Consider the following 56748-nt stretch of genomic DNA (forward strand, 5'->3'; position numbering starts at 1 on the left):
GCACGGCGCGCACCGCCCATGAAAAAGGCAGGCCCTATCGGCCTGCCTTTTTTGCATCCGCCCGGCGCGAACGCTCAGGACTGCGGCGGAATCACGAGCTTCTGGCCCGGGTAGATCCGGTCCGGGCTCGACAGCATCGGCTTGTTCGCCTCGAAGATCACCGGGTACTTGTTCGCGTCGCCGTACACTTCCTTGGCGATCGCCGACAGCGTGTCGCCCGGCTTCACGTCGTGGTACTGCACTTCCGGATCGTCCGGCTGCAGATCGTCGTCGTTGACGCCCGCGACACCCTGCACGTTGCCGGCCGCGACCTTGACCTTCGCCTTCGTGTCGAGATCGGCGACGCTGCCCGACAGCGTGACGGTGCGCGATGCGCCGTCGAACGCGACGGTCAGGTTCGACGTGTCGAGACCTTGCGAGTTGATGTAGTTCTTGATCGCATCGGCCGCGGTCTGGTTCGCGGCATTCGGATCTTCCGCTGCCTGTGCATCGGCGTGACCCAGCAGTTTTTCACCCGCCTCCTTGATAAACGAAAGAAGACCCATCGTTGCACTCCTTAGGTGGTTGAAAAGAAAACGCGCCGTGAAGTGGCGAAAAAAACACCGCGCTGGATGCGGCTCCGGACGGGGCGCGCAAGCGCGGCGGTTTTCTCGAAAGGCGTGGCGAAAGTGTAGGCGTTCAACGCGACGATTGCATGAAAAATCGCACGCCCGAACGTAAAGAAATGTAATACGCGAAATCCGACAGGCGGACACCCGACGACGACGTCTGACCGACCAAGGCTTCCCCGGCGTCGCCGGGTGCCGCTGCGGACCCCACCACGCCGCTCTCAGCCCAGAGCGGCGTTTTTCGCCCCGTCCCGCATGCCGTTGGCGATGCGGGGCGGGGCGCCCCACCGTGATGCGCGCGTGCGTCGCGCATCGATGCGACCGGCCGCGGCCGAATCGCGTTGATGCATCGCGCGCGTCTGCGATCGCAGCGCGAACGCGCGTTGCGGCATCCGCGTTACGCGGCCGGCGTCTGGCCGATCTCGAAGTTAGACATGATCTCGAGCGCACGCACGAGGGCCGAGTGATCCCAGGCTTTGCCGCCGTGCGATGCGCACACGCTGAACAACTGCTGCGCGCTCGCGGTGTGCGGCAGCGCGAGGCCGAGCTTGCGTGCGCCGTCGAGCGCGAGGTTCAGATCCTTCTGGTGCAGCTCGATGCGAAAGCCCGGATCGAACGTGCGCTTGGTCATCCGCGCGCCGTGCACTTCGAGGATGCGCGACGCGGCGAAGCCGCCCATCAGCGCCTGGCGCACGCGCTCCGGATCGGCGCCCGAGCGGGCGGCGAACAGCAGCGCTTCGCCGACGGCCTCGATGTTCAGCGCGACGATGATCTGGTTGGCGACCTTGCAGGTCTGGCCCGCGCCGTTCTCGCCGACGAGCGTGATGTTCTTGCCCATCTTCTCGAACAGCGGCTTCGCGCGCTCGAACGCCTTCTCCGGGCCGCCGACCATGATCGTCAACGTCGCTTCGCGCGCGCCGACTTCGCCGCCGGACACCGGCGCGTCGAGGTAGTCGCAGCCGAGCGCGTTGATCTGCTTCGCGAATGCCTGCGTGTCGAGCGGCGAGATCGAGCTCATGTCGATCACGAGCTTGCCGGCCGTCAGGCCCTTCGCGACGCCGTCGTCGGCGAACAGCACGTTACGCACGTCGGGCGTGTCCGGCACCATCGAGATGATGATGTCGGCGTGCCGCGCGACTTCGGTCGAGTTCGCGACCACCTTCGCGCTCGCGCGCAGGTCGTCCGGAACCGGGAACGCGCCGTTCACGACGAGCTGGTGGTCGCCCTTGAGCAGGTTGCGCGCCATGTGCGCGCCCATGATGCCGAGGCCGATGAAACCGATGGTTGCCATGTGAAAGTCTCCTATGGGCTGGTAACGGGAAGGGCGCGACTCAGGCGGCGCGACGCGCCGACGCCGGTGCGCAGCCGGCGACGCTTTGCAGCCAGCCGAGGCCTTCCGTCGTGGTGGTGCGGGGCTTGTATTCGCAGCCGACGTAGCCGGCATAGCCGAGCCGGTCGAGCAGCGCGAACAGGAACGCGTAGTTGATCTCGCCCGTGCCCGGCTCGTTGCGGCCCGGGTTGTCGGCGAGCTGGACGTGGCCGATCGACGCGAGGTTGCGTTCGATCGTCGCGGCCAGTTCGCCTTCCATGCGTTGCATGTGATAGATGTCGTACTGCAGGAACAGGTTGTCCGAGCCGACCGCGCGAATCACGTCGAGCCCTTCCGACGAACGGTTCAGCGCGAAGCCCGGGATGTCGAAGCGGTTGCACGGCTCGACGAGCAGGCGGATGCCTTCGCGCTTGAGCGCATCGGCGGCGAAACGCAGGTTGTCGACGATCGTGACGAACGTCTTGTCGCGCGCGGTGCTCGCCGACGGAATGCCGACGAGGCAGTTCAGTTGCGGCACCTTCAGCGCCTTCGCGTACTCGATCGCACGGCCGACCCCTTCCTGGAATTCGCCGACGCGATCGGGCAGGCACGCGATGCCGCGCTCGCCCTGATCCCAGTTGCCGGCGGGCAGGTTGTGCAGCACGAGGCGCAGCCGGTTCGCCTCGAGCCGCTCGGCGAGCGCCTCTTTCGCGTACGGATACGGGAACAGGAACTCGACGGCGTCGAAGCCCGCGTCCGCGGCCGCCTTGAAGCGGTCGAGGAACGGCACTTCGTTGAACAGCATGGTCAGGTTTGCAGCAAACTTCGGCATGAGCTAAGCCTCTTCGGTCGGTCAGTCGGAAATGTCTGGTTCAGTCGAGCATCGAGATCGCGGTCGGGGCGTGCTCGGCCTTCTCGGCGAGATCCTCGAATTCGTTGATCGCGTCGATTTCGGTGCCCATCGAGATGTTCGTCACGCGCTCGAGGATCACTTCGACGACCACCGGCACGCTGAACTCTTCCGCGAGCGTTTGCGCCTGGCGCAGCGCGGGCTCGATCTCTTCCGGCTTGAACACGCGCAGCGCCTTGCAGCCGAGGCCTTCGGCGACCGCCACGTGGTCGACGCCGTAACCGTTCAGTTCCGGCGCGTTCACGTTGTCGAACGCGAGCTGCACGCAGTAGTCCATGTCGAACGCGCGCTGCGCCTGGCGGATCAGCCCGAGGTACGAGTTGTTCACGACGACGTGCACGTACGGCAGCTTGAATTGCGCGCCGGCCGCGAGCTCCTCGATCATGAACTGGAAGTCGTAGTCGCCGGACAGCGCGACGATCGGGCGGCCCGGATCGGCCGCGCGCACGCCGAGCGCGGCGGGGATCGTCCAGCCGAGCGGGCCGGCCTGGCCGCAGTTGATCCAGTTGCGTGCCTTGAACACGTGCAGGAACTGCGCGGCGGCGATCTGCGACAGGCCGATCGTGCTGACGTAGCACGTATCGCGGCCGAACACCTTGTTCATTTCTTCGTACACGCGCTGCGGCTTGACCGGCACGTTGTCGAAGTGCGTCTTGCGCTGCAGCGTGCGCTTGCGCGCCTGGCATTCCGAGACCCACGCGCTGCGGTCCTTCAGCTTGCCGGCGGCCTTCCACTCCTGCGCGAGCGCGACGAACAGCTCGAGCGCGGCCTTCGCGTCGGACACGATGCCGAGATCCGGGCCGAACACGCGGCCGATCTGCGTCGGCTCGATGTCGACGTGCACGAACTTGCGGCCCTTCGTGTAGACGTCGACGCTGCCCGTGTGGCGGTTCGCCCAGCGGTTGCCGATGCCGAGCACGAAGTCCGATGCGAGCATCGTCGCGTTGCCGTAGCGATGCGACGTCTGCAGGCCGACCATGCCGGCCATCAGCGGATGGTCGTCGGCAATCGCGCCCCACGACATCAGCGTCGGGATCACCGGCACGCCGACCGTTTCGGCGAACTGCACGAGCAGGTCTTCGGCGGCCGCGTTGAGCACGCCGCCGCCCGACACGATCAGCGGCTTGTCCGCGTCGTTGAGCATCGCGAGCGCCTTCTCGATCTGCGCGCGGGTGGCCGCGGGCTTGTAGACCGGCAGCGGTTCGTACGTGTCGATGTCGAATTCGATTTCGGCGAGCTGCACGTCGATCGGCAGGTCGACCAGCACCGGGCCCGGACGGCCCGAGCGCATCAGGTGGAACGCCTGCTGGAACACGCGCGGCACGAGCGCCGGCTCGCGCACGGTGACGGCCCACTTCGTGACCGGCTTCGCGATCGATTCGATGTCGACGGCCTGGAAGTCTTCCTTGTACAGACGTGCGCGCGGCGCCTGGCCCGTGATCGCGAGGATCGGAATCGAGTCGGCGGACGCGGAGTAGAGGCCGGTGATCATGTCGGTGCCGGCGGGGCCCGACGTGCCGATGCATACGCCGATGTTGCCCGGCGCCGCACGCGTGAAGCCTTCGGCCATGTGCGATGCGCCTTCGACGTGGCGCGCGAGCACGTGGCTGATGCCGCCCGACTTGCGCATGGCCGAGTAGAACGGGTTGATCGCTGCGCCCGGCACGCCGAACGCGGTCTGGATGCCTTCCTTCTCGAGCACGAGTACGGCTGCGTCGACGGCTCTCATCTTGGCCATGAATGTCTCCTTGAATGTGGCGGATCTTGCGGATCGGTCTGTTGAGGACACTTTAGGGATACCGGAAAGGTTTGATAAGATCCGCCGAAGTCGCTTATTTCGAAACTAAAAGTATGGAATGACGGCCGGACGGGGCTTCGCGCCGGCGTCGGAACGGAGACGGAGACGAGAGATGGACCGCTTCAAGCAGATCGAGACGTTCGTGCGGGTCGCCGATGCCGGCAGCCTCGCGGCCGCGGCGCTCGAGGAGGGCGTGTCGCCGGTGGTGCTCGGGCGGCGCATCGACGCGCTCGAAAAACGCCTCGGCGTGAAGCTGATGTACCGCTCGACGCGGCGGCTGGTCGTCAGCGAGGAGGGCGCCGCGTTCCTCGAACGCTGCCGCGGGCTGCTGTCCGAGTGGGACCAGGCCGAGAACGAGCTGGCCGCCGGGCGGCGCGCGGTGAGCGGCCACCTGATCGTGTCGGCGCCGGCCGCGTTCGGGCGCAAGCACGTCGCGCCGCATGCGCCCGGCTTCCTCGCCGACAAGCCCGAGATGCAGCTGTCGTTCAACCTGACCGACCGTGTCGTCGACCTCGTGCGCGAGGGCTACGACCTGTCGATCCGGATCGGCGGCGCGGTCGACCCGAACTTCGTCGCGGTGAAGCTCGCGTCGAACCGGCGCGTCGTGTGCGGCACACCCGAGTATTTCCGCAAGCACGGCCGGCCGAAATCCCTCGACGACCTGCTGAAGCACAACTGTCTCGCATTCAACCTGCAGGGCGGCCAGAACCGCGGCTGGTATTTCCAGCGTCACGGCAGGATCGCGACGATGCGCGTGACCGGCAATCTCGACTGCAACGACGGCGAGCTGCTGCACCGCTGGGTGGCCGAAGGGCTCGGGCTCGGCTGGCGTTCGACGTGGGAAATCGCCGCGCAGCTCGAAACGGGCGAACTCGAGACCGTGCTCGACGAATATGCGCTGCCCGACTACGACATCCTCGCGGTCTACCCGCAGCAGCGCTACGTGCCGGCGCGCGTGCGCTATTTCATCGACTATCTGCGCGAAGCGTACGCGCGCCCCGGCTACTGGAGCACCACGCCGTAACGGGCGGGCCGCCCGGCCGCCCGGCGATTTTTTTACGCTTCATGCGCCCGGCGCGGGAATAAACTCGACGCAGCGGCGGTAAGGTCATCGAGCGCGCACGCTGCCGGTCTGTCCGGGCGCCGTGCGCGGAACGGGCGCGGCGTCGGCCGCCGGGACCAGGGAGGCCATGTGGGGCAAGCCGGACAGGCGGTCGATGAACGGGCGGCGGACGATGCGATCGCGCGCGGCGAGCGGTTTCGCGCGCTCGTGCTGCCGCATCTCGACGCCGCGTACAACCTCGCGCGCTGGCTGAGCGGCAGCGCCGGCGATGCGGACGACGTCGTCCAGGACGCGTGCATGCGCGCGCTGCGCTTCGTCGATTCGTGTCGGGGCGACAACGCGCGGCCGTGGCTGCTGACGATCGTGCGCCACACCTGGTACACCGAGTGGCGGCGGCGTACGCATGCGCACGAGGTCGCGCTGCCCGACACGCTCGACGACGCCGACGTCCCGGACGACTGGCAGCCGGCGACGGAGGACCCGCTCGCGCACCTGCTGCGCGGCGAGAACGTACGGCTCGTGAATGCCGCGCTCGCGAAGCTGCCGCCCGAATACCGCGAGGTGCTCGTGCTGCGCGAGATGGAGGACCTGAGCTACCGCGAGATCGCGGCGATCGCGGACGTGCCGGTCGGCACGGTGATGTCGCGGCTCGCGCGCGGCCGGCGCAAGCTCGCCGCGCTGCTGGACGGCGCGCCGGCGTCCGAAGGCCGGCCGGGCCGTGCGCCGGCGAGCGGAACCGCATCGGAGGCTATCGATGGACTGTAACGAAGCGCGAGCGTTGCTGGACGCGGACGTCGACCGCGAGCTGTCGGCGCCCGATGCGTTGCGGGTCCAGCAGCATGTCGAACGGTGCGATGCGTGCCGCCGCGAGCGCGCGCGGATCGTCACGCTGGTGCAGGCGGTGCGGCAGGCCGATTATCACCGGGCGCCCGACGCGCTGCGGGCGAGCATCCTCGCGAGCCTGCCGGCTGCGGCGGACGCGCGCGCTCATGAGCCGTCGCGGGCCGAGCCGCGGCCTGAACCCGAGTCGCCGCGGCGGCCGCCGCGCGGACGCGACTGGTTCGCCCGGCTGACCGGGCGTGGCGGGTTGGCGCGCCCGGGGGCGGCCGGCTCCGGCCCACGCGTGGCCGCGCTGCCGGGGCTCGGCTGGGGCGTCGCATTGCTGATGGCGGTCGCGGCGGCGGGCGGCATGGCGTGGTCGGCCCGCCACGCCGACACCGACCGAACGGTCGACGAACTGGTCGCGAGCCACGTGCGGGCCGACCTGTCGGCGCGCGACATCGACGTGATCTCGACCGACCGGCACACGGTCAAGCCTTGGTTCAACGGCCGGCTCGACTATGCGCCGCCGGTCGAGGATCTCGCGGCGAGCGGCTTCGCGCTGGTCGGCGGCCGGCTCGACTACGTCGGGCGGCGCCGCGTCGCGGTGCTCGTCTACCGCCACCGGCAGCACGTGATCGACGTCTATGTGCAGCCGGCCGGCGAACGGCCGGCGGTCCCGTACGCGACCGTGTCGCAGGGCTATGCGCTCGACCGCTGGGATGCGGCCGGGATGACGTGGTGGGCCGTGACCGACGCCGAGCCATCGGCGCTCGCGGCGTTCCGGACGGCCCTCGACGCGCGGCTGGCCGGCACGCGCAGCGAGTGACCGTGCGGCGGCGGAGCCGGCGCATTCGTGTTCCGACCCCGTCCGTACAAGGGCCGAGCGAAGGGCGCGTGCACCGGCATGCCCGTTCAAGTCTTTGAAAACACGGCCGAATCCGTTCGGTAAGCCTCGATTTGCCTTGCGTGCGCCCCGTAATCGGGTTAGAATCTTCGGCTTCTCACTTGCCACACCGGTTCAGACGCCCGGGTGGCTTCAATCCACAAGGAGTGTGTAATGCGTCATTACGAAATCGTCTTCATCGTGCACCCCGATCAAAGCGAGCAAGTGCCCGCGATGATCGAGCGCTACAAGTCCACGATCACGTCGCACGGCGGTCAGATCCACCGTGTCGAAGACTGGGGCCGTCGCCAACTGGCCTACATGATCGAGAAACTCGCGAAGGCTCACTACGTCTGCATGAACATCGAGTGCGACCAGACGACGCTCGACGAACTCGAACACGCGTTCAAGTTCAACGACGCCGTGCTGCGTCACCTCATCGTCAAGATGAAGAAGGCCGAAACCGGCCCGTCGCCGATGATGAAGGAAGTTCAGCGCGAAGAAGCCAAGAAGGCGGCTGCAGCTCAGCCGGCCGAAGCGCAGGCTTAAGTTCGTCACTTATTAAGCCATCAAGGAGCGCGCCACTCACGTGAACAGGTTGCAATTGACGGCGAGCGTCGTCGAACGCGCACCGGTGCGATATACGCCGGCTGGTGTTCCGATCGCAAGCGCCACGTTGCATCACCGCACGGAAGTCGTCGAAGCAGGCATTCCCCGTCAGGTCGACATGACGATCGAGGCGGTGGCGGCCGGTGAGGCGAGCGGCAAGCTGGAAAGCCGTGAAATGGGCGTCGAAACGCTGTTCACGGGCTTCCTGGCAAAGAAAAGCCGCAACGCGAGAACCTTGGTGTTTCACATCACAGCATTGCAGGACATTGGAAAGGACTGAAATCATGCCCCGCCCGACTGGTAAGAAATTCGACAAGCGTCGTCAGCAACAAAACCCGCTCTTCAAGCGCAAGAAGTTCTGCCGTTTCACGGCTGCAGGCGTCGAGCAGATCGACTACAAGGACACGGAAACGCTGAAGGACTTCATCGGCGAAAACGGCAAGATCACGCCGGCTCGCCTGACGGGTACGAAGGCGCACTATCAGCGTCAGCTGGATACGGCCATCAAGCGTGCGCGTTTCCTCGCGCTGCTGCCGTACACCGATCAGCACAAGGCGTAATCAGGCGACGCAATAAGGAGAATTCGAATGCAAATCATTCTGTTGGAAAAAGTCGCCAATCTGGGCAACCTCGGCGACATCGTCAAGGTCAAGGACGGTTACGCTCGCAACTTCCTGATCCCGAACCGCAAGGCTCGCCGTGCAACGAAGGAAGCGATCGCCGAATTCGAAGTGCGCCGCGCCGAGCTCGAAAAGATCGCCGCTGAAAAGCTGGCGGCATCGCAGGCAGTCGGCGAGAAGCTGAACGGCCAGTCGTTCGAAATCACGCAGAAGTCGGGCGTCGACGGCCGTCTGTTCGGCTCGGTCACGAACGGCGACGTCGCGGAACTGCTGAAGAAGGCAGGCTACGAAGTCGAGAAGCTGCAAGTGCGCATGCCGGAAGGCCCGCTGAAGATGATCGGCGAGCACAACGTCCAGGTCGCGCTGCACACGGACGTCGTCGTCGACGTCACGATCAACGTGATCGGCGACCACGCGTAAGCATACGCAAGCTTGCCGGGCGGCTTCCGCCGTCCGGACAAGGGCAGGCGCCCGGGCAACCGGGGCCTGCCTTTTTTATTGCCCAATCGCCGGCAAGCGGTGGTAGCGCTGCCGCCATCTATTCGCGATAATCCCAACCCATGAACGCGCCGCAAGATCCCCAAATCGAATCGCTGAAAGTCCCGCCGCATTCGGTAGAAGCCGAGCAGTCGGTGCTCGGCGGCCTGTTGCTCGACAACGCGGCATGGGACCGGATTGCCGACTTCCTGTCGCAGGGCGACTTCTACCGCTACGACCACCGGATCATCTACGAGCACATCGGCCGCCTGATCGCGTCGACGCGCCCGGCCGACGTCGTGACCGTGTACGAAGCGCTGACCACGTCCGGCAAGGCCGACGACGTCGGCGGGCTCGCGTACCTGAACGCGCTCGCGCAGAACACGCCGAGCGCCGCGAACATCCGCCGCTATGCGGAAATCGTGCGCGACCGCGCGGTGCTGCGCCGGCTGGTGTCGGTCGCCGACGAGATCTCGGCCGACGCCTTCAATCCGCAGGGCAAGGAAGTCCGCCAACTGCTCGACGAAGCCGAGTCGAAGGTGTTCTCGATCGCCGAAGAGGGCGCGCGCGGCAACCAGGGCTTCCTCGAGATCGGCCCGCTGCTCACGCAGGTGGTCGAGCGCATCGACACGCTGTACCACACCGCGAACCCGAGCGACGTCACCGGCACGCCGACGGGCTTCGTCGACCTCGACCGGATGACGTCCGGGATGCACGGCGGCGAGCTGATCATCGTGGCCGGACGGCCGTCGATGGGTAAGACCGCGTTCTCGATGAACATCGGCGAATATGTCGCGGTCGAGTACGGGTTGCCGGTCGCGGTGTTCTCGATGGAAATGCCGGGCACCCAGCTCGTGATGCGTATGCTCGGCTCGATCGGCCGGCTCGACCAGCACCGGATGCGCACGGGCCGCCTGACGGACGAGGACTGGCCGAAACTGACGCACGCGGTGCAGAAGATGAGCGAGGCGCAGCTGTTCATCGACGAGACGGGCGGCCTGAACCCGATGGAATTGCGCTCGCGCGCGCGGCGCCTGGCGCGGCAATGCGGCAAGCTCGGCCTGATCATCGTCGACTACCTGCAGCTGATGTCGGGTTCGTCGCAGGGCGAAAACCGCGCGACCGAAATTTCGGAAATCTCGCGATCGCTGAAGAGCCTCGCGAAGGAGCTCGACGTGCCGGTGATCGCGCTGTCGCAGTTGAACCGCGGTCTCGAACAGCGCCCGAACAAGCGGCCGGTGATGTCGGATTTGCGCGAATCGGGCGCAATCGAACAGGATGCGGACGTGATCCTGTTCATTTATCGCGATGAGGTCTACAATCCCGACAGCCCTGACAAGGGGACGGCCGAAATCATCATCGGCAAGCAGCGTAACGGCCCGATCGGGCCCGTTCGGCTCACGTTCCTGGGGCAATACACGAAGTTCGACAATTTTGCCGGGGCGCAGACCTTCTACGGCGAGTAAAGCCGGTTGTAAACACCTATTTCGCCAAATGTTGTATCCCATCCCGGCGTGCGCACATGCGCACGTCGCGTCGCGACCGGAACCGGTACAATGTCGCCCGTTTTCGTGACAGTAGTTTGACAATCTCTCAGGAATCCCATGTTCGGTCGATTCATGCCCACCGAGGGCAAGTTCTTTGAACTCTTCAACTCGCACGCGAAGCACATCGTTTCCGGTGGCCGCGAGCTCGAACTGCTGATCGACAATCTCGCCGACGCCGAGATTCACAAGCAAAACGTGCAAATCGCCGAGAAGGCCGCCGACAAGCTCACGCACGAGGCGATCGATCTGCTGCACAAGACCTTCATCACGCCGCTCGATCGCGACGAGATCCACAAGCTGATCACGACGATGGACGACATCCTCGACCTGATGGAAGACGTCGCGACGGCCGTGTCGCTGTACGACGTGCAGTCCGTCACGTCCGAGGCGAGCCAGCTCGCGCACATCGTCACGCAGTCGGCGCAGCACGTGCAGCAGGCCGTCGGCTTGCTGTCCGACATGAAGCAGTCCGCGCAGATCCTCAAGCAATGCGAGGAAATCGATCGCTGGGAGTCGGAAGCCGACCGCGTGCTGCGCGCGGCGATGTCGAAGCTGTTCCGCGAGGAAGACGACGTGAAGACGCTCATCAAGCTGAAGGCGATCTACGAGCTGCTCGAGGAGATCACCGACAAGTGCGAGGACGTCGCGAACATCATCGAAGGCATCGTGCTGGAAAACGCCTGAGCGGACCACGATGCATTCGATACAACTCGCCCTATGGATGGTCGCGACGCTGGTGCTCGTCGCGCTCGTATTCGACTTCATGAACGGCTTTCACGACGCGGCGAACTCGATCGCCACCGTCGTGTCGACCGGGGTGCTGAAGCCCCAGCAGGCCGTGGTGTTCGCGGCCGCGTTCAACGTGATCGCGTACTTCATCTTCCACCTGAAAGTCGCGCAGACCGTCGGTAAAGGCACGATCGATCCCGAAATCGTCGACCATTACGTCGTGTTCGGCGCGCTGGTCGGCGCGATCGGCTGGAACGTGATCACGTGGTACTACGGGATTCCGTCGAGCTCGTCGCACGCGCTGATCGGCGGCCTCGTCGGCGCGGCGCTCGCGAAATCGGGCTGGAGTTCGCTGAACGTCGACGGGCTGCTGAAGACGATCGCGTTCATCTTCATTTCGCCGCTGCTCGGTTTCATCCTCGGTTCGCTGTTCATGCTCGGCGTGTCGTGGCTGTATTTTCGTACCGCGCCCAGCAAGGTCGACCGGCGTTTCCGCCGGCTGCAGCTGCTGTCGGCCGGCCTGTACAGCCTGGGCCACGGCGGCAACGATGCGCAGAAGACGATCGGCATCATCTGGATGCTGCTGATCGCGAGCGGCTACGCGTCGGCGACCGCCGATGCGCCGCCGGCATGGGTGATCGGCGCGTGCTACCTGTCGATGGGCCTCGGCACGCTGTTCGGCGGCTGGCGCATCGTGCGCACGATGGGCCAGAAGATCACGAAGCTCAAGCCGGTCGGCGGTTTCTGCGCGGAAAGCGGTGGCGCGATCACGCTGTTCGTCGCGTCGTTCCTCGGTATTCCCGTCTCGACCACGCACACGATCACCGGCGCGATCGTCGGTGTCGGCGCGACGCAGAAGCTGTCGGCCGTGCGCTGGGGCGTCGCCGGCAACATCGTGTGGGCATGGGTGCTGACGCTGCCGGCCGCCGCGCTGTTCGCGGCCGGCGGGTGGTGGCTCGGGCACCAGATCTTCTGATCGCCGACGCTGCCTGATCGACGCGAAACGCGCCGCAAGCCGAAAGGCTGCGGCGCGTTTTTTTGAGGCGTGGAAGCATGCGGCGAAGCGGTGGGCGGATGCCGCCAACGTCGAGATCGCCGCGGTTCGAGCAACCGGTCAGTAGCTGCCGTTCGCAAACCGCGCGATCGGATCGTCCGCCGTACCGGTGCGTGGGCTGACGGGCGCGGATTGTGTCGACGCACGCCATACCTGCACAGGCGCAGGCTCGATACTGCGCGGGGCCGCCGGCGCGGCGGCGGGCGGCGGTTCGGCATCGAAGGCGGCGGCCTGGGCGGCCGTCAGTGCGGTCGTCGGAATCTGCGTGCCGACTTCCGCCGGCGCGGCCGCGGCTGCATTGGCCGTCATCGCGGGCATCGCGTCATCCACCGACGCGGCTTGCTGTTGGGCTGCCTGCATTCGCGGTGGCGGCGGTTCGTACGGATCGACAGTCGGTGCAGCGGCGGCAGCCGTCACGACCGGCGTGGGCAGGGTGGCTGGAGCCGGCGCCTGCGTCGCTCCCGCTTGCGCCGACGCCGCCGGCTGCCGCGGCGCGACAGCGGCGGTCACGACCGCCGACGCGGCCGCGACCGCCGCCGGATTGCGCGGCTCGTCGCGCTTGGCTTCGTAGGTCGGCGCATCGAACGGCGTCGGGGCCGAGCGCGGCGGCGCGACCCGGCGAATGCCGTCGAAGCGCTTGGCCCAGTACGGATTCGTCAGATAATCGAGCCGCACGGTGCCGCCCGTCGACGGTGCGTTGACGAAGCGCAACTTGCCGACATAGATGCCGACGTGCGAATGCGGCCGTCCGGTCGTATTGAAGAAAATCAGGTCGCCCGGCGCGATCTGGTCGGGTTCGATCGACACGCCGCGGCCGCTCATGTCGGCGGTCGTGCGCGGCAGGTTCACGTCGGCCGCGCGGCCGATCACGTAGCGTACGAGCCCGCTGCAGTCGAAGCCGCTCGCCGGCGTGTTGCCGCCCCAGCGATACGGGACGCCGACGAGGCTCATCGCCTGGATCGAGATTTCTTCCTGGCCGACGCTGTGGTCGACGAATTTCGGGAAATTGGCCGGCGCCGGGAATGCACGCGGCGTCGTGATCTTCATGCCCGAAGCGGACCGCGATGCCGACTGCGGCGGCACGCTGGAGCAGGCCGCAAGCAGGCAGACGACGACGACGGGAACGCAGATTCGAAGCATGGCAAGACGGGCGAGCGGCGCGCTCGCGAATCGTATGACAACAGACAGACCCGATGGTAGACGCTCCGGCGGGGCTTGAGCAACCATTCCTGAGAATTTACTTGAAGTTTCGCGCGTAAACTGCGTTGTTGCGTGACGAAGCGTTACCTTTGAATTCGACCCCAAATAAAAACGGCGCTCCAAAACGGAGCGCCGCATGGCGTCGAAAGCCGGCCGACCGGCCGGCCCGAGCGTTACAGAATGTCCGACGCGTAGTCGGCGAGCCGCGAGCGTTCGCCGCGCGCGAGCGTCACGTGGCCGCTGTGGCCCCAGCCCTTGAAGCGGTCGACGACGTAGGTCAGGCCCGAGCTACCTTCGGTGAGGTAGGGCGTGTCGATCTGCGCGATGTTGCCGAGGCACACGATCTTCGTGCCGGGGCCCGCGCGCGTGACGAGCGTCTTCATCTGCTTCGGCGTCAGGTTCTGCGCCTCGTCGATGATCAGGTACTTGTCGACGAACGTACGGCCGCGCATGAAGTTCATGCTCTTCACCTTCAGGCGCGAACGGATCAGTTCCTGCGTTGCCGCACGGCCCCATTCGCCGGCCGCGTCGTCGGTCTTCTGCAGCACTTCGAGGTTGTCGTCGAATGCACCCATCCACGGCTGCATCTTCTCTTCCTCGGTGCCCGGCAGGAAACCGATGTCCTCGCCGACGGGCACGGTCGCGCGCGTCACGATGATCTCGTTGTAGCGCTTGTCGTCGAGCACCTGCGCGAGGCCGGCCGCGAGCGCGACGAGCGTCTTGCCGGTGCCGGCCTGGCCGAGCAGCGTGACGAAGTCGATCTCCGGGTTCATCAGCAGGTTCAGCGCGAAATTCTGCTCGCGGTTGCGCGCGGTGATGCCCCACACGTTGTTCTTGTGGTGGCTGTAGTCGCGCAGCGTCTGCAGTAGCGCCGTCTTGCCGTTCAGCTCGCGGACGATCGCGTGGAACGTCGGCTCGCCGTTCTGCGGCTCGAGATAGACGAACTCGTTGACGAGCATCGACGCGACGAGCGGGCCGGTCACGCGGTAGTACGTGGTGCCCGTCTTCGTGTCCTGCCAGCTCTCCATCCCCTTCGCGTGCTTGGTCCAGAAATCCTGCGGCAGTTCGCGCACGCCGTTGTACAGGAGATCCGAATCCTCGAGCACCTGGTCGTTGAAGTAGTCTTCCGCGGGCAGGCCGAGCGCGTGCGCCTTGATCCGCATGTTGATGTCTTTCGACACCAGCACGACCTGGCGATCGGGCCGGTCGCGCTGCAGCGCGCGCACGACGCCGAGGATCTGGTTGTCGGCCTTGCCTTCGGGCAAGCCTTCGACCGGCGCGATGTCGGCGAGCTTCGTCTGGAAGTACAGGCGGCCGAGCGCGTCGCGGCTGCCGAGACGCGACAGCGGAATGCCGTCCGTGATCGGGCCGCCGTCGGCGACGAGCGCGTCGAGCGTGCGGCTGACCTGGCGGGCGTTGCGCGCGACCTCGGACATCCCCTTCTTGTGGTTGTCGAGTTCCTCGAGCGTCATCATCGGCAGATAGACGTCGTGTTCCTCGAAGCGGAAGAGGCTGCTCGGGTCGTGCATCAGCACGTTGGTGTCGAGCACGAACAGTTTCTGCTGTTCGGTTTCGGCGGGCTTGCGGCTGCGCGACTTCGTCGCGGCGCCGGCATCGCGCGCGGGCGCGGTGGCCGGTTTGCCGGCGGCCGGCTTGTCGTTGCGTGCCACCGCCGGCGCCGCGGGTTCGGCGGGCGCCGGCAGCGGCTGCAGCAGTGCGGCCGTCTGTTTGGTCTTGCGGCCGCGCGCGGGTGCGCTCGCGGCGTCGGGCGCCGAAGACGCGACGGCACGCAGCGGCGCGGCCGTGTTCGCGGCTTCGATCATCGGTTGGGCCACGCTCGCCGGACCGTAGTCACCGGCTGTGGATGCGTCCCCTTCGGCGGATTTCTTCGCGGCTTTCGCGGGCCGCGCTTTCGCCTTGTATTCGTCGGGCGGCAGCAGGCTGCCGAGCTTGCTGGGGGGGGTAGGCAAAGGCATGGTGTCCCTCGGGAGGAATCGTGTCGCATGGCGTGCGCCGCTGATCGCATCCTGCGTGACGTAGACGCATGCAGTTTGCGCGCGGTGGCGCACAGGAATTTCGTCTAGCCGGTTCGCCTAAGTGTCGATCAGCTCCTCGATGCGGTAAGGGCCGGACCGGGGCGGGCCGGCGCGCGTTCCATAAAAAAAGCCGCTGCCCCGTCGACAGGGACATGCGGCTCGGCTGATACCGTCGTGATGCGCGTCAGGTGCCGGCAAGCAGGGCAACGGGCACCGGCGCAGCTACGAGAAATATGGGGCGAACTGGCATTCATTGCGGCCCAATATAACGCGCCTCAAAGCGCTTGTACAGCCTTTAGCACGTCGTCCACGTGACCCGGTACCTTGATGCCGCGCCATGCCTGGCGAAGCACGCCGTCGGCGTCGATCAGGAACGTCGAGCGCTCGATTCCACGCACTTCCTTGCCATACATTTTCTTCATCTTGATGACATCGAACAACGCGCACAGCGCTTCGTCGGCATCGGAGATCAGCGGGAACGGCAGTTCGAGCTTGGCCTTGAAATTGTCATGCGAGCGCAGGCTGTCGCGCGACACGCCGATGACTTCCGCACCGGCTTTCTTGAACTTCGGATAGAGATCGCGGAACTGCAGCCCTTCGGTCGTGCAGCCCGGCGTGTTGTCCTTCGGATAGAAGTACAGCACGAGCTTCTTGCCCTTCAGGTCGGACAGCGAAATGTCGCCGCCCGTGGCCGGTGCGGTGAAATCGGGAACTTGACGGTCAACTTCGACAGACACGTGTTTCTCCTGTTGTTATGGACGGGCGCCGCTGCGGCGGCGCGGTTCGGCGGGGCGGCGCGGCAGCGCGCCGCACGGGCGAAGCGGCGATGCCGGCTCGCGCGCGAACTCAGTCGGGCTGGACGATCAGCTCGCCGGAGCGGCCGGGGATTTCGCCCCACGCGACAGGGTACGATGGCAGCGAGTCGCGGTCCAGCGCCGCGTGGTAGTCGCCCATCGTCGCAAACGTGTGGCCTTGCGCACGCCAGCCGGCGAGCAGTTGCTCGAACACCGGCGCGAGCTTCTGGCCTTCCAGCTCCGCATGCAGCGTGAACACCTGGTCGTGCGGATTGGCTTCGGTGAACCTGAGGATGTGCGCGGCGACGTTGTGCGTGTCGACGCCGTCGATGCCGAGCACTTCGTCGAGCGTCGGCAGCGTGGTCGGCATCTGCACGTGCGACAGCGTGCGGCCGCCGACGACGGGCAGGTACGGCGAGTGGCCGCGGCCGTCGGACGCGTAGCGCATGCCCCACGCGTCGATCTGCTCGAACGCGGCATCGTTCATCTGCCAGCCGGCCGCGCCGTGCGTGACGGGCGGCGCGCCGAAGATTTCGATGAAGCGCGCGCGACTCTTCTGCATCTCGCGCGCGGTCCAGTCGCGATCGCGTACGCGCACGTTGTCCTGCCAGACCACGTGATCCCACGTGTGGATCCCGCATTCGAAGCCGGCTTCGTGGATCGCGCGCATGTCGGCGATCGCGCGGCGGCCGATGTCGGGGCCGGGCAGCAGCACGCCGTACATCAGCTGCTTCACGCCGTAGTGTTCGACCACCGACGTGCGCGACACCTTCTTCAGGAAGCCCGGGCGGAACACGCGCCGCAGCGCCCAGCCCGTGTGATCGGGCCCGAGGCTGAAGAGGAAGGTCGCGCGCGCATTGAAGCGGTCGAAGATGCGCGCGAGGTTCGGCACGCCTTCGCGCGTGCCGCGCAGCGTGTCGACGTCGATCTTGAGGACGATGCGAGCCAAGCGAACGTCCCGCTCAGCCTTGCTGTTCGACGAGCGCGCGCGCGTCGGCGACGTGGCCGCGGTACGCTTCGAAGATGTTGCGCAGCGCGTCGTCGAACGTCGCCTGCGGCGCCCAGCCGAGCTCCTGCATCGTGTTGTCGATCTTCGGCACGCGGTTCTGCACGTCCTGGTAGCCGTTGCCGTAGTAGGCGCCGGACGTCGTTTCGACGAGCTTCACCTGCTTGGCCGAATCGGCGTACTCGGGGAATTCCGCGGCCAGTTCGAGCATCTTGTGCGCGAGTTCGCGAACCGAGAAGTTGTTCTTCGGATTCCCGATGTTGTAGATCTTGCCCGACGCGACGCCGCCCTTGTTCTCGATGATCTTCATCAGCGCGCTGATGCCGTCGCCGATGTCGGTGAACGCGCGCTTCTGCGAGCCGCCGTCGACGAGGCTGATGTTCTCGCCGCGCACGATGTGGCCGAGGAACTGCGTGACCACGCGCGAGCTGCCTTCCTTCGGCGTGTAGATCGAGTCGAGGCCCGGGCCGATCCAGTTGAACGGACGGAACAGCGTGAAGTTCAGGCCTTCCATCCCGTAACCCCAGATCACGCGGTCCATCAGCTGCTTCGAGCACGCGTAGATCCAGCGCGGCTTGTTGATCGGGCCGTAGGTGAGCGCCGACGCGTCCGGGTCGAACTGCTCGTCCGAGCACATGCCGTAGACTTCGGAGGTCGACGGGAACACGAGGTGCTTGCCGTACTTGACGGCCGAACGCACGATCGGCAGGTTCGCCTCGAAGTCGAGCTCGAACACGCGCAGCGGCTGCTGGACGTAGGTGGCCGGCGTGGCGATCGCGACGAGCGGCAGGATCACGTCGCACTTCTTCACGTGATACTCGACCCACTCCTTGTTGATCGTGATGTCGCCTTCGAAGAAATGCATCCGCTCGTGGTTGACGAGGTCGCCCAGCCGATCGGTCTGCATGTCCATGCCGAACACTTCCCAATCGGTGGTTTCAAGAATGCGCTTCGACAGGTGATGGCCGATGAAGCCGTTCACACCCAGGATCAGGACTTTTTTTGCTTTCATGAATGACGGGAAGAATGAATGAGCTGCGCGAATTCCGCGGGCGTCACGACGGTTTCGCTGCCGTCGCGCTGCTGCCGGAGCTCGAGAATGGATAGGGCGCGGCTGTCGCCGCAGACGCCGAATAGCGCATTATCGCTTACGTGCAGGCCGGGCGGCAAATCCGCCGCGGCGGCCGCGGCCGCGCTGCCGGGCGCCGCGAGGCGCGCACGCGCGATCACGAAGCGCGCGCCGTCGATGTCCGTGAATGCGCCCGGATACGGGGGCGCGACCGCGCGCACCAGGTTGTAGACCTGCGCGGCCGGCTTCGACCAGTCGACGCGGCCGTCCTCGGGCTTGCGTCCGCCGTAGTAGCTGCCGGTCGCGAGATCGTTCGGCAGGTGCGGCGCCTCGCCCGCGAGCAGTGCGGGCAGCACGCGCCAGAGCGTCTGCTCGGCGGCCACCGTGACCTTGTCGAACACCTGCGCGGCCGTGTCGTCCGGCAGGATCGGCACCGCGGTCTGCGCGATGATGGCGCCCGCGTCGGGCTTGGCGGCCATCTCGTGCAGCGTCGCGCCGGTTTCGGTCTCGCCGTTCAGCACGGCCCAGTTCGTCGGTACCCGACCCCGGTATTTCGGCAGCAGCGAACCGTGCATGTTGTACGCGCCGCGCGGCGCGATCGCGAGCAGATCGACCGGCAGCATGTGCCGGTAGTAGAACGAGAAGATGAAATCGGGCCGCGCGTCGGACACCGCGCGGCGCAGCGCCGGGTCGGCCGGGTCGGCCGGCGTGACGACCGGAATGCCGTGCTCGGCCGCGACGGACGCGACGCTGCCGAACCAGATGTTCTCGTTCGGATTGTCCTCGTGCGTGACGACCAGCGCGACGTCGACGCCGCGCGCGAGCAGCACCTGCAGGCAGCGCACGCCGACGTTGTGATACGCGAAGACGACCGCGCGCGGCTTCATTGCGCGGCTCCCGGGCGGTTCGCGGCGGCCGGCACCGGCGGCATGCCGTCGTGCTGCTCGAGCACGGCCTGGATCAGGTAGCGGGGACGCGCGCGCACCTGCTGGTAGATGCGGCCGACGTATTCGCCGAGCAGGCCGAGCGCGAAGATGATCACGCCGAGCAGGAAGAACGTGATCGCGAACAGCGTGAACACGCCTTGCACTTCCGCGCCGACGATGAAGCGGCGCACGAGCAGCAGCACGAACAGCGCGGCCGAGCCGAGCGACAGGATCACGCCGATGAACGACAGCCATTGCAGCGGCACGACGGAGAAGCCCGTCACGAGGTCGAAGTTCAGCCGGATCAGGCTGTACAGCGAGTACTTCGACTGGCCCGCGAAGCGTTCCTCGTGCGCGACCTCGATTTCGGTCGGGTTCTGCGCGAACGTGTACGCGAGCGCGGGGATGAACGTGTTGACTTCGCCGCACACGTTGATCGTGTCGATGATGCGGCGGCTGTACGCGCGCAGCATGCAGCCCTGGTCGGTCATCTTGATGCGCGTGATGCGCTCGCGCAGCCGGTTCATCATCTGCGACGCCTTGCGCCGCCACAGGCTGTCCTGGCGCTGCTTGCGGATCGAGCCGACGTAGTCGTAGCCCTCGTGCATCTTCGCGATCAGCTTGCCGATTTCCTCGGGCGGGTTCTGCAGGTCGGCGTCGAGCGTGATCACGATCTCGCCGCGCGACTGCGCGAAGCCGGCGAGGATCGCCATGTGCTGGCCGTAGTTGCCGTTGAGCAGCACGACGCGCGTCGTGTCGGGCCGAACGTGGAACTGATCGGCGAGCATCGCGGCCGAGCGGTCGCGGCTGCCGTCGTTGATCAGGATCACTTCGTACGACGTGTCGAGTGCGTCGAGCGCCGGATACAGCCGCGCGAACAGCGCGGCGAGACCGTCTTCCTCGTTGTATACGGGGATGATGACCGAGACTTCGGGCCGGCCGGCGTCCAGGTGCGCGGCGCCCGGATGCCCGGCGCGTGCTTCAAGGTGACTCATGTACGCTTATTTTCCGTATTGTTCGCAAATCTGATTGACGGCGTCGACCACGCGACGCACGTCGCCTTCCGTCATCTGCGTAAACAGCGGCAGCGTGACGGTCGACGCGCCGTACCGTTCGGCGTGGGGGAACATGCCCTCCTTGAAACCGCGCGCACGGTACAGCGTGAAAAGGTGGATCGCCGGGTAGTGGATGCCGGTGCCGATGCCGCGTTCCTTCATGTGCGCCATGAATTCGGCGCGCGTGATCGTCAGCCGCTCGAGCGGCAGCGTGACCAGGAACATGTGCCAGTTGCCGTTCTCGAATTCGGCGACCGGCAGGCCGAGGCCCAGCTTCACGGCCGCGCCGCCGTCGAACGCGGCGAAATAGGCACGGGCGAGCGCGCGGCGCTGCGCGGTGAAGCGCTCGAGGTGCGGCAACTGGCCGAGGCCGACGCGCGCGGCGACGTCGGTCAGGTTGTACTTGCCGCCGAGCACGTCGCAGTCCATCCCGTCGAAGCCGGTGCGCGTGATGCCCTGCAGCCGGTACTTCTGCGCGAGCGTCGCCTCGTCCTCGTTGTTCAGCACGAGCGCGCCGCCTTCGATCGTCGTCAGGTTCTTGTTCGCGTGGAAGCTGAACGACACGATGTCGCCGATCGCGCCGATGCGCTTGCCGTTCCACGTCGAGCCGAACGCCTGCGCGGCGTCCTCGATCACGCGCAGGCCGTGCGCGCGGGCGATCGCGTACAGGCGGTCCATGTCGACCGGCAGGCCGGACAGGAACACGGGGATGATCGCCTTCGTGCGCGGCGTGATCGCCTGCTCGAGCTTGTCGAGGTCGATGTTGCGCGTGACGGGATCGATGTCCGCGAACACGGGCGTCGCGCCCGTCTCGATGATCACGTTGCTGGTCGAGACCCACGACGCCGGCGTCGTGATCACCTCGTCGCCGGGGCCGACGCCGGCGATGCGCAGCCCGATCTCGAGCGTGCAGGTGCCCGAATTGAAGGCGCGGACCGGGCGGCCGCCGCAGTACTCGGACAGCGCGGCTTCGAATTTCTGGCACTGCGGGCCGGTGGTGATCCAGCCCGAGCGCAGCACGTCGACGACGCCCTGGATGGTTTCCTCATCGATCTCGGGGCGGGTGAACGGCAGAAACGGAGCGGTAGTCTGGCTCATGAGCGCGTTGGGCCTGTAATGGCGTGTAATAAAAGGGTCGGGCGATCCGCCCGAAACCGGCATTAAACACCGGTTGGCGGATTCGTACCGTGATTTTTTGTAGGCGGACGCTTAACGCCGCGGAGCGCGCTCAGCTGCGCGCGAGCACGAGCACGCCGATCAGGATGATGCCGATGCCGACGAGCCGCTGGACCGACAGCACCTCGCCGAACAGGTACCACGCCGCGAACGCGTTCACGACGTAGCCGAGCGACAGCATCGGGTACGCGATCGACACGTCGACCCGCGACAGCCCGACGATCCATACGACGACGCTCAGCACGTAGCAGCCGAGGCCGCCGATGATCGGCAACTGGGTCGCGATCTTCAGGCCGACCGGGACGATGTTCGCACGGCTGAATTCGAAGTGTCCAACGGCGTTGACGCCGGCTTTCAGCAGAAGTTGCGCACAGGCGTTGAGCATCACGCCGGTGACGATGCAGACGAACGAAACGGGGTTCATGCGGGGGACGTCCTTACGATTGCGGTTTCTCGACGATCACGCGGCGGTTGTCGCGCGCGATCACGCGCATCGGCACGCCTTCGTTGACCAGCGTGTCGTACTGGCCGGGCGGCATGATCGCGAGCGCATGGGTGTCCTGCTTCCAGCGCGTCACCCATTCGCCGACGGTCGGAATCCACTTGTTCGGCTCGACCGAGATCCCGAACGCGAGCTCGTCCTGACGCTGCACCATGATCGTCGTGTGGCCCGCGTAGAACGGGAAGGTGTGGTCGAGCATCTCGATCGAGTAGAACGGCGTGTCGGGCGGCAGCTTCGCCAGCTCGGCGCGCACGGCCGGCGCGAGCAGCGCGCCCGAGCTGTAGCGGCCGAACTCGTCGTGCCCGGTGCCGCCGATCGTGCCGAACGCGAGCCAGGCGGCGCCGAACGCGGCGAGCGCGGCGGCCGCGCCCGCGCGGCGGTTCAGCCACGCGGCCGCGAGCGTCAGCGCGGCAGCGACCGCGAGGCCGGCGTACAGCCACATCTGGAACGCCCGGTACAGCGCGTTCGGCGTGCGGGCGTCGCCCTGGTACGCGAGGAAGATGATCCCGAACGCCGCGGCGACGAAGAACACGAGGTAGCCGAGCAGGTGGCGGCGGAACCGGTCGGCCGTCATCAGCGGCAGGTACGCGCCGATGATCAGTGCGAGCGCCGGCGCGACCGGCAGCACGTACGAGATCAGCTTCGAATGCGATGCGCTGAAGAACAGGAAGATGAACGCGCTCCAGATCAGCAGCACGAGCATCGGCGAGAAGCCGTTCGGCTGGCGCGGCATGCGCAGCGCATGACGGATGCTCTGCCACGCGACCGACAGCCACGGCAGGAAGCCCACCAGCAGCACGGGCACGAAGTAGTACAGCGGGCCCGGGCGATTCTGTTCGGGGGTCAGGTAGCGGCGGAACTGCTGGACGATGAAGAAGAAGTTGAAGAACTCCGGGTTGCGCTGCTGGACGAGCACGAACCACGGCGTGACGATCGCGAAGAAGATCACGAGGCCGCTCACCAGGTACAGGCGCTTCCACAGCGCCCAGTCGCGCGCGATCAGCGTATACAGCACGAGCACGGCGCCCGGCAGGATCAGGCCGACGAGGCCCTTGGACAGCACCGCGAACGCCATCGCGGCCCAGCACGCCCACATCCAGCCGCGCACCGCGGCCGGGCGCAGCCCGGGCCGCTGCGCGAGCAGGAGCGAGCAGAGCGACAGCGCCATCCAGAACGCGAGCCCCATGTCGAGCGCGTTGAAGTGGCCCATCAGGTTCCAGTACGGCGAGCTGGCCAGCACGACGGCCGCGAGGAAGCCCGACAGCGGGTTGAACAGGCGCGCGCCGGTGTAGCCGACGAGCAGCACGCCCGCGAAGCTCGCGACGGCGGTATAGAGGCGCGCCTGCCATTCGCCGATGCCGAACCACGCGAACGTCAGCGCGTTGAACCAGGTCTGCAGCGGCGGCTTCTCGAAGTACTTGTAGCCGTTGTAGCGCGGCGTGATCCAGTCGCCGGTGACGAACATCTCGCGCGCCATTTCCGCGTAGCGGCCTTCGTCGCTCGGGATCAGGTGGCGCAGCCCGAGCGGCGCGAACCAGACGATCGCGAGCGCGACGACGAGGAGGACGAGCGTGATGCGATTGAGCGGTAGCCTCGACGGCGTATCGTTCATGGGTTTTCAGCCTGTTGGTTGTGGTGACGGGCGGCCGGCGGGGTGTGCCGGCGGCGGGCGGCCTGGCCGGGCCGATCGGGGGATCGACCCGCTGCGCCGGCCCGAGTTTTACCGCATCGGGGATTAACGTTCAATTAAGAGCGCGGCGGCGACTTTGCGGCCCTCGGCCATCAGGATGTTGTAGGTGCGGCAGGCGGCCTGGAAATCCATCGTCTCGACGCCGATCCGTTTCGCGGTGAGCGCCGCGACGAGCCGCGGGTGCGGGAAGCGCAGCCGCGCGCCGCTGCCGAAGATCACGAGTTCGGGCGTCGGCTCGAGCAGCATCGCGAAATGCTCGGGCGCGAGCGAGTCGAACGACGACACGGGCCAGGCCTGGACCGGCGCGCCGGGCAGCACGATGACGCTCGTTTCATGGCGTTCGAGATTGACGTCGACATAATCGGGGCCGTAGCCGGTGACGGTGTTGAGCGCGCCGCTCGTGTCCTGGTGCAGTTTCAAATCGGTATTCCGCGGTTCCGTAGGGGAATGGGTGGGCAGGGCCGCGCGGGCCCGGCTGGCCGGTTCCGTGCGCCCGGGCACGCGGGGACGCCTGACGGCACGGGCCCGGCGCGACTATGGTGCATTGCGAAAGTCGGCCAAAATCCGCTAAATTATAACTTTTTGGTCGCCCGCGGGCGCCACTTGCGTCGGGCGTCGCCACAAGCCGCGTCCGACCGCCGCTTTTTCCCAGTCTAGACAGCGCGCACAGACCGGCCGCTTTCCAGTTTTGATCCCGTCCCCCCGGCCGCAAGGCCAACCCAGGAACCGTGTCGTCGTGAAACCGATTCAGAAGTCGAACAAGCTGCTCAACGTCTGCTACGACATCCGTGGCCCGGTGCTCGAGCACGCGAAGCGCCTCGAGGAAGAAGGCCACCGCATCATCAAGCTGAACATCGGCAACCTCGCGCCGTTCGGATTCGACGCGCCGGACGAGATCATCCAGGACATGATCCGCAACCTGCCGGCGTCGTCCGGCTATTCGGATTCGAAGGGCGTGTTCTCGGCGCGCAAGGCCGTGATGCACTACACGCAGGAAAAGGGCGTCGTGGGCGTTGGCCTCGACGACATCTACATCGGCAACGGCGCGTCCGAGCTGATCGTGATGGCGACCCAGGCGCTGCTGAACGACGGCGACGAAGTGCTGCTGCCCGCGCCCGACTACCCGTTGTGGACGGCCGCCGTGAGCCTGTCGGGCGGCACGCCCGTGCACTACGTGTGCGACGAGCAGAACGCCTGGATGCCCGATCTCGACGACATCCGCAGCAAGATCACGCCGAACACGAAGGCGATCGTCGTGATCAACCCGAACAACCCGACCGGCGCGCTTTATTCCGACGAATTGCTGCTCGAGCTGCTGGAGATCGCGCGCCAGCACGGGCTGATCGTGTTCGCCGACGAGGTCTACGACAAGATCGTCTACGACGGCCTCGAGCACACGGCGCTGGGCGCGCTGTCGGAGGACGTGATCACCGTCACGTTCAACAGCCTGTCGAAGAGCTATCGCTCGTGCGGCTACCGCGCGGGCTGGATGGCCGTGTCGGGCCTCGGCGGCGACAACCGCCGGCGCGCGAAGGATTACCTCGAGGGGCTCGGCATCCTGTCGTCGATGCGCCTGTGCGCGAACGTGCCCGGCCAGTTCGCGATCCAGACGGCGCTCGGCGGCTACCAGAGCATCAACGAGCTGATCGTGCCGAGCGGGCGCCTCTTCAAACAGCGCGAACTCGCGTACGACATGCTGACGTCGATCCCGGGCGTGACCTGCGTGAAGCCGCAGGCCGCGCTGTACATGTTCCCGCGCCTCGACCCGAAGCTCTACCCGATCCAGAACGACCAGCAGTTCATTCTCGACCTGTTGCTCGAGGAGCGCGTGCTGCTCGTGCAGGGCACGGGGTTCAACTGGGCGACGCCGGACCACTTCCGCGTGGTCTTCCTGCCGAACCTCGACGACCTGGCCGATTCGATCAACCGGATCGCACGCTTCCTCGACGGCTACCGCAAGCGCCATTCGGTCTGAGCGGGCAGGCTCACGCGGAACTCACTACTTCTTACTCATCGATCACACGCAGCATGGAACCGATCAAAGTTGGCCTGTTGGGCTTCGGCACCGTCGGCAGCGGCACCTTCACGGTGTTGCACCGCAACCAGGAAGAAATCAAACGACGCGCGGGGCGCGGCATCGAGGTCGCGCGCATTGCCGTGCGCAACCCGGCCAAGGCCCAGGCCGCGCTCGGCGCGCATGCCGGCACCGCGCAGATCACCGACGATTTCAACGCGGTCGTCGACGATCCGTCGATCGCGATCATCGCCGAGATGATCGGCGGCACGGGCATCGCGCGCGAGCTCGTGCTGCGCGCGATCGCGAACGGCAAGCACGTCGTGACGGCGAACAAGGCGCTGCTCGCGGTGCACGGCACCGAGATCTTCGAAGCCGCGCGCGAGAAGGGCGTGATGGTCGCGTTCGAGGCGGCCGTCGCCGGCGGCATCCCGATCATCAAGGCGCTGCGCGAAGGCCTGACCGCGAACCGCATCCAGTACATCGCCGGCATCATCAACGGCACGACCAACTACATCCTGTCGGAAATGCGCGACCGCGGGCTCGACTTCGCGACCGCGCTGAAGGCCGCGCAGGATCTCGGCTACGCGGAAGCCGATCCGACCTTCGACATCGAAGGCGTCGACGCCGCGCACAAGGCGACGATCATGAGCGCGATCGCGTTCGGCGTGCCGGTGCAGTTCGACCGCGCGTATGTGGAGGGCATCAGCAAGCTCGACGCGACCGACATCCGCTATGCGGAAGAGCTCGGCTACCGGATCAAGCTGCTCGGCATCACGCGCCGCGCCGAAAACGGCATCGAGCTGCGCGTGCATCCGACGCTGATCCCGGAAAAGCGCCTGCTCGCGAACGTCGAGGGCGCGATGAACGCGGTCGTCGTGCACGGCGATGCAGTCGGCACGACGCTGTACTACGGCAAGGGCGCCGGCGCGGAGCCGACCGCGTCGGCCGTCGTCGCGGATCTCGTCGACGTCACGCGCCTGCACACGGCCGACCCCGAGCATCGCGTGCCGCATCTCGCGTTCCAGCCGGACAGCCTGTCGAACACGCCGATCTTGCCGATCGAGGAAGTGACGAGCGGCTATTACCTGCGCCTGCGCGTGGCCGATCAAACCGGCGTGCTCGCCGCCATCACGCGCATCCTCGCCGAATCGGGCATCTCGATCGATGCGCTGCTGCAGAAGGAGTCGGAGCAGATCGACGGCGCGAACGGCGAGACCGACATCATCCTGATCACGCACGAGACGGTCGAGAAGAACGTCAACGCGGCGATCGCGCAGATCGAGAGCCTCGCGACGGTCGTCTCGAAGGTCACGAAGCTGCGCATGGAAGCACTGAACTGAGTCGAGGACGACATGAACTACATCTCCACGCGCGGCGCCGGCATCGGTGAGCGCCATACGTTCTCCGACATCCTGCTCGGCGGTCTCGCGAAGGACGGCGGGCTCTACCTGCCGGCCGAGTATCCGAAGGTGTCCGCGGACGAGCTCGCGCGCTGGCGCACGCTGCCGTACGCGGATCTCGCATTCGAGATCCTGTCGAAGTTCTGCGACGACGTGCCGGCCGACGACCTGCGCGCGATCACGCGCCGCACGTACACGGCCGCCGTGTACAGCAACACGCGCCACGGCGAGAACGCGTCCGACATCACGCCGCTGAAGACGCTCGGCACCGAGCACGGCGCGGCGCTGTCGCTGCTCGAGCTGTCGAACGGCCCGACGCTCGCGTTCAAGGACATGGCGATGCAGTTGCTCGGCAACCTGTTCGAGTACACGCTCGCGAAGCACGGCGAAGCGCTGAACATCCTCGGCGCGACGTCGGGCGACACCGGCAGCGCGGCCGAATACGCGATGCGCGGCAAGGCCGGCGTGCGCGTGTTCATGCTGTCGCCGCACAAGAAGATGAGCGCGTTCCAGACGGCGCAGATGTTCAGCCTGCAGGACCCGAACATCTTCAACCTCGCGGTCGAAGGCGTGTTCGACGACTGCCAGGACATCGTGAAGGCCGTGTCGAACGATCATGCGTTCAAGGCGCGGCAGAAGATCGGCACCGTCAACTCGATCAACTGGGCGCGCGTCGTCGCGCAGGTCGTGTACTACTTCAAGGGCTATTTCGCGGCGACGCAGTCCAACGACGAGCGCGTGTCGTTCACGGTGCCGTCGGGCAACTTCGGCAACGTCTGCGCGGGCCATATCGCGCGGATGATGGGGCTGCCGATCGCGAAGCTGGTGGTCGCGACCAACGAGAACGACGTGCTCGACGAGTTCTTCCGCACCGGCGCGTATCGCGTGCGCAGCGCCGAGAACACCTATCACACGAGCAGCCCGAGCATGGACATCTCGAAGGCATCGAACTTCGAGCGTTTCGTGTTCGACCTGCTCGGCCGCGATCCGGCGCGCGTGATGCAACTGTTCCGCGACGTCGAGGAGAAGGGCGGCTTCGATCTCGCGGCAAGCGGCGATTTCGCGCGCGTTGCCGAGTTCGGCTTCGTGTCGGGCCGCAGCAGCCACGCCGACCGCATCGCGACGATCCGCGACGTGTTCTCGCGTTACGACACGATGATCGACACGCATACGGCCGACGGCGTGAAGGTCGCGCGCGAGCATCTGGAGGCCGGCGTGCCGATGGTCGTGCTCGAGACGGCGCAGCCGATCAAGTTCGGCGAGACGATCCGCGAGGCGCTCGATCGCGAAGCCGAGCGGCCGGCCGCCTTCGACGGGCTCGAGGCGCTGCCGCAGCGCTTCGAGGTCGTGAAGGCCGACGCGCAGCAGGTGAAGGACTTCATCGCCGCCCATACGGGCGCATGACGCGCAACCGGGCCCGCAGGCCCGGTTGCGCAGGACGGCCGGAATGCCGATTCGACGAACGGATCGGGGTTCCGGCCGTTTCGTTTGGCACGCGGGCATCGTGCGCCGCACGAAACAAGTGCCAGACCGGCGCGTGCGCGCCGATCACGGTTTTCGCATGCTCGCCATATCGCGCGTCCGCGTGGCGGCGTCGCTACAATGACGTATTGATTCCAACGATCCCCGATTCCATCGATGTCGAACCCGAATCCCGCGGCGCCGCGCGCGCCGATGCTGTCGACCGCCGAGGCGCTCGCCGCGCTGCTCGATGCCGCGAAGCCGCTGCCCGGCACCGAAACCGTCGCCACGCTCGATGCGCTCGGCCGCGTGCTGGCGGCCGACGTGAGCTCGCCGCTCGACGTGCCGCCGATGCACACGAGCGCGATGGACGGCTACGCGGTGCGCGTCGCCGACCTGCTGCACGGCGAACGGCGTTTGCCGGTATCGCAGCGGATCCCGGCCGGTCATCCGGCCGCGCCGCTCGCCGCAGGCACGGCCGCGCGGATCTTCACCGGCGCGACGGTGCCGCCCGGCGCCGACGCCGTCGTGATGCAGGAGCAGGCATCGGCCGACGGCGACGCGGTCGAGATCCTGCACACGCCGAAGGCCGGTGAATGGATCACCGCACAGGGCGCGGACATCCGCCAGGGTTCGGTGATCCTGCCGGCCGGCACGCGGCTCACGCCGCAGGCGCTGGGGCTTGCCGCATCGGTCGGTTGCGCGCAACTGCCGGTCGCGCGGCGGATTCGCGTGGCGGTGTTCTTTACCGGCGACGAACTGACGATGCCGGGCGAGCCGCTGAAGCCCGGCGCGATCTACAACTCGAACCGCTTCACGCTGCGCGGGCTGCTCGAACGGCTCGGCTGCCACGTGACCGACTACGGAATCGTGCCCGACTCGCTGGCCGCGACGCGCGACACGCTGCGCGAGGCCGCCCGCGATCACGACGTGATCCTGACGAGCGGCGGCGTGTCGGTCGGCGACGAGGATCACGTGAAGCCGGCCGTCGAGGCCGAAGGGCGGCTCGCGCTGTGGCAGATCGCGATGAAGCCCGGCAAGCCGCTCGCGTACGGCGCGGTGCGTCGCGGCGACGAGCGCCCCGACGCGCACTTCATCGGGCTGCCGGGCAACCCGGTGTCGAGCTTCGTCACGTTCCTGCTGTTCGTGCGGCCGTTCCTGCTGCGCCTGTCCGGCGTGCGCGACGTCGCGCCGCGCGCGTTGTCGCTGCGTGCCGATTTTTCGCAGAGCAAGGGCGACCGGCGCAACGAATTCCTGCGTGCGCGCGTCAATGCGGCCGGCGGTCTCGACCTGTTCCCGAACCAGAGCTCGGCCGTGCTCACGTCGACGGTCTGGGGCGACGGGCTGATCGACAATCCGCCGCAGCATGCGATCAGCGCAGGCGAGACCGTGCGTTTCATCCCGTTTTCCGAATTGCTGTCGTAACGCGGCGGCTTCCCGAACCATGAAGATTCAGCTGAAATTTTTTGCAAGCGTGCGCGAGGCACTGGGCGTCGCCGATGAAGAGGCCAACGTGCCGGACAGCGTCACGACCGTCGGCGACGTGCGCGCGTGGCTGCGCGTGCGCGGCGGCGCGTGGGCCGACACGCTCGCCGAAGGGCGCGCGTTGCGCATGGCGTGCAATCACGAGATGACCGATCCCGACACGCGGCTCACCGAGGGCTGCGAGGTCGCGTTCTTCCCGCCGGTGACGGGCGGTTGAGGCGGCGGCGATGGCAACGGTACGAGTCCAGACCGACGATTTCGATCTGAGCGCCGAAGTGGCGGCATTGAGGGCGCGCAATCCGAAGATCGGCGCGCTCGCGTGCTTCGTCGGCACGGTGCGGGACCTGAACGAAGGCGATTCGGTCGCCGCGATGGAGCTCGAGCACTATCCCGGAATGACCGAGAAGGCGCTCGAGAAGATCGCGGCCGAGGCCGGACGGCGCTGGCCGGGCATCGACGTCGCGATCGTGCATCGCGTCGGCAGGCTGCTGCCGCTCGACCAGATCGTGATGGTCGCGACGGTCGCGTCGCACCGCGGCGATGCGTTCGCATCGTGCGAATTCGTGATGGACTACCTGAAGACCGAAGCGCCGTTCTGGAAGAAGGAAACGACGCCGGACGGCGAGCGCTGGGTCGATGCGCGCAGTACCGACGACGCCGCGCTCGCGCGCTGGGGCGTCGAGTCGGGCAATACGCCGCGCTGAGCGCGGCATGCGGGCGATGCGGCGATGTGCCGCATGCGCGCCGTTGTCGCGTGAGGGCCGTTACGCGTCCGGGTCGACGCCGCGGCCGATGATCTTCGTCGGAAAGGGTTCGCCGCGGGCGCGCGACGGCAACGCATGCGGATCGTCGCCGGCATCGCGGCGGCGCGGCGCGATCGCGTCGAGCAGCGCCTGCTGCTCGGGCGGAATCCGGTAGTCCCAGCCGAAGCGGCTCAACTGCAGGCTCTGCGCGATCCGCAGCGCGGGCTCCATGAAACGGATCGCCGCGGGCGGCGCGTAGCGCGCTTCGACGGTCTTCAGGAACAGCGACAGCCAGCGGCTGAAATGGGCCGGCTCGATCCCGTCGAGCGGCTGGTGCGCCTGCTGTACGTTGCCGCGATAGCGTTTGGTGCCGAGCACGAGGCTCGACCAGAACGTCACCATCTTCGGCAAATGATCGTCCCAGCGCCCGGCCAGCTTCGCATCGAACACGGGCCCGAGCAGCGGATCGTCGCGTACGCGGTCGTAGAACGCGTAGACGAGATCGCGGATGTTGTCTTCGGTCGGCTCGGCGTCGCGGGGGCGGGCCGGTGCGGTATCGGGCGAGGCGGGCAGGGCAGTCATGACAAAAAAGGGCCGGTGGATCGGGGCGGCGACGCGGCGGCGGCACGGGGGGGACGAGCAGGACGCCGGCCGGATTTTGCCGCAAAATAGCGTCCAATAACCCCTGGAAAACCTGTAGATATCACGCATCTTATTGCGCGCACACGCTTCCGGCAACCCGGGGCCGCGCAACGACACCGTCGATCGACGCTGCATGCATCGCGATCGGCCTGCTTCACGTAATCGGGGCACGATCGATCTTTACCGTTTTCCGTATTCGCTCATGAGACTCACCGACTACACCGACTATTCGCTGCGCGTGATGCTGTACCTGGCCGTGCGCGGGGAGGGGCTCGCGACGATCCAGGAGATCTCGGATGCCTACGGTATTTCGAAGAACCATCTGATGAAAGTCGTCCAGCAGCTCGGCGAGCTGGGCTGGGTCGACACCGTTCGCGGCCGCAACGGCGGGCTGCGGCTGTTCGCCGATTCGTTGCGCCTGACGGTCGGTCAGGTCGTGCGGGCGACGGAAAACGACTTCGCGCTGGTCGGCTGCTTTTCGCCCGACGGGGGCGAGTCGCGCGGCTGCGCGATCGAGCCGCAGTGCCGGCTGAAGGGCGTGCTGGCGGCCGCGCGCGATGCCTTCTTCGCGGAGCTCGATCGTCATACGCTCGGCGAACTGGCCGAGCCCGCCTCGCCGCTCGCGGCGCTGCTCGGCATCCGCCCGGTCGCACTCGTGCGCGCGGCGCCGGTGGCGGGCGAAGCGTAGGCGTTCGCGATGCCGCCACCCAACGTCCACTGACGCGCGGGCGTTGCGCGCCGCGCGCTACCCCCATCGCGCCGCCGGGCCGTCTTCGGGGAATCCGGCAATTTTTGCGCTGAATCAACCCGAATTTCGCTTGAAAGCCGCATAACCATCCTCATCTTGGTGTTAATCGAAAATTGGAGGTCTCGACTAAATGAGAATCGACAAGCTCACCACCAAGTTCCAGGAAGCACTCGCGGACGCGCAAAGCCTCGCGGCAGGCCGCGACAATCAATACATCGAACCCGTTCACGTACTCGCGGCGCTGGTCGCGCAGCAGGACGGCTCGGCCCGCTCGCTGATGTCGCGCGCGGGCGTTCACGTGCAGGCGCTGCAAGGCGCGCTGAACGAGGCCATTTCGCGCCTGCCGCAAGTGACGGGCACGGGCGGCGACATCCAGATCGGCCGCGAGCTGGCCGGGCTGCTGAACCAGGCCGACAAGGAAGCGCAGAAACTCAACGACACGTTCATCGCGAGCGAGATGTTCCTGCTCGCCGTGTCCGACGACAAGGGCGACGCCGGCAAGCTCGCGCGCCAGCACGGCCTCACGCGCAAGGCGCTCGAAGCCGCGATCGCCGCGGTGCGCGGCGGCTCGCAGGTACACAGCCAGGATGCCGAAAGCCAGCGCGAGGCGCTGAAGAAATACACGGTCGACCTGACCGAGCGCGCCCGTGCGGGCAAGCTCGATCCGGTGATCGGCCGCGACGACGAGATCCGCCGCTCGATCCAGATCCTGCAGCGCCGCACGAAGAACAACCCGGTGCTGATCGGCGAGCCGGGCGTCGGCAAGACGGCGATCGTCGAAGGGCTCGCGCAGCGGATCGTCAACGGCGAAGTGCCCGAGACGCTGAAGGGCAAGCGCGTGCTGTCGCTCGACATGGCCGCGCTGCTCGCCGGTGCGAAGTATCGCGGCGAGTTCGAGGAACGCCTGAAGGCGGTGCTCAACGACATCGCGAAGGACGAAGGCCAGACGATCGTCTTCATCGACGAGATCCACACGATGGTCGGCGCGGGCAAGGCCGAAGGCGCGATGGACGCGGGCAACATGCTGAAGCCGGCGCTGTCGCGCGGCGAGCTGCACTGCATCGGCGCGACCACGCTCGACGAATACCGCAAGTACATCGAGAAGGACGCCGCGCTCGAGCGCCGCTTCCAGAAGGTGCTCGTCGACGAGCCGAGCGTCGAGGCGACGATCGCGATCCTGCGCGGGTTGCAGGAGAAGTACGAACTGCACCACGGCGTCGACATCACCGACCCGGCGATCGTCGCCGCGGCCGAGCTGTCGCATCGCTACATCACCGACCGTTTCCTGCCCGACAAGGCGATCGACCTGATCGACGAAGCCGCTTCGAAGATCAAGATGGAAATCGATTCGAAGCCCGAAGAGATGGACAAGCTCGACCGTCGCCTGATCCAGTTGAAGATCGAGCGCGAAGCCGTGAAGAAGGAGCAGGACGAAGCGTCGCAGAAGCGCCTGCAGCTGATCGAGGAAGAGATCGAGCGCCTCGGCCGCGAATATGCGGACCTGGAAGAGATCTGGACCGCCGAGAAGGCCGCGGTGCAGGGCAGCGCGCAGCTCAAGGAAGAGATCGAGAAGGTGCGGGCCGACATCGCGCGCCTGCAGCGTGAAGGCAAGCTGGAGAAGGTCGCCGAACTGCAGTACGGCAAGCTGCCGCAACTCGAGTCGCAACTGAAGCAGGTCACGCAGGCCGAGGAGCAGGAGCAGCACAACCCGACGCGTCCGCGTCTGCTGCGCACGCAGGTCGGTGCGGAAGAAATCGCGGAAGTCGTGTCGCGCGCCACCGGAATTCCGGTGGCGCGGATGATGCAGGGCGAACGCGAGAAGCTGCTGCACATCGAGGAAAAGCTGCACGAGCGCGTGATCGGCCAGGACGAGGCGATCAGCGCGGTGGCGGACGCGATCCGTCGTTCGCGCGCGGGTCTCGCCGATCCGAACCGCCCGTACGGCTCGTTCCTGTTCCTCGGCCCGACGGGTGTCGGCAAGACCGAGCTGTGCAAGGCGCTGGCGTCGTTCCTGTTCGATTCGGAAGAGCACCTGATCCGCATCGACATGAGCGAGTTCATGGAGAAGCACAGCGTCGCGCGGTTGATCGGCGCGCCGCCGGGCTACGTCGGCTACGAGGAAGGCGGCTACCTGACGGAAGCCGTGCGCCGCAAGCCGTACAGCGTGATCCTGCTCGACGAGATCGAGAAGGCGCACCCGGACGTGTTCAACGTGCTGCTGCAAGTGCTCGACGACGGTCGCATGACCGACGGGCAAGGGCGCACGGTCGACTTCAAGAACACGGTCATCGTGATGACGTCGAACCTCGGCTCGCAGGTGATCCAGGCGATGACGGGCTCGCCGCAGGACGAGATCAAGGACGCCGTGTGGCTCGAGGTGAAGCAGCATTTCCGCCCCGAGTTCCTGAACCGGATCGACGACGTCGTCGTGTTCCATGCGCTCGACCGCAGCAACATCGAGTCGATCGCGAAGATCCAGCTCGCGCGCCTGCACGACCGGCTCGCGAAGCTCGACATGGCGCTCGACGTGTCGCCGGCGGCGCTCGAACAGATCGCGAAGGTCGGCTACGACCCGGTGTTCGGTGCGCGGCCGCTGAAGCGCGCGATCCAGCAGGAGATCGAGAACCCGGTCGCGAAGCTGATCCTCGCCGGCCGCTTCGGTCCGAAGGACGTGATCCCGGTCGACGTCAACGACGATCGGTTCGTGTTCGACCGCGTCGTGCACTGATCGTCTGCCCTCGGCAGCGTGCCCGGTGCGCACCGGGCGCGCAAAAACGAACACCCCGCCTCGGCGGGGTGTTTGCTTATGGGGCGGCCGAACGGGCCGCCCGGTCGCGGCGGGCGCTCAGGCCTGCTTGTTGCCGCCGAACATGCCGGCGAGCTGCGTGAGCGTGCCGAGCACGTTCGACGTGTCGACCTGGCCGCCGGCCGGCACTTCGCCGTTCGGCGTCGCGCCGTTGACGACGTGCGGCAGCACCTGCGCGAGGATCGACGAGGCCTGCGACGGATCGATGCCGACCTTGCTCGCGAGCGAGCCGACGACGTCCGAGCCGAGCACGTTCTGCAGCGTGTCGGCCGAGATCGGCTGGTTTTCGCCATTGCCGACCCACGAACCGATGATGTCGCCGGCGCCGCCGGCCTTGAACTTCTCGATCAGGCCGTTCAGGCCGCCCGGCTGGTTGTTGATGAATTCGAGCGCGGTCGTGATCAGCGCGCTTTGCGAGTTGCCGCCGGCCTGGCCGCCGATCAGACCGCCAACGATGTCGAGGAGACCCATGGTTCTTCACCTTCACTGAAAAGGGCGCCGTGACGACGGCGCCCGTTGAACGAATGCCGCACGCACGCCGTCGCGCGCGCGGCGCACAATCAGGCGCCCGACGCCGCGGCGGCGGAGGCTGCCTTGTCCTTCTTGCTCTTCTTCTTCGAACCCTTCGTCGCCTTCGTGGACGACGCGGCCGCCGGTGCGCTCGCGCCCGCGTCGGCGGAGGCCGCGGCGGCCGCCGCCGCCTTTTCCTTCTTCGATGCGCGCTTGGTCTTGGCCGGCTTGGCGGCCGCATCCGGCGCGCTTGCCGCCGGCGCGGGCGCCGCGGTCGTCGTGCCGGCCGTCGCGGTCGTGGACGTCGATGCGGTGCCTGCCGACGTCGTGGTCGACGTGGTTGCCGCGGTCGTCGCGGCCGGCTTCGACAGCTTCACGCCCTTCGGCGGCGTCGACGAGCCGCCGATCGTCAGGCCGTTTTCCTCGAGATGCCCGACCGACTTGGTGCCGAGGCCTTTCACGCGGTTCGCGAGATCGTCGGCGTCCTTGAACGGGCCGTTCTTGGTGCGTTCGTCGATGATCGCCTTCGACTTCACGGGCCCGAGACCCTTCACGGATTCGAGCGCGGCCTGGTCGGCCGTGTTGACTTCGACGGCCGCGGCAAGGCCCGCGGCGAGCGACAGCGATAGGGCGACGAACAGCATCAGCAGCTTTTTCAGCATGGCAAAGGCTCCCTGGTTCTGACGGATGAATGGCTGTTGCAACGGACGGCGACGCGCGAGTAGCCGGGCGTCGCCGTTAAGCATAGGACAAATGCGTGCCCTTTTTAAGACAGGCTGACCGAATCTTGCTGAAGGCTTGCGGTGCTGTAAAGGCCGAAACCGGTGCCGGGGGGCGATTTTGACCATTCTTTACGGTGTCGCCGGGGTGTCGCGGGAGAACGCCGCACTGGCCGTCGGACAGCGCTTGACTTAGAGTGAACTCTAACTCTTAACCTTGTTCCTGCCATGTCGAAAACCGTATCCCAATCCACCGCCGCCGGCCCGCTGACGATCGGGCAGGTCGCCGAACTGACGGGCGTGTCGACGCACACGTTGCGATATTACGAGCAGGCCGGCCTGCTGCGCGCGATCTCGCGCACGGCGGCCGGGCACCGGCTCTATGCGCCGGCCGACCTGGACTGGCTGGCCTTCGTGATGCGCCTGAAGGCGACCGGCATGCCGATCGCGCAGATGCAGGCGTTCGCGGTGCTGCGCGAGCAGGGCGAGTCGACGTTCGGTGCGCGGCGCGACTTGCTGGTCGCGCATCGCGACGCGGTGCGTGCGCATATCGCGGAGCTGCAGGCGAGCCTCGACGCGATCGGCGACAAGATCGCGTACTACGAGGCGCGGGAACGGGAAACGGATCGACGGGCGAATCCTTCTCACTCTTTATCGGAACAGGACGGACATGATGGAACGACTCGTTGAGGATCGCTACACGCGCGGCTGGAACAAACTCAAGGAAATCGACGGCGAAGCGGGCGAACGCGTGATCGCGGCGCTTGCGCCGATCGCGCCGGACTTCGCGCGGCTTCTGGTCGAATTCAGTTTCGGCGACATCTACAGCCGGCCGCAGCTCGACCTGAAGGCGCGCGAGATCGCGACGATCGCGGCGCTGGCCGCGCTCGGCAACGCACAGCCGCAACTGAAGGTGCATATCGAGGCCGCGCTGAACGTCGGCTGCACGCGCGACGAGATCGTCGAGGTGTTCATGCAGATGGCCGTGTATGCGGGGATGCCGGCCGCGCTCAACGCGCTGTTCGCCGCGCGCGAGGTGTTCGCGCGGCGCGACGAAGCGGCCGGCGTGGCGGGCCACGCGAACGAAGCAGCCGGGCAGCCCGCATGACGGCGCGTGCGCGCGTGCGTCACGCGCGGTGCGGCGCGACGATCCGGTACTTCGCGATGCGCCGGTACAGCGTCGCGCGCGACATGCCGAGCGCGCGCGCGGCCGCGTCGGGCCGCCAGCGATGCGCGGTGAGCGCGGCGACGATGCGGCCGCGTTCGTCGTCGGGCAGCCCGTCCGCCGGGGCGCCGCCGAGTTGCGCGGCGAGGTCGGCGGGCAGGTCGCGCTGCGTCACGCGCGCGGTGTCGCACACCGCGCACGCATAGCGCAGCACGTTGCGCAGTTGCCGCACGTTGCCCGGCCAGGCGTACGCGGCGAGCCGTTCGGCGAGCGTCGCGTCGAGCGTGAGCACGTGGCCGGTCGCCTGCGCTTCCTCGGCGAACACGGCGGCAATCACGTCGCGCACGTCCGCGCGTTCGCGCAGCGGCGGCAGCTCGAACGTCGCGCCGCTCAACCGGTAGTACAGATCCTCGCGGAACGTGCCGTCGGCCACCATCCGCGCGAGATCGCGGTGCGTCGCGCAGATCACGTCGAGATCGACGCGCACGGGCGTATCGCTGCCGAGCGGCACGACCTCGCCGTCGGCCAGGACGCGCAACAGGCGCGTCTGCAGCGCGAGCGGCATGTCGCCGATTTCGTCGAGAAACAGCGTGCCGCCGTCGGCGAGCGCGATCTTGCCGCGCGCGCCGTGCTTGCGTGCGCCGGTGAACGCGCCGGCCGCGTAACCGAACAGTTCGCTCTCGATCAGCGCTTCCGGCAGCGCGCCGCAGTTGACGGCGACGAACGGCCGCGCGCGCCGTGCGCCGGCGTCGTGGATCGCGCGGGCGAATACTTCCTTGCCCGCGCCGGTTTCGCCGAGCACGAGGATCGGCAGCCGCTTGCTCGCCACGCGCAGCGCGAGTTCGGCCTGTTGCGCGATGCGCGCATCGCTGCTGTGCAGGAACGGCGTCAGCGCGCCGACGTGGCGCGGCGCGGCGGTGCCCGGGCGGCGCGATGCCGCGCCGGGTTCGCGGCCGGCGCGCCGTAGCGGCGCACGCAGCCGCGCGTAGAGCGGGGCGCCGGTCGCGCGCAGCCGCAGCGCGACGATCGCATCGAGCCGCGCCGCGTCGCGCAGCGGCATCTCGGTCGCATCGAAGATCTCGTCGATATGGCGCGGCTCGCGCAGCGCCGGCAGCGCGTCGCGCGCGTGACGATTCGCGGCGACGATGTTGCCGCATTCGTCGAACGCGATCAGCCACTCGGGTTGCGCCTCGACGTAGTGACGGTTCGGATGCCCGAACAAGATCCAGTGCTGCGCGGTGCTGTGCACGAAGTAGCCGTCCTCGATCAGCGCCGCGCTCTGCCGCACGAGCTGGTAGACGAGGCGCTGACTGTCGCGGCCGTCGGGCGAATGCACCGCCGACGCGTCGAGCACGCCGATCAGCTCGCCGCCCGGCGAGAAGATCGGCGCCGCGCTGCACGTGAGCGTCGTGAACGCCGCGCGAAAGTGATCGGTCTTGTGCACGGTGATCGGCGCGAGATCGGTCAGCACGCTCGCGACGCCGCACGTCCCTTCCTCGCTTTCCGACCAGCACGAGCCGATGTGCAGCCCTGCATGACGGAAGTCGTTGCGGCGCTCGCGGTCGATCCGGTAATCGATCGTCACGCCGTGCGCGTCGGTCAGCATCACGCAGTAGTCGGCGACGCGAATCATGTCGTGCAGCCGCGTCAGGCACTGCCCCGATGCGCGCAGGAACGCTTCCTCCTTGTCGCGCACTTCGCGCAGTTCGGCCGCGGTCAGCACGCGCGGGCCGATCGACGACGCGGGGTCGAGACGGTAACGCTCGAGCGACCGTTGCCACGACGACACGAGACGCGCGGAATCCGCCGGCGCGGGCAGACGTCCGGCGAGCGCGCCGAGTACGCGTTCGGCGTGCTGGGCCTGGGGGACGGCGTAGGGCATGGTCGGCTCCGGTTCCATACGGCGGGATGTCGCTGTTCTTGTAGCACATCCGTTCCGGCGGATCACATTGCATCGCAGCACGCGATGCGCGTGAGACGGTCGTCTCACCGGTATCGCGCCGTGTCTCGCGCAGATGAGACGGCCGCATGCGCGGCATGCGGCGATCGTCCGGCAGGGCGTCGCATGCACGGCGCCGCGCGAACGCTGGGTTTGCGGGCGCAACGCCGGGCATGCGCGTGCGCCGTGGCCACCGCGGCGGCATATCGACGACCTGAGACGTCACCCGCGAATTCGACGCGCGCTGCGTCATCACGACTGTGTATCGCGAGCACGTGCATGCCCTCATCGCCAGTACGGACGCGGGTTTCCCGGTCATCGCACGCACGATGGCACGCCGCTTGCAGAGATGACGGGCAAGCCGGCGCGATCGCGTCGGCGACGACGATCCGCCGCCCGTCGATGGCAGCGGACGAAACAGGCGGAACCGGCGCGCGTGACGATGCGCCGGCCCCGCCCACTGGATGGAGACAAACCCGTGACGACGCCCGTTACCGTCGGCGTGATCGCGAACCCCGCATCGGGGCGCGACATCCGCCGCCTCACGACGCATGCATCCGTGTTTCCGACCGCGGAGAAGGCGAACATGATCGTGCGTCTGCTGGCCGGCCTCGGCGCGATGGGCGTCGAGCGCGTGCTGACGCTGCGCGACCGCACGGGCATCGCGACGCTGCTGCTGCGCGCGATCGACACGCATCGCGCGGTCGCGCCGCACGAATGCTGGCCCGAGGTCGAATTCGTCGACCTGCCGATCACCGATACCGTCGCCGACACGCAGGCCGGCGCCGCGTACCTGCGCCGGAGGGAGGTATCGCTGATCGTCGTGCTCGGCGGCGACGGCACGCATCGCGCGGTGGCCGCGCATTGCGGCGCGACGCCGCTCGTCGCGCTGTCCACCGGCACCAACAACGCGTTTCCCGAACATCGCGAGGCGACCGTCGCCGGCGTCGCGGCAGGACTCGCCGCGACCGGTGCCGTGCCGGCCGAAGTCGCATTCGTGCGCAACAAGCGGCTCGTCGTGCGCTGCGTCGCGGGCGCGCAGCCGGGGCGCGAGGAGATCGCACTCGTCGACGTGTGCGCCGCGCGGCAGCGCTTCATCGGCGCGCGCGCGATCTCCGGCTCCGACGACATCGACGCGCTTTACCTGACGTTCGCGGAACCGGACGGCATCGGCCTGTCCGCGCTCGGCGGCGCATGGGCGCCGCTCGACCGCAGCGCGCCGCACGGGCTCGCGATGCGCTTCGCGCAAGCCGGCACGACGGGCGGCACGCCGCTCGTCGCGCCGATCGCGCCGGGGCGGGTCGACCGCGTCGTGATGCGCAGCTGCGAGCGGCTCGAACCGGACACGTGGCACGCGATTCCGTTCGAGCGCGGCACGCTCGCGTTCGACGGCGAGCGCGAGATCGAGGTCGCGCGCGGCGATCGCTACGAGATTGCACTCGACTGGCGCGGGCCGCTGACGGTCGACGTCGGGCGCACGCTGCGTTACGCGTCCTCGCGGCAACTGCTGCGCGATGCCGGTACGTGGCACCACTGACGTTTCGTTTCACGCACGGCCGCAGACCGTGCAATCCGCCGCCGCGGCAGGTCCGCGGCGGCTTTCGCAGTCAGACCTACCCAGGAGACACACATGACCGCTTCGACACAGCTCGGCAGGGACAAACTGCTGGATGCATATCGGCTGATGCGCACGATCCGCGAATTCGAGGAACGCCTGCACGTCGAATTCGCGACCGGCGAGATTCCCGGCTTCGTTCACCTGTACGCGGGCGAGGAGGCGTCCGCCGTCGGCACGATGCTGCACCTCGGCCTCGACGACTACGTGGCCACCACGCACCGCGGCCACGGCCATTGCATCGCGAAGGGCGTCGACGTGCACGGGATGATGGCCGAGATCTACGGCAAGAAGACGGGCGTCTGCCACGGCAAGGGCGGCTCGATGCACATCGCCGACCTGTCGATGGGGATGCTCGGCGCGAACGGGATCGTCGGCGCGGGCGGCCCGCTCGTGTGCGGCGCGGCGCTCGCGGCCAAGCACAAGAAGACGGGCGGCGTCGGCGTGTGCTTCTTCGGCGACGGCGCGTCGAACCAGGGCGTGATCTTCGAGTCGATGAACCTCGCGTCGGTGTGGCGGTTGCCCGCGATCTTCGTCGCCGAAAACAACGGCTACGCGGAAGCGACGTCGTCGAGCTGGTCGGTCGCGACCGACAACATCGCCGATCGGGCGAACGGCTTCGGGATGCCGGGCGTGATCGTCGACGGCTTCGACTTCTTCGCGGTGCACGAGGCGCTCGGCGAGGCGGTCGAGCGTGCGCGCAACGGCGGCGGCCCGACGCTCGTCGAGGTGAAGTTCACGCGCTATTTCGGCCACTTCGAGGGCGATGCGCAAACCTACCGTGCGCCGGGCGAAGTGCAGAAGCTGCGCGACGAGAAGGATTGCCTGAAGCATTTCGAAACGCGCGTCGTGCGCGCCGAAGCGCTGACCACGGACGAACTGCGCGCGGTCGACGCGCAGGTGAAGGCGCTGATCGACGACGCGGTCGCGCAGGCGAAGGCCGCGCCGCTGCCGGACGCGGCCGACCTGCTGGCCGACGTCTACGTGTCGTATCCGTGAGCGCGGCCTGACATTGCAGCCGGCACGGCGAACCGAACATTCCAGGAGACAGACATGGCAAGGAAGATCACTTATTCGCAGGCGATCAACGAGGCGCTCGCGCAGGAAATGGCGCGCGACGACAGCGTGATCGTGATGGGCGAGGACAATGCGGGCGGCGCGGGCGCGCCGGGCGAGGACGACGCATGGGGCGGCGTGCTCGGCGTGACGAAGGGGCTGTTCCACAAGTTTCCGGGCCGCGTGCTCGATACGCCGCTGTCGGAGGGCGGCTACATCGGCGCGGCGGTCGGTGCGGCCGCGTGCGGGATGCGGCCCGTCGCGGAACTGATGTTCGTCGATTTCATGGGCGTGTGCTTCGACCAGATCTTCAACCAGGCCGCGAAATTCCGCTACATGTTCGGCGGCAAGGCCGTGACGCCGGTCGTGATCCGCGCGATGTACGGCGCCGGGCTGCGCGCGGCCGCGCAGCATTCGCAGATGCTCACGTCGCTGTTCACCCACATCCCGGGGCTGAAGGTCGTGTGCCCGTCGACGCCGTACGACGCGAAGGGGCTCCTGATCCAGGCGATCCGCGACAACGATCCCGTGATCTTCCTCGAACACAAGCTGCTCTATACGCGTGATGGCGACGTCCCGGAGGAATCCTATGCGATTCCGTTCGGCGAGGCGAACGTGCTGCGCGACGGCGACGACGCGACGATCGTCACGTACGGCCGGATGGTGCATCTCGCGATGGACGCGGCCGCGACGCTCGCGAAGGACGGCATCCAGTGCGACGTGATCGACCTGCGCACGACGTCGCCGCTCGACGAGGAAACGATCCTCGAAAGCGCCGAGCGCACCGGGCGCGTGGTGGTCGTCGACGAAGCGAACCCGCGCTGCTCGATCGCGACCGACCTCGCCGCGCTCGTCGCGCAACGCGCATTCCGCTCGCTGAAGGCGCCGATCGAGCTCGTCACCGCGCCGCACACGCCCGCGCCGTTCGCCGGCGTGCTGGAAGACCTGTATATCCCGTCCGCCGATGCGATTGCGCAGGCGGTCCTGAAGACGAGGAGCTGACACGATGTCGATTCACATGATCACGATGCCCAAGTGGGGGCTGTCGATGGAGCAGGGGCAGGTCAACGGCTGGCTGAAGGCGGTCGGCGAACGCGTGGCGAAGGGCGATGAAGTGCTCGACGTCGAGACCGACAAGATCTCGTCGGGTGTCGAGTGCGCGTTCGACGGCACGCTGCGCAGGCAGGTCGCGCAGGAGGGCGAGACGCTGCCTGTCGGCGCGCTGCTCGGCGTGGTCGCGGCCGCCGACGCGAGCGATGCCGACATCGATGCGGCGATCGCCGACTTCCAGCGCGATTTCGTGCCGAGCGCGGCTGCCGACGACGCGGCCGGCCCGCAGCCCGAAAAGGCGCAGATCGGCGGTCGGACGATCCGGTTCCTGAAGCTGGGCGACGGTTCGGGCACGCCGGCCGTGCTGATCCATGGGTTCGGCGGCGACCTGAACAACTGGCTGTTCAATCACGCGGAGCTCGCCGCGCACCGGCCGGTGTGGGCGCTCGATCTGCCCGGCCACGGCGAATCGGGCAAGGCGGTCGAGACCGGCAGCCTCGACGAACTGGCCGACGCGGTGCTCGCGCTGCTCGACGCGCAGCACATCGAGCGCGCGCACCTGATCGGCCACTCGATGGGCGGCGCGGTCGCGATGACGGTGGCCGAGCGCGCGCCGCAACGCGTCGTGTCGCTCACGCTGATCGCGAGCGCGGGGCTCGGCGCCGACATCAACCGCGCGTACATCGACGGCTTCGTCGCCGGCAACAGCCGCAACACGCTGAAGCCGCACCTCGGCGCGCTGTTCGCGGACGACGCGCTGGTCACGCGGCAGCTCGTCGACGATCTCGTCAAGTACAAGCGGCTCGAGGGCGTGCCGGCCGCGCTGGAGAAGATCGCGAACGCCGCGTTCGACGGCGCGACGCAGCGGCGCGTGTTCCGCGACCGGCTCGCGACGCTCGCGCCGCGCACGCTCGTGATCTGGGGCGAGCGCGACCAGGTGATCCCCGCGCGGCACGCGCAGGGCTTGCCGGACGGCGTGCGTACCGAGGTGATCGCCGGCGGCGGGCACATGGTGCAGATGGAGGCGGCCGCCGACGTGAACCGCCTGATCGTCGCGTTCCTCGGAGACTGACGATGGCCGCCGCGCTCGAACGATCCAGCCTCACGGCGCTCGGCCAGCCCGGCGCAAGAAGCCGCGACAAGCTCGCGCGCATTCCGGTGCGCGTCGAACCCGCGGCCGGTGCGGCGCTGCCGAAGCCGCCGTGGCTGCGCGCGCGGCCGATGATGAGCGCGGCGGTGGCCGACATGGCCGCCATGCTGCGCGAGCATCGGCTGCATTCCGTCTGCGAGGAGGCGATGTGTCCGAACATCGGCGAATGCTTCGCGCAGCGCACCGCGACCTTCATGATCATGGGCGGGCTCTGCACGCGGCGCTGCCCGTTCTGCGACGTCGCGCACGGCCGCCCCGAACCGCTCGATCCCGACGAGCCCGCGCGGCTGGCCGACGCGGCGGAGGCGCTCGGGTTGCGCTACGTCGTGATCACGTCGGTCGACCGCGACGACCTGCGCGACGGCGGCGCCGCGCATTTCGCCGCATGCATCGCGGCGGTGCGCGCGAGCGTGCCGGGCATCGGCGTCGAGGTGCTGACGCCGGACTTCCGCGGCCGCGCGGCACGTGCGCTCGATGCGTTGTCGTCGGCGTGGCCCGATGTGTTCAACCACAACATCGAGACGGTGCCGTCGCTGTACCGGGCGGCGCGGCCGGGCGCCGACTATCGCGGCTCGCTCGAACTGCTCGCGCAGGCGAAGGCCGCGCGGCCGACGCTCGTGACGAAATCGGGATTGATGCTGGGCCTCGGCGAGCGCGACGACGAGGTGCGCGACACGCTGCGCGACCTGCGCGCGCACGAGGTCGACGTGCTGACGCTCGGCCAGTATCTGGCGCCGTCGGCGCACCATTTGCCGGTGCGGCGCTACGTGAGCCCGGACGCCTTCGCCGCGTGGCGCGACGAGGCGCTCGCGCTCGGTTTCAGGGAAGTGGTCGCCGGCCCGCTCGTGCGGTCGTCGTATCACGCGGCCGACGTGCTGGAGCGCGCGTAGCGCGCCGTGCGTCAGGCCGCGGTAGTGGCGTGCGCGCGGCCGATGCGGCGCAGGTACAGCACGAGCCCCGCGCCCGCGAGCATCAGGCTGACCGTGTTCGCGAACCAGAAGCCGCGCGCGCCGGTCAGCCACGCGGGCGCGATGCCGCCCACGTCGAAGCCGAGCAGGTAGCCGCCGCAGAGTCCGACGCCCCACAGCGCGACCGCATAGATCACGGTCGGCACGACCGCCACCTTGTACGCGCGCAGCACGAACGCCGACGTGACCTGCAGCGCATCGAACACGTGGTAGCACGCGACGATCGCGACGAGCGGCATCGCGGCCGCGGCGACCGCCGGATTCGGCGTATAGCCGCCGATGATCAGCGGCCGCAGCGCGAACACGAGCACGCCATAGGCGCTCGCCACGCCGCACGCGAAGATCACGCTGTGCCGGCCGAGCAGCCGCGCTTCCTCGGCGCGTCCGGCGCCGAGCGCGCGTGCGACGAGCGTCGATGCCGCCACGCCGATCGACAGCGGCGTCATGTACAGCACCGCGCCGATGTTGCCGGCGATCTGGTGGCCGGCGAGCGTCGTCGTGCCGAACTGCGCGATGAACAGCGCCATGCAGGTGTACGACGTGACCTCGATCAGGTACGACAGGCCCATCGGCACGCCGAGCGTCAGGAGCGCCTTCTGGCGTTGCCAGACGGGCCAGCAGAAGCGCGAGAAGATCGCGAGCGGCGCGAACACGTCGAGCTTCGCGAGCAGCGTGTAGCCGATCAGCGCGAGCGCCCAGTTGATCAGCGTGCTCGCGAGCCCGCAGCCGGGGCCGCCGAGCGCCGGTACGCCGAAGCCGCCGAAGATGAACCACACGTTCAGCGGAAACTTGAGCAGCAGCGCGCCGATCTGCAGGATCATCGCGAGCCGCGGCTTGCCGGCCGCGTTGGTCAGCGCGTTGTAGATGCGGAAGACGAGACTGGCGGGCAGCCCGTACGACAGGATGCGCAGGTAGTCGACGGTGCGGTCGTGCAGCGCGGCGGGGGTGTGCGCGACGCGCAGCAGCGGCTCGGGAAAATGCAGCAGCAGGAAGCCGGGAATCGCGAGCAGCAGCGCGAGCCACAGCGCCTGGCGTACCTCCTCGCCGATCTCGGCATAGCGCCGCGCACCGTACAACTGCCCGGCGATCGGCTGCAGCGCGGACAGGATGCCGGTCAGGCCGATATAGATCGATACGTAGATCGACGAGCCGAGCCCGAGCGCGGCGAGATCGACGGCCGAGTAGCGGCCGACCATCGCGGTGTCGATCACGCCGAACGCGATGATCGCGAGCTGGCCGACCAGCACCGGCCACGCGAGACCGACGATCCGGCGGATGTCGCCGAACATCGTCAATCGGCCGCCTGGCGGCGCGGCGGGCGCCGCTTGACGGGCGTCTTCGGCCGTTCGATGCGCTCGTACAGGCGGAAGCGCTCGTCGCGGTCGGCGACGCGGCGGCCTTCCCAGACGAGACGCCACACGTATTGCGACATCGCGCTCGGCTCGCCGAAGTCGGCGCGGTCCTGGCGCAGGATCACGTCGCAGTCGCCGGAGAAATCGAAGTGCATGCCGCCGAAATACGCGAACGTCGCGATCTGCGCGTCGCCGAGCCGCACGGGCGAGATGCACTCGTAGTCGGAAGGCAGGTGCACGGCGATCTGTTCGGCGACGTCGCGATAGGTCCGGCCGTAGTTGACGATCGGCAGCCACAGCGTCATCAGCAGCACCCACATCAGCGTGGTGCCCGCGCTCGACAGCACGACGCTGCGCCACAGCACCTTCGGCTGCCGCGACACGCGCCAGCGCGCGAGGAAGCACCAGCACACGGTGACGATCACCGCGCAGACGAACGACAGGATCTTGAAGTGCGGCTCGTAGCCGGGCACGAGGCGCGCGAGGTTGCGCGCGAGCGGATGCGGGAAGCCGGTGAGCGACGCGAGCCACACGAGCCATACGAAGGTGCCGAGGATCGTGAAGCTCAGCACCGCGAACCAGTCGATCGCGTTGATCGCGCCGCGCTTGAGCGTCGGCAGCGCGAACGTCGCGAGCACCGCGAGCGGCGGCAGCAGCAGCATGTACATGCGGTTCGACTGCTGGCTTTGCAGGATCACGAGCGCGACGAGCGGCACGGCGACCGACAGCGGAATCGCGATGTGCGCACGACGGCGCATGCCGGCCCAGCTCCACCACGCCCAGATCGCGAGCGGCCACGCGGGCCACGTGAACAGCGGCAGGTTCTTCGCCGCATAGCCGAGCACGGCTGTCGGCGGGCCCGAAAAGCGCATCAGGCTGCCGTGGATCCACTGGTTGAAGAACCACGCGGCGTCGTCCGGCGCCGCGACGAAGGCGGCGAGCGGCCACAGCGCGAAGATCGCGGCCGCGAGCGGCAGGCCGATCAGCGGCAGGCGCAGGTTGCGCATTTCGGGCGTGACGAGCCACAGCGCGGCCGTGCCCGCGAGCAGCGCGACGACCAGCACCGGGTTGCCGGACAGCGCGACGAGGCCGATCGCGAGGCCCCACCACAGTGCGCCTTGCAGCGGCTTGTCGATGCCGCGCACGATCCCGTACACGAGCATCGCGATCCACGCGAACTGCGCGAGTTGCGGCGTCGTTTCGTGCCCGCGTTCCGCGAGGCCGAAGCAGGCGACGAGCACCAGCAGCGCGCCGTCCGCGAGCGTGCGGCCGTAGTCGCGCGGCTCGGGCTCGCCGCCGAATGCGTATTTGAACGGTTGAACCTCGGCGCGCCGGCCAAGCAGGTAGGCCGCGTACCAGACGAACGCGCATGCGACGCAGAACAGCACGCCGGTATCGACGCGCGATGCGTTGCTCGCGTCGACCCACGGGCCGAGGCCGCGGATCGACAGCGCGCCGAGCCAGTAGCCGAGCGGCCCGTCGGTCGTGATGAACTTGCCGACCAGGTTCGGCAGCAGCCAGTCGTGCCAGCCGCCCCTGGCCATCGTCCACATCACGCCGAAGCCCGCCGCGTCCTCGTTTTTCCACGGGTCGCGGCCGAACAGGCCGAACGCCGCGTAGACGAGGCAGAGCGTGAGCAGCAGCCAGCGCGGCAGCGCACGCGTGGCGGAGGCGGTGAGACGGACGACAGGCTTCATGCAGATGAGCGATTTGTTATGGGCGGGCGGCCGGCGCGGTGGCGCGCGGTCGAGCCGGTTTCGAGCATCCGGCATTGTAGTCGCGCCCGCTGTTGTGCGTCAGGTCGTTGCCCGGGCGCCGGTCGGCGCCTTTCCGGGCGGGCAGAGACAAAAAAGGGCAGCCTGGGCTGCCCTTTTGTGCGGTACCGGTGCATTGCAACCACCGGATCGGTGCAACGCTTACTTCGCTGCAGCCTTGCCGCTGGCGCGTGCGCCGAACTTGTTCTTGAACTTCTCGACACGGCCTGCCGTGTCCATGATCTTTTGCTGACCCGTGTAGAACGAGTGCGATTCCGACGACACTTCGATCTTGGCGAGCGGGTAGGTCTTGCCTTCGTGTTCGATGGTTTCACGCGTCTGGATCGTCGAGCGCGTGATGAACTTGAAGCCGTTCGACATGTCTTGGAAGACGACTTCGCGGTAGTCCGGGTGAATGCCAGGTTTCATGATTTTCCTTGGTGATAGCGGTAGCCAACCCGCCGCTTGCCGTGTCGAGCCGCCCCGATGGGACGATCCGGCGGACGCCAAGCCCGGCGCGAGCCACTTGCCTAAGGTCGAAAAACGGCGATTATGCCAGAAAATCAGACGGTTGACGAATAATTTTCACGGTGCGTCGAGCGCGCCGGTGCCGGCCGGATCCTGCCGGTAGTAGCGCGCGAGCAGCCGGTACAGCTCCGGAAATTCGGACTCGAACGCTTTCGGCCGCACGAACAGCGCCTCGCTGCACACCGCGAAGAACTCCGACGGGTGATCGGCCGCATAGGGATCGATCAGCGAGTCGCGCTCGAAGCGCGCCCACGCGCGCTCCGGCACCGCGTCGACGCGCGCGCAGAACTGGTCGTACGCATGTTCGAACACGTCGGCCCACGCCTGCGCATCGAGGTGCGGCGCATGCCAGCGGCGAAAAAGGGGCGGATAGCCGTCGGCCGCGCCGTTGACCATGTCGATCTTGTGCGCGAACTCGTGGATCACGACGTTGTACGCATCCCGGCCGTCCGTCATCTGCGCGTCCTCCCACGACAGGATCACGGGGCCGCCTTCCCATGCCTCGCCGCTCGCATCCTGCTCGACTTCGTGGACGACGCCGTCCTCGTCCTGCACGGTCTTGCGGATCACGAATTCGCCCGGATACACGACGACGCCGACCCAGCCGTCGTACAGCGACAGGTCGAGATTGAGCACGGGCAGGCAGGCCTGCGCGGCGATCGCGACGATCATCGCGTCGGTCAGCTCGAGCCCGTGCGCGGTCGAAAACGATTTTTTCGCGATGAACAGGCTCGTCAGCTCGCGCAGCCGGCCGAGTGCGTCGGGCGGGAGGTGGGCGAGGAACGGCAGGCGCTCGACGGTTTCGTGCCACAGCGCGTCGGGAATCGGATGGCTGCGCAGCGCGCGGTCGCGGCGGCGATCGTCGAACCAGCGGGTCAGTTTCGAGAGCATGGAGGCGGCGGACGAAAATCCAAAGCCTGTCTTTTAACTCAATCGATCTGTTTTTGCCATGCCGCGAAGAGGCCGCCGACGAGCGCCACGCCCGCGAGGAAGTAAAAACCGTCGAGCGACGCGAGGAACGACGCCTGTTGCGCCACCATCCGCGCGATCGACGCGATCGCGAGGCCGTGCGCGTCGTTCAGCGCGTGGCCGGCTGCCGCATAGCCGCGCGTCAGCGCATCGACGGTCTGCTGGAACAACGGGTCGAATGCGTTCGCGCGCTCGACGAGCCGCGTCTGGTGCACGGCCACGCGATGCTGCTCGACGATGATCACCGACGACGTCGCGAACGAGATCGTCAGTTGCCGCACGATGTTCTTCAGCCGGTAACCGTGCGTGTATTCGTCGATCGCGAAGATCCGGAACGTGAGGTTCGCGACCGGCAGCACGATGAACAGCAGCAGTAACCCGCGCAACAGCAGCGGAACGATCAGCGCGGCTTCGCCGACCTGCGGCGTCATCCGCGTCATCCACAGCGCGGCCGTGACGGCGATCGCGAACCCCGGCACGACGAACCACTTCCTGTGCGTGACGAATTTCGCGTAGCGCAGGTAGGCGAACAGCGCCGTGGCCGAGATCAGCGACATCGTGCCGACCAGGCGCCCGGCATTCTCGACCGGATAGCCGAGCCCGCCCTCGAGAAACCGCGACGTCAGGTAACTGAAGCCCGTCGACTCGTAGTAATAGAACATGTAGAGCAGCAGCCCGACCTGGAACGTGCGCTCGCGGAATGCATGCAGCCGCACGAGCGGCGTCGGGTGATGCCACTGGTGATACGCGAACCACGCGAGCGCGGCGAGCCCCGCGAATGTCAGCCCGATCAGCATCGGCGAGCCGCTGTAGAGCTGGTAATGCACCTGCTGCAGCACGATCTGCAGCGCGCCTTGCGCGAGCGCGAACACGACGTACGGCCAGAAATGCCCGGAACCGCGTTCGTCGTCCGGCGTGCGGCCCGAATCGGGCAGCGTGAGCAGCGCGAGGATCGCGAACGCGATGCCGGCCGGCGCCGTGCACGCGAACAGCGCGCGCCACGTCGAATGGGCGACCAGCAATCCGCCGACGATCGGCGCGAGCGCACTGCCGAGCAGGATCATGATCAGGAACGCGCGCGTCGCGGGCGGCCGTTCCTGCGGCTTGAAGCTGATCTGGATCAGGATCCGGCACGCGCCCATCATCGGGCCGATGAAATAGCCCTGAAAGCCGCGCGCGAACGCCAGCTCCAGCGACGTGTCGGCCAGCGCCGCCGCGATCGCGCCGAACGAGAACATCAGCATGCAGCCCGCGACGTAGCGGCGATGGCCGAGCCGGTCGACCCACCATTGCTGCTGCAGGATGCCGAGCACGGCCGTGACCGCGTAGGCGCTCGACGACCACACGAGTTCGTCGGGCGACGCGTTGATGCCGCCGGCGATGTAGCTCGCGAAAAACGAGAAGACCGCGTTGTCGAAGTAGTCGATGCCGGTGACGAGCGCGAGCGCCCACGGAAACAGGTCCGCGCGCAGGTTCGCGCGGCTCCACAGCCGCGACCGGCCGGGCACCGCGTTCATTCGCGATCCTTGCGTGCGCGCCGCGCGCCGGCTTCTGCCCGCCGCTGCGCGATCAGCGCATCGGCGTTTTCGCCGGCGAGGCGCCGCTCGACGTAGTCGATGTCGTGCTGCAGTTCCTTGCGCAGCGCGACGGCTTCCTTCAGCTCGCGCTGGACGGCCGCGATCCGCCGGTCGAGCGTGTCGATCTGCTCGGCGAGGCCGGCGCGGATGTCGCGCAGCGACGCGTCCGAATAGCGGCGCCGGCCGTCGCCCGTTTCCTCCAGCGGACGCTTGAGCATTTCGGTGATGCCGTGCAGCGAGAAGCCGAGCGCACGCAGCCGCAGGATGCGCGCGAAGCGCTCGAGGTCGGCTTCGTCGTAGAGGCGGTAGCGGCCTTCGCTGCGCGACGGCGTGACGAGCCCGCGCTCTTCGTAATATTTGAGCGTGCGCGGCGTGACGCCGAGCCGCGACGCGGCGTCGCTGACGGTCAATAGCGGGGTGGAGGCATCGTTCGGCATGGGATGTGGGGCGTTCCGCGGGGCAATGACGCGATTATAGATCAACCTGTACGTTCACGTTCAGGTTGACATCGAAAAACGGCCGCCGGGCGGGATGCGCGGGCGGCCGTGTCGCGGAGCGGGGGCGATCAGCCGCCGCGGCGCATCAGGTCGAAGAACTCGGAGTTGCTCTTCGTCTGGCGGATCTTGTCGAGCAGGAATTCCATGGCCTCGACTTCGTCCATGTCGTGGATGAACTTGCGCAGCACCCAGATCTTCTGGAGGATCTCGGGCTTGATCAGCATTTCTTCGCGACGCGTGCCCGACTTGTTCAGGTTGATCGACGGGTACACGCGCTTTTCCGCGAGACGGCGCTCGAGATGCACTTCCATGTTGCCGGTGCCCTTGAACTCTTCGTAGATCACGTCGTCCATGCGGCTGCCGGTTTCGATCAGCGCGGTGCCGATGATCGTCAGCGAGCCGCCTTCCTCGATGTTGCGCGCCGCGCCGAAGAAGCGCTTCGGACGCTGCAGCGCGTTCGCGTCGACACCGCCCGTCAGCACCTTGCCCGATGCGGGGATCACGGTGTTGTACGCACGTGCGAGGCGTGTGATCGAGTCGAGCAGGATCACGACGTCGTGCTTCATTTCGACGAGGCGCTTGGCCTTCTCGATCACCATTTCGGCGACCTGGACGTGGCGCGTGGCCGGTTCGTCGAACGTCGATGCGATCACTTCGCCGGCGACCGAGCGCTGCATTTCGGTCACTTCTTCCGGGCGCTCGTCGATCAGCAGCACGAACAGGATCACGTCAGGGTGGTTCTGCTTGATCGCGTGCGCGATGTGCTGCAGCATCACGGTCTTGCCCGACTTCGGCGATGCGACGAGCAGGCCGCGCTGGCCCTTGCCGATCGGCGCGATCATGTCGATGATGCGGCCCGTGACGTTTTCCTCGCCGCGCATTTCGCGTTCGAGCGACAGCGGCTTGTTCGGGTGCAGCGGCGTGAGGTTCTCGAACATGATCTTGTGTTTCGAGGCCTCGGGCGGCTGCCCGTTGACTTTGTCGACCTTCACCAGCGCGAAGTAGCGCTCGCCGTCCTTCGGCGTGCGGACTTCACCTTCGATGGTGTCGCCGGTGTGCAGGTTGAAGCGGCGGATCTGCGACGGGCTGATGTAGATGTCGTCGGTGCTCGCGAGGTACGACATTTCCGGCGAGCGCAGGAAGCCGAAGCCGTCCGGCAGCACTTCGAGCGTACCGTCGCCGAAGATCGTCTCTCCCGTCTTGGCGCGCTTTTTGAGAATGGCAAACATCAACTCCTGCTTGCGCAGGCGGTTCGCGTTTTCGATCTCCAGGCCATTGGCCATTTCGATCAGTTCGGACACGTGCAGAGACTTGAGCTCGGATAAATGCATACGGAGAACCCGCCAGGGAGGAGAAGCGACGAAAGAAAATAAGGGAGGAGGGCGAGCGGAGGCGCTCAGAGACTTAAATGCGTCTTGTCGACGTTTTTTAATTCTAGCATAGGCCGATTCGCGCTTGAGCGAGCGATCGGCGGCTTGGCAACGGACGTGTTGCCGACTGACAACACGTCCGCGGAACTGCCGGTATTACAGGTGGCTGTCCAGGAATGCGGTGAGCTGCGACTTCGACAGCGCGCCGACCTTCTGCGCGGCGGCCGCGCCGTTCTTGAACAGGATCAGCGTCGGGATGCCGCGCACGCCGAACTTCGCGGGCGTGGCCTGGTTGTCGTCGACGTTGATCTTCGCGATCTGCAGCTTGTCGCCGTAGTCCTTCGCGACTTCGTCGAGGATCGGGGCGATCATCTTGCACGGGCCGCACCATTCGGCCCAGAAATCGACGAGTACGGGCTTGTCGGACTTGACGACGTCCTGTTCGAACGATGCGTCGCTGATGTGTTTGATCTGTTCGCTCATTGGGTCAATACCTCTTACGGTTCGGGGACTGCCTGCTTGCGCGTTGCGGCGTACCGGCCGCCGTAGGCTGCCGGCCGCTGCGGCAGGTCACTCCGCCTTTCCGGAAAGGAGGGGCGTAAGCGCTGCATGCCGCGGCTCGCGGGTCGTTCGGGCGTCATATTAGCCTAAATTGCTATCTGCTGCGGGCGGCGATAGTAGCCGCTATGCGAGTAGGGGTACGACGCGACGTTCGACCGTTGTAACTCGCAGGTGGAGGCCGGCGGGCAAATTGCAAGGGGCAGGCGGCGCGCGGCCGGTGCCAATGGGCGACGCGCCGGTTTGCGCGGCCGGATTCGCATTGTTGCGAACAAACGGTCGCATTCGGCAGGAAGCGGTGATAGAATATGCCGTGACGGGCCTCCTCGCATGGTGGGGCGGTGAACCTGGTCAGGTCGGGAACGAAGCAGCCACAATCGTTTTCCGCCAGTGCCGAGGGTCGGGCTCGTCACCTTCCTTCTCGCCCCGTTCGCCGGGCGTTTTTTATTTCTGCGTCACACTCCGTTCGACCTGCACTTTGCCCGTGTTCCGCACCGTTTCGCGTGTCGGCGCGACGCAGCGTTACTGATACAATTTCCCGATGACCTATCAAGTTCTCGCACGCAAGTGGCGTCCGAAGGATTTCGCTTCGCTCGTCGGCCAGGAGCACGTCGTCAGGGCGCTCACGCACGCGCTCGACGGCGGGCGTCTCCATCACGCCTATCTGTTTACCGGAACCCGCGGCGTCGGCAAGACGACGCTGTCGCGGATCTTCGCGAAGGCGCTCAACTGTGAAACCGGCGTCACGTCGCAGCCCTGCGGCGTGTGTCGCGCCTGTCGCGAGATCGACGAGGGCCGTTTCGTCGATTACGTCGAGATGGACGCGGCGAGCAACCGCGGCGTCGATGAAATGGCCGCGCTGCTCGAGCGCGCGGTGTACGCGCCCGTCGATGCGCGCTTCAAGGTCTACATGATCGACGAAGTGCACATGCTGACGAATCACGCGTTCAACGCGATGCTGAAGACGCTGGAAGAGCCGCCGCCGCACGTCAAGTTCATCCTCGCGACGACCGATCCTCAGAAAATCCCCGTTACCGTGCTGTCGCGCTGCCTGCAGTTCAACCTGAAGCAGATGCCGGCCGGGCACATCGTGTCGCATCTCGAGCGGATCCTCGGCGAAGAGCGGATCACGTTCGAGCCGCAGGCGCTGCGGCTGCTCGCGCGCGCCGCGCAGGGCAGCATGCGCGACGCGCTGTCGCTGACCGACCAGGCGATCGCCTATTCGGCGAACGAGGTGACCGAGTCGGCGGTATCGGGCATGCTGGGCGCGCTCGACCAGACTTACATGGTGCGCCTGCTCGACGCGCTCGCGGCCGGCAGCGGCCCGGAAATCCTCGCGATCGCCGACGAGATGTCGCTGCGCAGCCTGTCGTTCTCGACCGCGCTGCAGGATCTCGCGAGCCTGCTGCACCGGATCGCATGGGCGCAGTTCGCGCCGGGCTCGGTGCTCGACGAATGGCCGGAAGCGGCCGACCTGCGTCGCTTTGGGGAGACGCTGAGCCCCGAGCAGGTGCAGTTGTTCTACCAGATCGCGACGGTCGGGCGCGCCGAGCTCGGCCTGGCGCCGGACGAATACGCGGGTTTCACGATGACGCTGCTGCGGATGCTCGCGTTCGAGCCGGCCGTGGGCGCCGGCAGCGCGCCGGGCGGCCAGCCGTCCGTGCCGCCGCGTGCGGTGCCGGCCCCGCGTGCTGCCGCGGCGCCGACCGCCGCTGCGGCGAAGCCCGTATCGGCCGCGCCCGCCAGCGCAGCGCGGCCGCAAGCTGCGGCGCCGGCTGCCGCTGTTGCACCGGCCGCGCGTGCGGTGCCGGCGCAGTCCGGCGGTGAAGCCGAACGGTCGGCCGCCGAGCCGGCGGCCGTTCCGGCGCCGGCAGAGGCAGCAGTACCGGCGCCGACGGCGGCTGACGCACAAGGCATCGAGCCGCCGCAGCCGGAAGCGAAGGCAGCGCCCGTTGGCGACGTGCCGCCGCCCGCCCGCACGGAACCTGAGCCGCCTGCCGCTGCTGCCGTGCAGCGAAACGACGAGCCGCCTGCGCGGGCCGAACCGGCGCCGCGCGCCGCGCCGCCGGAGCCGGCCGCCGCGCGTCCGGCGGCGCGCGCGGGCGGTGCCGCCGCCGCGCTCGACGTGCTGCGCAATGCAGGCATGCGCGTGTCGTCGGACCGCGGGCGCGCAGGCGCCGCCGCCAAACCGGCGGCAGCCCAGCCGGCCGCCGAAAAGCCGGCCGCCGCGCGTCCGGCCGTCCAGGTGCCGACGCCGCGTGCCGGTGCCCGCGCGCCGCAAGCAGCCGATTCGCGCCAGCCGTCGCCGCCGTGGGAGGACATCCCGCCCGACGACTACGTGCCGCTCAGCGCCGACGAAATGTTCGGCGGTTCCGACGACGGTTTCGTGCCGGTGTTCGACAGCGGTCCCGACGACGTACGCGTGACGCCGAAGCCGGCGGACGCACGTCCGGCCGCACCGATCGACACGCGTCCGCTGCCGCCCGCGATCGCGCTCGATCCGATCGGTTTCGACGGCGAATGGCCGGCGCTGGCCGCACGGCTGCCGTTGAAGGGCGTCGCGTACCAGCTCGCGTTCAACAGCGAGCTGACGGCGGTCGACGCTACCGCATTGAAATTGTCCGTACCGGTGCCGCAGTATGCGGACGCCGCACAGGTGGCGAAGCTGAAGGTCGCACTGGCCGACGCGCTCGGCAAGACGGTCGAGGTGAGCGTCGAAGTCGGGCCCGCACGGCGCACCGCGGCGGCGCTCGATGCGGCCGCGCGCGCGGCGCGCCAGCGCGAAG

Annotated in this window: 53 protein-coding genes, 1 other RNA gene and 1 pseudogene (1 of these 55 running past the window's edge); 28 read left to right on the forward strand and 27 right to left on the reverse strand. The window is 67.5% G+C overall.

Translation table 11 applies throughout. The features are described from left to right. Positions 1 to 74: 74 nt before the first annotated feature. The 4 genes from lysM to gcl form a co-directional block, all read right to left on the reverse strand. Positions 75 to 545 carry a peptidoglycan-binding protein LysM gene (lysM, locus tag HWX62_RS13315; RefSeq protein ID WP_078041126.1) on the reverse strand — a complete coding sequence of 157 codons (471 nt, stop codon included), beginning with the start codon at positions 543 to 545 and terminating at the stop codon, positions 75 to 77. A 460-nt stretch (positions 546 to 1005) separates the two neighbouring features. After that, positions 1006 to 2052 carry a 2-hydroxy-3-oxopropionate reductase gene (locus HWX62_RS13320; RefSeq protein ID WP_279610464.1) on the reverse strand — a complete coding sequence of 349 codons (1047 nt, stop codon included), beginning with the start codon at positions 2050 to 2052 and terminating at the stop codon, positions 1006 to 1008. Continuing rightward, positions 1940 to 2749 (reverse strand): hydroxypyruvate isomerase, encoded by an 810-nt coding sequence (gene hyi, locus HWX62_RS13325; protein ID WP_175929002.1) that lies wholly within the window; start codon positions 2747 to 2749, stop codon positions 1940 to 1942. The genes HWX62_RS13320 and hyi overlap by 113 nt, the downstream gene beginning before the upstream one ends. Before the next feature lie 40 nt (positions 2750 to 2789). Next, entirely contained in the window at positions 2790 to 4565 is a 1776-nt protein-coding gene (gene gcl / locus HWX62_RS13330; protein ID WP_175929005.1) for a glyoxylate carboligase, read from the reverse strand. A 172-nt stretch (positions 4566 to 4737) separates the two neighbouring features. Here gcl and HWX62_RS13335 point away from each other — a divergent pair, with 172 nt between their 5' ends. The 10 genes from HWX62_RS13335 to HWX62_RS13380 all read left to right on the forward strand — a co-directional run bounded on the left by HWX62_RS13335 (position 4738) and on the right by HWX62_RS13380 (position 12351). Next, entirely contained in the window at positions 4738 to 5649 is a 912-nt protein-coding gene (locus HWX62_RS13335; protein WP_175929006.1) for a LysR family transcriptional regulator, read from the forward strand. Positions 5650 to 5817: 168 nt separating this feature from the next. Next, positions 5818 to 6453, forward strand: a complete 636-nt coding sequence (locus HWX62_RS13340) for an RNA polymerase sigma factor (RefSeq protein ID WP_175929007.1) — start codon at positions 5818 to 5820, stop codon at positions 6451 to 6453. After that, positions 6443 to 7336, forward strand: coding sequence for a zf-HC2 domain-containing protein (locus tag HWX62_RS13345; RefSeq protein WP_175929009.1), 894 nt, complete (start codon positions 6443 to 6445; stop codon positions 7334 to 7336). The genes HWX62_RS13340 and HWX62_RS13345 overlap by 11 nt, the downstream gene beginning before the upstream one ends. A gap of 231 nt (positions 7337 to 7567) precedes the next feature. Beyond that, positions 7568 to 7942 carry a 30S ribosomal protein S6 gene (gene rpsF, locus HWX62_RS13350; protein WP_006486255.1) on the forward strand — a complete coding sequence of 125 codons (375 nt, stop codon included), beginning with the start codon at positions 7568 to 7570 and terminating at the stop codon, positions 7940 to 7942. A 40-nt stretch (positions 7943 to 7982) separates the two neighbouring features. Then, positions 7983 to 8282 (forward strand): primosomal replication protein N, encoded by a 300-nt coding sequence (gene priB, locus HWX62_RS13355; RefSeq protein ID WP_011885023.1) that lies wholly within the window; start codon positions 7983 to 7985, stop codon positions 8280 to 8282. 4 nt (positions 8283 to 8286) lie between these two features. After that, on the forward strand, positions 8287 to 8562 hold the full coding sequence (gene rpsR, locus HWX62_RS13360) for a 30S ribosomal protein S18 (RefSeq protein ID WP_006486248.1): 276 nt from the start codon (positions 8287 to 8289) through the stop codon (positions 8560 to 8562). A gap of 27 nt (positions 8563 to 8589) precedes the next feature. Then, positions 8590 to 9042 (forward strand): 50S ribosomal protein L9, encoded by a 453-nt coding sequence (gene rplI / locus HWX62_RS13365; protein WP_006486256.1) that lies wholly within the window; start codon positions 8590 to 8592, stop codon positions 9040 to 9042. A 140-nt stretch (positions 9043 to 9182) separates the two neighbouring features. Beyond that, on the forward strand, positions 9183 to 10565 hold the full coding sequence (locus HWX62_RS13370) for a replicative DNA helicase (protein WP_006486249.1): 1383 nt from the start codon (positions 9183 to 9185) through the stop codon (positions 10563 to 10565). Between the two features lie 138 nt (positions 10566 to 10703). Then, complete coding sequence (locus HWX62_RS13375; protein ID WP_006486252.1) at positions 10704 to 11330, forward strand: DUF47 domain-containing protein; 627 nt, start codon at positions 10704 to 10706, stop codon at positions 11328 to 11330. A gap of 10 nt (positions 11331 to 11340) precedes the next feature. After that, positions 11341 to 12351 (forward strand): inorganic phosphate transporter, encoded by a 1011-nt coding sequence (locus tag HWX62_RS13380; RefSeq protein WP_006486254.1) that lies wholly within the window; start codon positions 11341 to 11343, stop codon positions 12349 to 12351. 138 nt (positions 12352 to 12489) lie between these two features. On the opposite strand, the gene HWX62_RS13385 is transcribed toward HWX62_RS13380, so the two are convergent. Both HWX62_RS13385 and HWX62_RS13390 read right to left on the reverse strand, forming a co-directional pair. Continuing rightward, entirely contained in the window at positions 12490 to 13569 is a 1080-nt protein-coding gene (locus HWX62_RS13385) for a C40 family peptidase (RefSeq protein WP_175929010.1), read from the reverse strand. 233 nt (positions 13570 to 13802) lie between these two features. Then, a complete protein-coding gene (locus HWX62_RS13390; RefSeq protein ID WP_175929011.1) occupies positions 13803 to 15605 on the reverse strand; it encodes a PhoH family protein in 1803 nt (600 codons plus the stop codon). Here HWX62_RS13390 and HWX62_RS33305 point away from each other — a divergent pair. Beyond that, positions 15501 to 15727, forward strand: a pseudogene (locus HWX62_RS33305) (hypothetical protein); the annotation flags it as partial. The gene HWX62_RS13390 and the pseudogene HWX62_RS33305 sit on opposite strands and share 105 nt — an antisense overlap. Positions 15728 to 15940: 213 nt before the next feature. Here the strand turns inward: HWX62_RS33305 and HWX62_RS13395 are convergent. The 9 genes from HWX62_RS13395 to HWX62_RS13435 form a co-directional block, all read right to left on the reverse strand. Beyond that, positions 15941 to 16402 (reverse strand): peroxiredoxin, encoded by a 462-nt coding sequence (locus HWX62_RS13395; protein ID WP_034207483.1) that lies wholly within the window; start codon positions 16400 to 16402, stop codon positions 15941 to 15943. A 109-nt stretch (positions 16403 to 16511) separates the two neighbouring features. Beyond that, positions 16512 to 17408, reverse strand: a complete 897-nt coding sequence (locus tag HWX62_RS13400) for a polysaccharide deacetylase family protein (protein WP_175929013.1) — start codon at positions 17406 to 17408, stop codon at positions 16512 to 16514. Positions 17409 to 17421: 13 nt separating this feature from the next. Next, a complete protein-coding gene (locus HWX62_RS13405) occupies positions 17422 to 18477 on the reverse strand; it encodes a bifunctional UDP-4-keto-pentose/UDP-xylose synthase (protein ID WP_006478632.1) in 1056 nt (351 codons plus the stop codon). After that, entirely contained in the window at positions 18474 to 19421 is a 948-nt protein-coding gene (locus HWX62_RS13410; protein WP_175929014.1) for a formyltransferase, read from the reverse strand. Before HWX62_RS13410 ends, HWX62_RS13405 begins: the two co-directional genes overlap by 4 nt. Next, positions 19418 to 20455: a glycosyltransferase gene (locus HWX62_RS13415; RefSeq protein ID WP_175929015.1), complete on the reverse strand. Its 1038-nt coding sequence runs from the start codon at positions 20453 to 20455 to the stop codon at positions 19418 to 19420. The genes HWX62_RS13410 and HWX62_RS13415 overlap by 4 nt, the downstream gene beginning before the upstream one ends. 6 nt (positions 20456 to 20461) lie before the next feature. Continuing rightward, entirely contained in the window at positions 20462 to 21613 is a 1152-nt protein-coding gene (locus tag HWX62_RS13420) for a DegT/DnrJ/EryC1/StrS aminotransferase family protein (protein ID WP_175929017.1), read from the reverse strand. A gap of 130 nt (positions 21614 to 21743) precedes the next feature. Next, positions 21744 to 22115: an EamA family transporter gene (locus HWX62_RS13425; RefSeq protein ID WP_175929019.1), complete on the reverse strand. Its 372-nt coding sequence runs from the start codon at positions 22113 to 22115 to the stop codon at positions 21744 to 21746. 13 nt (positions 22116 to 22128) lie between these two features. Continuing rightward, positions 22129 to 23805 (reverse strand): glycosyltransferase family 39 protein, encoded by a 1677-nt coding sequence (locus tag HWX62_RS13430; protein WP_175929021.1) that lies wholly within the window; start codon positions 23803 to 23805, stop codon positions 22129 to 22131. A gap of 123 nt (positions 23806 to 23928) precedes the next feature. After that, positions 23929 to 24303, reverse strand: coding sequence for an Mth938-like domain-containing protein (locus HWX62_RS13435; protein WP_175929022.1), 375 nt, complete (start codon positions 24301 to 24303; stop codon positions 23929 to 23931). 316 nt (positions 24304 to 24619) lie between these two features. On the opposite strand from HWX62_RS13435, the gene HWX62_RS13440 reads away from it, so the two are divergent. The 6 genes from HWX62_RS13440 to HWX62_RS13465 all read left to right on the forward strand — a co-directional run bounded on the left by HWX62_RS13440 (position 24620) and on the right by HWX62_RS13465 (position 30950). Next, complete coding sequence (locus HWX62_RS13440; protein WP_175929023.1) at positions 24620 to 25858, forward strand: pyridoxal phosphate-dependent aminotransferase; 1239 nt, start codon at positions 24620 to 24622, stop codon at positions 25856 to 25858. Positions 25859 to 25911: 53 nt separating this feature from the next. Next, positions 25912 to 27240, forward strand: coding sequence for a homoserine dehydrogenase (locus tag HWX62_RS13445; RefSeq protein WP_175929024.1), 1329 nt, complete (start codon positions 25912 to 25914; stop codon positions 27238 to 27240). Between the two features lie 12 nt (positions 27241 to 27252). Then, positions 27253 to 28704: a threonine synthase gene (gene thrC / locus HWX62_RS13450; RefSeq protein WP_175929025.1), complete on the forward strand. Its 1452-nt coding sequence runs from the start codon at positions 27253 to 27255 to the stop codon at positions 28702 to 28704. A gap of 234 nt (positions 28705 to 28938) precedes the next feature. After that, positions 28939 to 30186: a gephyrin-like molybdotransferase Glp gene (gene glp / locus HWX62_RS13455; protein ID WP_175929026.1), complete on the forward strand. Its 1248-nt coding sequence runs from the start codon at positions 28939 to 28941 to the stop codon at positions 30184 to 30186. Positions 30187 to 30205: 19 nt separating this feature from the next. Next, on the forward strand, positions 30206 to 30463 hold the full coding sequence (gene moaD, locus HWX62_RS13460) for a molybdopterin converting factor subunit 1 (protein ID WP_006478642.1): 258 nt from the start codon (positions 30206 to 30208) through the stop codon (positions 30461 to 30463). Between the two features lie 10 nt (positions 30464 to 30473). After that, a complete protein-coding gene (locus HWX62_RS13465; protein ID WP_175929027.1) occupies positions 30474 to 30950 on the forward strand; it encodes a molybdenum cofactor biosynthesis protein MoaE in 477 nt (158 codons plus the stop codon). 60 nt (positions 30951 to 31010) lie between these two features. Here the strand turns inward: HWX62_RS13465 and HWX62_RS13470 are convergent, their stop codons facing one another. Further along, complete coding sequence (locus HWX62_RS13470) at positions 31011 to 31571, reverse strand: group III truncated hemoglobin (protein ID WP_175929028.1); 561 nt, start codon at positions 31569 to 31571, stop codon at positions 31011 to 31013. Between the two features lie 262 nt (positions 31572 to 31833). Between HWX62_RS13470 and HWX62_RS13475 the strand changes: the two genes are divergently transcribed. Further along, positions 31834 to 32319: an Rrf2 family transcriptional regulator gene (locus HWX62_RS13475; RefSeq protein WP_175929029.1), complete on the forward strand. Its 486-nt coding sequence runs from the start codon at positions 31834 to 31836 to the stop codon at positions 32317 to 32319. Positions 32320 to 32509: 190 nt separating this feature from the next. After that, entirely contained in the window at positions 32510 to 35107 is a 2598-nt protein-coding gene (gene clpB, locus HWX62_RS13480; RefSeq protein WP_175929030.1) for an ATP-dependent chaperone ClpB, read from the forward strand. 117 nt (positions 35108 to 35224) lie between these two features. On the opposite strand, the gene HWX62_RS13485 is transcribed toward clpB, so the two are convergent. Together HWX62_RS13485 and HWX62_RS13490 are read right to left on the reverse strand one after the other, a co-directional pair. After that, positions 35225 to 35656, reverse strand: a complete 432-nt coding sequence (locus HWX62_RS13485; protein ID WP_059680097.1) for a YidB family protein — start codon at positions 35654 to 35656, stop codon at positions 35225 to 35227. Between the two features lie 89 nt (positions 35657 to 35745). Then, positions 35746 to 36357, reverse strand: a complete 612-nt coding sequence (locus HWX62_RS13490; protein ID WP_175929031.1) for a helix-hairpin-helix domain-containing protein — start codon at positions 36355 to 36357, stop codon at positions 35746 to 35748. Positions 36358 to 36642: 285 nt separating this feature from the next. Between HWX62_RS13490 and HWX62_RS13495 the strand changes: the two genes are divergently transcribed. Next, positions 36643 to 37104, forward strand: coding sequence for a MerR family transcriptional regulator (locus HWX62_RS13495; RefSeq protein WP_175929032.1), 462 nt, complete (start codon positions 36643 to 36645; stop codon positions 37102 to 37104). Beyond that, positions 37088 to 37522: a carboxymuconolactone decarboxylase family protein gene (locus HWX62_RS13500; RefSeq protein WP_175929033.1), complete on the forward strand. Its 435-nt coding sequence runs from the start codon at positions 37088 to 37090 to the stop codon at positions 37520 to 37522. The genes HWX62_RS13495 and HWX62_RS13500 overlap by 17 nt, the downstream gene beginning before the upstream one ends. Positions 37523 to 37541: 19 nt before the next feature. Here HWX62_RS13500 and HWX62_RS13505 read toward each other — a convergent pair whose 3' ends face one another. Beyond that, positions 37542 to 39461 carry a sigma-54-dependent Fis family transcriptional regulator gene (locus HWX62_RS13505; protein WP_175929034.1) on the reverse strand — a complete coding sequence of 640 codons (1920 nt, stop codon included), beginning with the start codon at positions 39459 to 39461 and terminating at the stop codon, positions 37542 to 37544. A 535-nt stretch (positions 39462 to 39996) separates the two neighbouring features. Between HWX62_RS13505 and HWX62_RS13510 the strand changes: the two genes are divergently transcribed. The 5 genes from HWX62_RS13510 (at position 39997) to lipA (ending at position 45279) form a co-directional block, all read left to right on the forward strand. Beyond that, positions 39997 to 41055, forward strand: coding sequence for an NAD(+)/NADH kinase (locus HWX62_RS13510; RefSeq protein WP_175929035.1), 1059 nt, complete (start codon positions 39997 to 39999; stop codon positions 41053 to 41055). A gap of 93 nt (positions 41056 to 41148) precedes the next feature. After that, the gene (locus HWX62_RS13515; protein ID WP_175929036.1) at positions 41149 to 42132 is read left to right on the forward strand and encodes a thiamine pyrophosphate-dependent dehydrogenase E1 component subunit alpha; all 984 of its coding nucleotides are present in this window, start codon (positions 41149 to 41151) and stop codon (positions 42130 to 42132) included. A 54-nt stretch (positions 42133 to 42186) separates the two neighbouring features. Then, positions 42187 to 43191: an alpha-ketoacid dehydrogenase subunit beta gene (locus tag HWX62_RS13520; protein WP_175929037.1), complete on the forward strand. Its 1005-nt coding sequence runs from the start codon at positions 42187 to 42189 to the stop codon at positions 43189 to 43191. 4 nt (positions 43192 to 43195) lie between these two features. Further along, on the forward strand, positions 43196 to 44311 hold the full coding sequence (locus tag HWX62_RS13525; RefSeq protein WP_175929038.1) for an acetoin dehydrogenase dihydrolipoyllysine-residue acetyltransferase subunit: 1116 nt from the start codon (positions 43196 to 43198) through the stop codon (positions 44309 to 44311). A gap of 2 nt (positions 44312 to 44313) precedes the next feature. Continuing rightward, the gene (lipA, locus tag HWX62_RS13530) at positions 44314 to 45279 is read left to right on the forward strand and encodes a lipoyl synthase (protein WP_175929039.1); all 966 of its coding nucleotides are present in this window, start codon (positions 44314 to 44316) and stop codon (positions 45277 to 45279) included. A gap of 11 nt (positions 45280 to 45290) precedes the next feature. On the opposite strand, the gene HWX62_RS13535 is transcribed toward lipA, so the two are convergent. The 8 genes from HWX62_RS13535 to trxA all read right to left on the reverse strand — a co-directional run bounded on the left by HWX62_RS13535 (position 45291) and on the right by trxA (position 53887). Next, positions 45291 to 46646: an MATE family efflux transporter gene (locus HWX62_RS13535; RefSeq protein WP_175929040.1), complete on the reverse strand. Its 1356-nt coding sequence runs from the start codon at positions 46644 to 46646 to the stop codon at positions 45291 to 45293. A 2-nt stretch (positions 46647 to 46648) separates the two neighbouring features. Next, positions 46649 to 48481: a glycosyltransferase family 39 protein gene (locus HWX62_RS13540; protein WP_175929041.1), complete on the reverse strand. Its 1833-nt coding sequence runs from the start codon at positions 48479 to 48481 to the stop codon at positions 46649 to 46651. Between the two features lie 144 nt (positions 48482 to 48625). After that, positions 48626 to 48892 (reverse strand): type B 50S ribosomal protein L31, encoded by a 267-nt coding sequence (locus HWX62_RS13545; protein ID WP_151067681.1) that lies wholly within the window; start codon positions 48890 to 48892, stop codon positions 48626 to 48628. Positions 48893 to 49048: 156 nt separating this feature from the next. Next, positions 49049 to 49882, reverse strand: a complete 834-nt coding sequence (locus tag HWX62_RS13550) for a M90 family metallopeptidase (RefSeq protein WP_175929042.1) — start codon at positions 49880 to 49882, stop codon at positions 49049 to 49051. A gap of 38 nt (positions 49883 to 49920) precedes the next feature. Then, positions 49921 to 51477: an MFS transporter gene (locus HWX62_RS13555; RefSeq protein ID WP_175929043.1), complete on the reverse strand. Its 1557-nt coding sequence runs from the start codon at positions 51475 to 51477 to the stop codon at positions 49921 to 49923. Continuing rightward, on the reverse strand, positions 51474 to 51974 hold the full coding sequence (locus tag HWX62_RS13560; protein ID WP_175929044.1) for a MerR family transcriptional regulator: 501 nt from the start codon (positions 51972 to 51974) through the stop codon (positions 51474 to 51476). The genes HWX62_RS13555 and HWX62_RS13560 overlap by 4 nt, the downstream gene beginning before the upstream one ends. 128 nt (positions 51975 to 52102) lie before the next feature. Next, on the reverse strand, positions 52103 to 53365 hold the full coding sequence (gene rho, locus HWX62_RS13565; RefSeq protein ID WP_006478662.1) for a transcription termination factor Rho: 1263 nt from the start codon (positions 53363 to 53365) through the stop codon (positions 52103 to 52105). Between the two features lie 195 nt (positions 53366 to 53560). Continuing rightward, a complete protein-coding gene (gene trxA, locus HWX62_RS13570; RefSeq protein ID WP_006402348.1) occupies positions 53561 to 53887 on the reverse strand; it encodes a thioredoxin TrxA in 327 nt (108 codons plus the stop codon). 390 nt (positions 53888 to 54277) lie between these two features. On the opposite strand from trxA, the gene ffs reads away from it, so the two are divergent. Both ffs and HWX62_RS13580 read left to right on the forward strand, forming a co-directional pair. After that, an RNA gene (gene ffs, locus HWX62_RS13575) (signal recognition particle sRNA small type) lies at positions 54278 to 54376 on the forward strand. A gap of 127 nt (positions 54377 to 54503) precedes the next feature. Beyond that, a protein-coding gene (locus HWX62_RS13580; RefSeq protein WP_175929045.1) for a DNA polymerase III subunit gamma/tau crosses the window boundary here: on the forward strand, positions 54504 to 56748 show its 5' portion. 131 nt of this gene lie beyond the right edge of the window; only the first 2245 of its 2376 coding nucleotides appear in the window; it begins with the start codon at positions 54504 to 54506; its stop codon lies off the right edge, out of view.

The organism is Burkholderia sp. BCC0506, assembly GCF_902833145.1.
In the GTDB taxonomy this organism is placed as follows: Bacteria; Pseudomonadota; Gammaproteobacteria; order Burkholderiales; family Burkholderiaceae; genus Burkholderia.

Excerpts from the sequence above, each read along its gene's own strand:
- lysM (WP_078041126.1), bottom strand. The coding sequence starts at position 545 with ATGGGTCTTCTTTCGTTTATCAAGGAGGCGGGTGAAAAACTGCTGGGT.
- HWX62_RS13320 (WP_279610464.1), bottom strand. The coding sequence starts at position 2,052 with ATGCCGGCTACGTCGGCTGCGAATACAAGCCCCGCACCACCACGACGG.
- hyi (WP_175929002.1), bottom strand. The coding sequence starts at position 2,749 with ATGCCGAAGTTTGCTGCAAACCTGACCATGCTGTTCAACGAAGTGCCG.
- gcl (WP_175929005.1), bottom strand. The coding sequence starts at position 4,565 with ATGGCCAAGATGAGAGCCGTCGACGCAGCCGTACTCGTGCTCGAGAAG.
- HWX62_RS13335 (WP_175929006.1), top strand. The coding sequence starts at position 4,738 with ATGGACCGCTTCAAGCAGATCGAGACGTTCGTGCGGGTCGCCGATGCC.
- HWX62_RS13345 (WP_175929009.1), top strand. The coding sequence starts at position 6,443 with ATGGACTGTAACGAAGCGCGAGCGTTGCTGGACGCGGACGTCGACCGC.
- rpsF (WP_006486255.1), top strand. The coding sequence starts at position 7,568 with ATGCGTCATTACGAAATCGTCTTCATCGTGCACCCCGATCAAAGCGAG.
- rpsR (WP_006486248.1), top strand. The coding sequence starts at position 8,287 with ATGCCCCGCCCGACTGGTAAGAAATTCGACAAGCGTCGTCAGCAACAA.
- rplI (WP_006486256.1), top strand. The coding sequence starts at position 8,590 with ATGCAAATCATTCTGTTGGAAAAAGTCGCCAATCTGGGCAACCTCGGC.
- HWX62_RS13370 (WP_006486249.1), top strand. The coding sequence starts at position 9,183 with ATGAACGCGCCGCAAGATCCCCAAATCGAATCGCTGAAAGTCCCGCCG.
- HWX62_RS13375 (WP_006486252.1), top strand. The coding sequence starts at position 10,704 with ATGTTCGGTCGATTCATGCCCACCGAGGGCAAGTTCTTTGAACTCTTC.
- HWX62_RS13380 (WP_006486254.1), top strand. The coding sequence starts at position 11,341 with ATGCATTCGATACAACTCGCCCTATGGATGGTCGCGACGCTGGTGCTC.
- HWX62_RS13385 (WP_175929010.1), bottom strand. The coding sequence starts at position 13,569 with ATGCTTCGAATCTGCGTTCCCGTCGTCGTCGTCTGCCTGCTTGCGGCC.
- HWX62_RS13390 (WP_175929011.1), bottom strand. The coding sequence starts at position 15,605 with ATGCCTTTGCCTACCCCCCCCAGCAAGCTCGGCAGCCTGCTGCCGCCC.
- HWX62_RS13405 (WP_006478632.1), bottom strand. The coding sequence starts at position 18,477 with ATGAAAGCAAAAAAAGTCCTGATCCTGGGTGTGAACGGCTTCATCGGC.
- HWX62_RS13410 (WP_175929014.1), bottom strand. The coding sequence starts at position 19,421 with ATGAAGCCGCGCGCGGTCGTCTTCGCGTATCACAACGTCGGCGTGCGC.
- HWX62_RS13415 (WP_175929015.1), bottom strand. The coding sequence starts at position 20,455 with ATGAGTCACCTTGAAGCACGCGCCGGGCATCCGGGCGCCGCGCACCTG.
- HWX62_RS13420 (WP_175929017.1), bottom strand. The coding sequence starts at position 21,613 with ATGAGCCAGACTACCGCTCCGTTTCTGCCGTTCACCCGCCCCGAGATC.
- HWX62_RS13425 (WP_175929019.1), bottom strand. The coding sequence starts at position 22,115 with ATGAACCCCGTTTCGTTCGTCTGCATCGTCACCGGCGTGATGCTCAAC.
- HWX62_RS13430 (WP_175929021.1), bottom strand. The coding sequence starts at position 23,805 with ATGAACGATACGCCGTCGAGGCTACCGCTCAATCGCATCACGCTCGTC.
- HWX62_RS13445 (WP_175929024.1), top strand. The coding sequence starts at position 25,912 with ATGGAACCGATCAAAGTTGGCCTGTTGGGCTTCGGCACCGTCGGCAGC.
- thrC (WP_175929025.1), top strand. The coding sequence starts at position 27,253 with ATGAACTACATCTCCACGCGCGGCGCCGGCATCGGTGAGCGCCATACG.
- glp (WP_175929026.1), top strand. The coding sequence starts at position 28,939 with ATGTCGAACCCGAATCCCGCGGCGCCGCGCGCGCCGATGCTGTCGACC.
- moaD (WP_006478642.1), top strand. The coding sequence starts at position 30,206 with ATGAAGATTCAGCTGAAATTTTTTGCAAGCGTGCGCGAGGCACTGGGC.
- HWX62_RS13465 (WP_175929027.1), top strand. The coding sequence starts at position 30,474 with ATGGCAACGGTACGAGTCCAGACCGACGATTTCGATCTGAGCGCCGAA.
- HWX62_RS13470 (WP_175929028.1), bottom strand. The coding sequence starts at position 31,571 with ATGACTGCCCTGCCCGCCTCGCCCGATACCGCACCGGCCCGCCCCCGC.
- HWX62_RS13475 (WP_175929029.1), top strand. The coding sequence starts at position 31,834 with ATGAGACTCACCGACTACACCGACTATTCGCTGCGCGTGATGCTGTAC.
- clpB (WP_175929030.1), top strand. The coding sequence starts at position 32,510 with ATGAGAATCGACAAGCTCACCACCAAGTTCCAGGAAGCACTCGCGGAC.
- HWX62_RS13485 (WP_059680097.1), bottom strand. The coding sequence starts at position 35,656 with ATGGGTCTCCTCGACATCGTTGGCGGTCTGATCGGCGGCCAGGCCGGC.
- HWX62_RS13490 (WP_175929031.1), bottom strand. The coding sequence starts at position 36,357 with ATGCTGAAAAAGCTGCTGATGCTGTTCGTCGCCCTATCGCTGTCGCTC.
- HWX62_RS13495 (WP_175929032.1), top strand. The coding sequence starts at position 36,643 with ATGTCGAAAACCGTATCCCAATCCACCGCCGCCGGCCCGCTGACGATC.
- HWX62_RS13500 (WP_175929033.1), top strand. The coding sequence starts at position 37,088 with ATGGAACGACTCGTTGAGGATCGCTACACGCGCGGCTGGAACAAACTC.
- HWX62_RS13505 (WP_175929034.1), bottom strand. The coding sequence starts at position 39,461 with ATGCCCTACGCCGTCCCCCAGGCCCAGCACGCCGAACGCGTACTCGGC.
- HWX62_RS13515 (WP_175929036.1), top strand. The coding sequence starts at position 41,149 with ATGACCGCTTCGACACAGCTCGGCAGGGACAAACTGCTGGATGCATAT.
- HWX62_RS13520 (WP_175929037.1), top strand. The coding sequence starts at position 42,187 with ATGGCAAGGAAGATCACTTATTCGCAGGCGATCAACGAGGCGCTCGCG.
- HWX62_RS13525 (WP_175929038.1), top strand. The coding sequence starts at position 43,196 with ATGTCGATTCACATGATCACGATGCCCAAGTGGGGGCTGTCGATGGAG.
- lipA (WP_175929039.1), top strand. The coding sequence starts at position 44,314 with ATGGCCGCCGCGCTCGAACGATCCAGCCTCACGGCGCTCGGCCAGCCC.
- HWX62_RS13535 (WP_175929040.1), bottom strand. The coding sequence starts at position 46,646 with ATGTTCGGCGACATCCGCCGGATCGTCGGTCTCGCGTGGCCGGTGCTG.
- HWX62_RS13540 (WP_175929041.1), bottom strand. The coding sequence starts at position 48,481 with ATGCCGGATGCTCGAAACCGGCTCGACCGCGCGCCACCGCGCCGGCCG.
- HWX62_RS13545 (WP_151067681.1), bottom strand. The coding sequence starts at position 48,892 with ATGAAACCTGGCATTCACCCGGACTACCGCGAAGTCGTCTTCCAAGAC.
- HWX62_RS13550 (WP_175929042.1), bottom strand. The coding sequence starts at position 49,882 with ATGCTCTCGAAACTGACCCGCTGGTTCGACGATCGCCGCCGCGACCGC.
- HWX62_RS13555 (WP_175929043.1), bottom strand. The coding sequence starts at position 51,477 with ATGAACGCGGTGCCCGGCCGGTCGCGGCTGTGGAGCCGCGCGAACCTG.
- HWX62_RS13560 (WP_175929044.1), bottom strand. The coding sequence starts at position 51,974 with ATGCCGAACGATGCCTCCACCCCGCTATTGACCGTCAGCGACGCCGCG.
- rho (WP_006478662.1), bottom strand. The coding sequence starts at position 53,365 with ATGCATTTATCCGAGCTCAAGTCTCTGCACGTGTCCGAACTGATCGAA.
- trxA (WP_006402348.1), bottom strand. The coding sequence starts at position 53,887 with ATGAGCGAACAGATCAAACACATCAGCGACGCATCGTTCGAACAGGAC.